General features: G+C 44.5%; 55 protein-coding genes, 1 tRNA gene and 7 pseudogenes. 16 read left to right on the top strand and 47 right to left on the bottom strand.

Going from position 1 to position 57,671, the window contains the following annotated elements; all coding sequences use genetic code 11:
* Positions 1-245: 245 nt before the first annotated feature.
* From DW904_RS15365 to DW904_RS15355, 3 genes are read left to right on the top strand one after another with little or no spacing between them, the layout of a single operon-like run.
* The gene (locus DW904_RS15365) at positions 246-2,627 is read left to right on the top strand and encodes an endonuclease MutS2 (protein ID WP_118582336.1); all 2,382 of its coding nucleotides are present in this window, start codon (positions 246-248) and stop codon (positions 2,625-2,627) included.
* Between the two features lie 22 nt (positions 2,628-2,649).
* Positions 2,650-3,351, top strand: a complete 702-nt coding sequence (locus DW904_RS15360) for a response regulator transcription factor (protein WP_118582333.1) — start codon at positions 2,650-2,652, stop codon at positions 3,349-3,351.
* Positions 3,348-4,853 carry a HAMP domain-containing sensor histidine kinase gene (locus tag DW904_RS15355; protein ID WP_118582330.1) on the top strand — a complete coding sequence of 502 codons (1,506 nt, stop codon included), beginning with the start codon at positions 3,348-3,350 and terminating at the stop codon, positions 4,851-4,853. Before DW904_RS15360 ends, DW904_RS15355 begins: the two co-directional genes overlap by 4 nt.
* 18 nt (positions 4,854-4,871) lie before the next feature.
* On the opposite strand, the gene DW904_RS15350 is transcribed toward DW904_RS15355, so the two are convergent.
* From DW904_RS15350 to DW904_RS15325, 6 genes are all read right to left on the bottom strand, one after another.
* Entirely contained in the window at positions 4,872-5,420 is a 549-nt protein-coding gene (locus DW904_RS15350; RefSeq protein WP_118582327.1) for a tRNA (cytidine(34)-2'-O)-methyltransferase, read from the bottom strand.
* 43 nt (positions 5,421-5,463) lie between these two features.
* Positions 5,464-5,973, bottom strand: coding sequence for an AIR synthase-related protein (locus DW904_RS15345; protein WP_243110438.1), 510 nt, complete (start codon positions 5,971-5,973; stop codon positions 5,464-5,466).
* Between the two features lie 287 nt (positions 5,974-6,260).
* Positions 6,261-8,000 (bottom strand): B12-binding domain-containing radical SAM protein, encoded by a 1,740-nt coding sequence (locus tag DW904_RS15340; RefSeq protein WP_118582324.1) that lies wholly within the window; start codon positions 7,998-8,000, stop codon positions 6,261-6,263.
* A 5-nt stretch (positions 8,001-8,005) separates the two neighbouring features.
* Positions 8,006-8,308: a thioredoxin gene (gene trxA, locus DW904_RS15335; protein ID WP_118582321.1), complete on the bottom strand. Its 303-nt coding sequence runs from the start codon at positions 8,306-8,308 to the stop codon at positions 8,006-8,008.
* A gap of 55 nt (positions 8,309-8,363) precedes the next feature.
* On the bottom strand, positions 8,364-9,362 hold the full coding sequence (locus DW904_RS15330; RefSeq protein ID WP_118582345.1) for an FAD-dependent oxidoreductase: 999 nt from the start codon (positions 9,360-9,362) through the stop codon (positions 8,364-8,366).
* Positions 9,363-9,528: 166 nt separating this feature from the next.
* The gene (locus DW904_RS15325; protein ID WP_118582318.1) at positions 9,529-11,385 is read right to left on the bottom strand and encodes a DUF6020 family protein; all 1,857 of its coding nucleotides are present in this window, start codon (positions 11,383-11,385) and stop codon (positions 9,529-9,531) included.
* A gap of 175 nt (positions 11,386-11,560) precedes the next feature.
* Between DW904_RS15325 and DW904_RS15320 the strand changes: the two genes are divergently transcribed.
* A tRNA-Phe gene (locus DW904_RS15320) sits at positions 11,561-11,633 on the top strand.
* Between the two features lie 57 nt (positions 11,634-11,690).
* Here the strand turns inward: DW904_RS15320 and DW904_RS15315 are convergent.
* The 14 genes from DW904_RS15315 to DW904_RS15255 form a co-directional block, all read right to left on the bottom strand.
* Positions 11,691-12,299, bottom strand: a complete 609-nt coding sequence (locus DW904_RS15315) for an HAD family phosphatase (protein WP_118582315.1) — start codon at positions 12,297-12,299, stop codon at positions 11,691-11,693.
* A complete protein-coding gene (galE, locus tag DW904_RS15310) occupies positions 12,299-13,315 on the bottom strand; it encodes a UDP-glucose 4-epimerase GalE (protein WP_118582312.1) in 1,017 nt (338 codons plus the stop codon). The genes DW904_RS15315 and galE overlap by 1 nt, the downstream gene beginning before the upstream one ends.
* Before the next feature lie 127 nt (positions 13,316-13,442).
* Positions 13,443-14,525: an aminoglycoside phosphotransferase family protein gene (locus tag DW904_RS15305; RefSeq protein ID WP_118582342.1), complete on the bottom strand. Its 1,083-nt coding sequence runs from the start codon at positions 14,523-14,525 to the stop codon at positions 13,443-13,445.
* A gap of 36 nt (positions 14,526-14,561) precedes the next feature.
* The gene (locus tag DW904_RS15300) at positions 14,562-15,491 is read right to left on the bottom strand and encodes a sugar phosphate nucleotidyltransferase (protein ID WP_118582309.1); all 930 of its coding nucleotides are present in this window, start codon (positions 15,489-15,491) and stop codon (positions 14,562-14,564) included.
* 147 nt (positions 15,492-15,638) lie between these two features.
* Positions 15,639-16,466: an acyltransferase domain-containing protein gene (locus DW904_RS15295; RefSeq protein WP_118582306.1), complete on the bottom strand. Its 828-nt coding sequence runs from the start codon at positions 16,464-16,466 to the stop codon at positions 15,639-15,641.
* Positions 16,453-17,703 (bottom strand): Gfo/Idh/MocA family oxidoreductase, encoded by a 1,251-nt coding sequence (locus DW904_RS15290; protein WP_118582303.1) that lies wholly within the window; start codon positions 17,701-17,703, stop codon positions 16,453-16,455. Before DW904_RS15290 ends, DW904_RS15295 begins: the two co-directional genes overlap by 14 nt.
* Before the next feature lie 6 nt (positions 17,704-17,709).
* Positions 17,710-19,020 (bottom strand): alpha-L-fucosidase, encoded by a 1,311-nt coding sequence (locus DW904_RS15285; RefSeq protein ID WP_118582300.1) that lies wholly within the window; start codon positions 19,018-19,020, stop codon positions 17,710-17,712.
* An 82-nt stretch (positions 19,021-19,102) separates the two neighbouring features.
* Positions 19,103-19,690, bottom strand: coding sequence for a carbohydrate ABC transporter permease (locus DW904_RS15280; protein ID WP_243110437.1), 588 nt, complete (start codon positions 19,688-19,690; stop codon positions 19,103-19,105).
* Positions 19,687-19,956: a hypothetical protein gene (locus tag DW904_RS24105; RefSeq protein ID WP_243110436.1), complete on the bottom strand. Its 270-nt coding sequence runs from the start codon at positions 19,954-19,956 to the stop codon at positions 19,687-19,689. Before DW904_RS24105 ends, DW904_RS15280 begins: the two co-directional genes overlap by 4 nt.
* Before the next feature lie 19 nt (positions 19,957-19,975).
* Positions 19,976-20,911: a sugar ABC transporter permease gene (locus DW904_RS15275; RefSeq protein WP_226815371.1), complete on the bottom strand. Its 936-nt coding sequence runs from the start codon at positions 20,909-20,911 to the stop codon at positions 19,976-19,978.
* 83 nt (positions 20,912-20,994) lie between these two features.
* Positions 20,995-22,290, bottom strand: a complete 1,296-nt coding sequence (locus tag DW904_RS15270; protein ID WP_118582294.1) for an ABC transporter substrate-binding protein — start codon at positions 22,288-22,290, stop codon at positions 20,995-20,997.
* Between the two features lie 159 nt (positions 22,291-22,449).
* The gene (locus DW904_RS15265; protein ID WP_118582291.1) at positions 22,450-23,709 is read right to left on the bottom strand and encodes an ABC transporter substrate-binding protein; all 1,260 of its coding nucleotides are present in this window, start codon (positions 23,707-23,709) and stop codon (positions 22,450-22,452) included.
* A complete protein-coding gene (locus tag DW904_RS15260; protein WP_118582288.1) occupies positions 23,693-24,448 on the bottom strand; it encodes a response regulator in 756 nt (251 codons plus the stop codon). The genes DW904_RS15265 and DW904_RS15260 overlap by 17 nt, the downstream gene beginning before the upstream one ends.
* Complete coding sequence (locus tag DW904_RS15255; RefSeq protein ID WP_118582285.1) at positions 24,423-26,165, bottom strand: histidine kinase; 1,743 nt, start codon at positions 26,163-26,165, stop codon at positions 24,423-24,425. Before DW904_RS15255 ends, DW904_RS15260 begins: the two co-directional genes overlap by 26 nt.
* Before the next feature lie 259 nt (positions 26,166-26,424).
* Here DW904_RS15255 and nagB point away from each other — a divergent pair, with 259 nt between their 5' ends.
* On the top strand, positions 26,425-27,150 hold the full coding sequence (gene nagB / locus DW904_RS15250; RefSeq protein ID WP_118582282.1) for a glucosamine-6-phosphate deaminase: 726 nt from the start codon (positions 26,425-26,427) through the stop codon (positions 27,148-27,150).
* 4 nt (positions 27,151-27,154) lie between these two features.
* Here nagB and DW904_RS15245 read toward each other — a convergent pair whose 3' ends face one another.
* From DW904_RS15245 to DW904_RS15225, 5 genes and pseudogenes are all read right to left on the bottom strand, one after another.
* The gene (locus DW904_RS15245; RefSeq protein WP_243110435.1) at positions 27,155-28,546 is read right to left on the bottom strand and encodes an ATP-binding protein; all 1,392 of its coding nucleotides are present in this window, start codon (positions 28,544-28,546) and stop codon (positions 27,155-27,157) included.
* Positions 28,543-29,229: a response regulator transcription factor gene (locus DW904_RS15240; protein WP_118582279.1), complete on the bottom strand. Its 687-nt coding sequence runs from the start codon at positions 29,227-29,229 to the stop codon at positions 28,543-28,545. The genes DW904_RS15245 and DW904_RS15240 overlap by 4 nt, the downstream gene beginning before the upstream one ends.
* Before the next feature lie 297 nt (positions 29,230-29,526).
* Positions 29,527-31,296, bottom strand: coding sequence for a Na/Pi cotransporter family protein (locus DW904_RS15235; protein WP_118582276.1), 1,770 nt, complete (start codon positions 31,294-31,296; stop codon positions 29,527-29,529).
* A 355-nt stretch (positions 31,297-31,651) separates the two neighbouring features.
* Positions 31,652-32,152 (bottom strand): transcription elongation factor GreA, encoded by a 501-nt coding sequence (greA, locus tag DW904_RS15230; RefSeq protein ID WP_118582273.1) that lies wholly within the window; start codon positions 32,150-32,152, stop codon positions 31,652-31,654.
* 131 nt (positions 32,153-32,283) lie between these two features.
* Positions 32,284-35,162 (bottom strand): annotated as a pseudogene (locus DW904_RS15225) (translation factor GTPase family protein).
* 500 nt (positions 35,163-35,662) lie between these two features.
* Here DW904_RS15225 and DW904_RS15220 point away from each other — a divergent pair.
* Together DW904_RS15220 and DW904_RS15215 are read left to right on the top strand one after the other, a co-directional pair.
* Positions 35,663-36,883, top strand: a complete 1,221-nt coding sequence (locus DW904_RS15220) for an iron-containing alcohol dehydrogenase (RefSeq protein ID WP_118582270.1) — start codon at positions 35,663-35,665, stop codon at positions 36,881-36,883.
* Between the two features lie 296 nt (positions 36,884-37,179).
* On the top strand, positions 37,180-38,559 hold the full coding sequence (locus DW904_RS15215; RefSeq protein WP_118582267.1) for an aldehyde dehydrogenase: 1,380 nt from the start codon (positions 37,180-37,182) through the stop codon (positions 38,557-38,559).
* A gap of 221 nt (positions 38,560-38,780) precedes the next feature.
* On the opposite strand, the gene DW904_RS15210 is transcribed toward DW904_RS15215, so the two are convergent.
* From DW904_RS15210 to DW904_RS15160, 10 genes and pseudogenes are all read right to left on the bottom strand, one after another.
* On the bottom strand, positions 38,781-39,104 hold the full coding sequence (locus DW904_RS15210) for a hypothetical protein (RefSeq protein ID WP_173716907.1): 324 nt from the start codon (positions 39,102-39,104) through the stop codon (positions 38,781-38,783).
* Positions 39,028-39,339 carry a hypothetical protein gene (locus tag DW904_RS15205; protein WP_147422330.1) on the bottom strand — a complete coding sequence of 104 codons (312 nt, stop codon included), beginning with the start codon at positions 39,337-39,339 and terminating at the stop codon, positions 39,028-39,030. Before DW904_RS15205 ends, DW904_RS15210 begins: the two co-directional genes overlap by 77 nt.
* A gap of 186 nt (positions 39,340-39,525) precedes the next feature.
* A pseudogene (locus DW904_RS15195) lies at positions 39,526-41,435 on the bottom strand (heavy metal translocating P-type ATPase).
* Positions 41,436-41,623: 188 nt separating this feature from the next.
* Positions 41,624-41,842, bottom strand: a complete 219-nt coding sequence (locus DW904_RS15190; protein WP_118582258.1) for a cation transporter — start codon at positions 41,840-41,842, stop codon at positions 41,624-41,626.
* A gap of 160 nt (positions 41,843-42,002) precedes the next feature.
* Complete coding sequence (locus DW904_RS22980) at positions 42,003-42,137, bottom strand: FeoB-associated Cys-rich membrane protein (protein WP_173716911.1); 135 nt, start codon at positions 42,135-42,137, stop codon at positions 42,003-42,005.
* 220 nt (positions 42,138-42,357) lie between these two features.
* Positions 42,358-43,275 carry a radical SAM mobile pair protein B gene (locus tag DW904_RS15180; RefSeq protein ID WP_118582252.1) on the bottom strand — a complete coding sequence of 306 codons (918 nt, stop codon included), beginning with the start codon at positions 43,273-43,275 and terminating at the stop codon, positions 42,358-42,360.
* Positions 43,263-43,430 (bottom strand): annotated as a pseudogene (locus DW904_RS15175) (radical SAM mobile pair protein A); the annotation flags it as partial. The pseudogene DW904_RS15175 and the gene DW904_RS15180, both read right to left, overlap by 13 nt.
* Positions 43,431-43,604: 174 nt before the next feature.
* Positions 43,605-44,441 (bottom strand): NAD-dependent protein deacetylase, SIR2 family, encoded by an 837-nt coding sequence (locus DW904_RS15170; protein WP_118582249.1) that lies wholly within the window; start codon positions 44,439-44,441, stop codon positions 43,605-43,607.
* A 16-nt stretch (positions 44,442-44,457) separates the two neighbouring features.
* Complete coding sequence (locus DW904_RS15165) at positions 44,458-45,339, bottom strand: NAD-dependent protein deacetylase, SIR2 family (RefSeq protein ID WP_118582246.1); 882 nt, start codon at positions 45,337-45,339, stop codon at positions 44,458-44,460.
* The gene (locus DW904_RS15160) at positions 45,336-46,316 is read right to left on the bottom strand and encodes an NAD-dependent protein deacetylase (protein WP_202187738.1); all 981 of its coding nucleotides are present in this window, start codon (positions 46,314-46,316) and stop codon (positions 45,336-45,338) included. Before DW904_RS15160 ends, DW904_RS15165 begins: the two co-directional genes overlap by 4 nt.
* A 132-nt stretch (positions 46,317-46,448) precedes the next feature.
* On the opposite strand from DW904_RS15160, the gene DW904_RS15155 reads away from it, so the two are divergent.
* The 7 genes from DW904_RS15155 to DW904_RS15130 all read left to right on the top strand — a co-directional run bounded on the left by DW904_RS15155 (position 46,449) and on the right by DW904_RS15130 (position 49,502).
* The gene (locus DW904_RS15155) at positions 46,449-46,886 is read left to right on the top strand and encodes an Rrf2 family transcriptional regulator (protein WP_118582241.1); all 438 of its coding nucleotides are present in this window, start codon (positions 46,449-46,451) and stop codon (positions 46,884-46,886) included.
* 145 nt (positions 46,887-47,031) lie between these two features.
* Positions 47,032-47,397: a heavy metal-associated domain-containing protein gene (locus tag DW904_RS15150; RefSeq protein WP_118582238.1), complete on the top strand. Its 366-nt coding sequence runs from the start codon at positions 47,032-47,034 to the stop codon at positions 47,395-47,397.
* Positions 47,398-47,420: 23 nt separating this feature from the next.
* Entirely contained in the window at positions 47,421-47,642 is a 222-nt protein-coding gene (locus DW904_RS15145; RefSeq protein ID WP_118582235.1) for a heavy metal-associated domain-containing protein, read from the top strand.
* Positions 47,632-47,895 carry a metal-sensing transcriptional repressor gene (locus DW904_RS15140; protein WP_118582232.1) on the top strand — a complete coding sequence of 88 codons (264 nt, stop codon included), beginning with the start codon at positions 47,632-47,634 and terminating at the stop codon, positions 47,893-47,895. The genes DW904_RS15145 and DW904_RS15140 overlap by 11 nt, the downstream gene beginning before the upstream one ends.
* 64 nt (positions 47,896-47,959) lie before the next feature.
* On the top strand, positions 47,960-48,322 hold the full coding sequence (locus tag DW904_RS15135) for a CGGC domain-containing protein (protein ID WP_118582229.1): 363 nt from the start codon (positions 47,960-47,962) through the stop codon (positions 48,320-48,322).
* A gap of 53 nt (positions 48,323-48,375) precedes the next feature.
* Positions 48,376-48,507, top strand: coding sequence for a hypothetical protein (locus tag DW904_RS24610; RefSeq protein ID WP_264293675.1), 132 nt, complete (start codon positions 48,376-48,378; stop codon positions 48,505-48,507).
* Positions 48,504-49,502, top strand: a complete 999-nt coding sequence (locus DW904_RS15130) for an AraC family transcriptional regulator (protein WP_118582226.1) — start codon at positions 48,504-48,506, stop codon at positions 49,500-49,502. The genes DW904_RS24610 and DW904_RS15130 overlap by 4 nt, the downstream gene beginning before the upstream one ends.
* Here DW904_RS15130 and DW904_RS24100 read toward each other — a convergent pair.
* The 7 genes and pseudogenes from DW904_RS24100 to vanR form a co-directional block, all read right to left on the bottom strand.
* Positions 49,490-49,806, bottom strand: a pseudogene (locus tag DW904_RS24100) (sigma-70 family RNA polymerase sigma factor); the annotation flags it as partial. The gene DW904_RS15130 and the pseudogene DW904_RS24100 overlap by 13 nt on opposite strands.
* A gap of 303 nt (positions 49,807-50,109) precedes the next feature.
* Positions 50,110-50,373: pseudogene (locus DW904_RS24095) on the bottom strand (alanine racemase C-terminal domain-containing protein); the annotation flags it as partial.
* A 3-nt stretch (positions 50,374-50,376) separates the two neighbouring features.
* Positions 50,377-50,496, bottom strand: a pseudogene (locus DW904_RS24605) (D-alanine--(R)-lactate ligase); the annotation flags it as partial.
* Positions 50,493-51,290 (bottom strand): M15 family metallopeptidase, encoded by a 798-nt coding sequence (locus DW904_RS15115; protein WP_118582339.1) that lies wholly within the window; start codon positions 51,288-51,290, stop codon positions 50,493-50,495. The pseudogene DW904_RS24605 and the gene DW904_RS15115, both read right to left, overlap by 4 nt.
* A gap of 154 nt (positions 51,291-51,444) precedes the next feature.
* Entirely contained in the window at positions 51,445-51,717 is a 273-nt protein-coding gene (locus tag DW904_RS15110; protein ID WP_243110434.1) for a VanW family protein, read from the bottom strand.
* Positions 51,718-51,810: 93 nt separating this feature from the next.
* Positions 51,811-52,938 (bottom strand): HAMP domain-containing sensor histidine kinase, encoded by a 1,128-nt coding sequence (locus DW904_RS15105; protein WP_118582217.1) that lies wholly within the window; start codon positions 52,936-52,938, stop codon positions 51,811-51,813.
* Complete coding sequence (gene vanR, locus DW904_RS15100) at positions 52,928-53,647, bottom strand: VanR-ABDEGLN family response regulator transcription factor (RefSeq protein ID WP_118582214.1); 720 nt, start codon at positions 53,645-53,647, stop codon at positions 52,928-52,930. Before vanR ends, DW904_RS15105 begins: the two co-directional genes overlap by 11 nt.
* A 329-nt stretch (positions 53,648-53,976) precedes the next feature.
* Here vanR and DW904_RS15095 point away from each other — a divergent pair, with 329 nt between their 5' ends.
* The gene (locus DW904_RS15095) at positions 53,977-54,330 is read left to right on the top strand and encodes a helix-turn-helix transcriptional regulator (protein WP_118582212.1); all 354 of its coding nucleotides are present in this window, start codon (positions 53,977-53,979) and stop codon (positions 54,328-54,330) included.
* A gap of 222 nt (positions 54,331-54,552) precedes the next feature.
* Here the strand turns inward: DW904_RS15095 and DW904_RS15085 are convergent.
* From DW904_RS15085 to DW904_RS15070, 4 genes and pseudogenes are all read right to left on the bottom strand, one after another.
* Positions 54,553-55,074 (bottom strand): annotated as a pseudogene (locus DW904_RS15085) (relaxase); the annotation flags it as partial.
* A gap of 152 nt (positions 55,075-55,226) precedes the next feature.
* Entirely contained in the window at positions 55,227-55,397 is a 171-nt protein-coding gene (locus DW904_RS24085; protein ID WP_243110433.1) for a hypothetical protein, read from the bottom strand.
* Between the two features lie 2 nt (positions 55,398-55,399).
* On the bottom strand, positions 55,400-55,990 hold the full coding sequence (locus DW904_RS15075; RefSeq protein WP_118582206.1) for a sugar O-acetyltransferase: 591 nt from the start codon (positions 55,988-55,990) through the stop codon (positions 55,400-55,402).
* 2 nt (positions 55,991-55,992) lie between these two features.
* Positions 55,993-56,988, bottom strand: a complete 996-nt coding sequence (locus DW904_RS15070; RefSeq protein ID WP_347562168.1) for an alpha/beta hydrolase — start codon at positions 56,986-56,988, stop codon at positions 55,993-55,995.
* Between the two features lie 121 nt (positions 56,989-57,109).
* Between DW904_RS15070 and DW904_RS15065 the strand changes: the two genes are divergently transcribed.
* Positions 57,110-57,424 carry a MerR family transcriptional regulator gene (locus DW904_RS15065; RefSeq protein ID WP_347562166.1) on the top strand — a complete coding sequence of 105 codons (315 nt, stop codon included), beginning with the start codon at positions 57,110-57,112 and terminating at the stop codon, positions 57,422-57,424.
* Between the two features lie 51 nt (positions 57,425-57,475).
* On the opposite strand, the gene DW904_RS23260 is transcribed toward DW904_RS15065, so the two are convergent.
* Positions 57,476-57,671 (bottom strand): hypothetical protein (locus DW904_RS23260; RefSeq protein ID WP_207664916.1); only part of this gene is annotated, 196 nt, incomplete at its 5' end.

Below are 57,671 nucleotides of genomic sequence, written 5' to 3'. Positions count from 1 at the left end.
CCTTTCCAGTAACCAGCGATTTTGCAATGTATATTCGCAAGCCGCGCATTTCAGGAGCGGTTTTAGTGGAGGCGAGATCCATGACTTACGGAGACTTAGGCGCGAAGGCTCTCCTGAGCGTCTTAGTCGTAGTTAGTCATTAGCTTGCCGGAACGTTGCGACGCGCGGCGGTGAATATACATTGTGAAATCGCGTCCGGAATAACGACCAACACATTAAATAGCAATTGATTTATAGGAGATATTATGAATCCAAAAGCTTTAAAATCACTTGAATACTACAAGATCATCGACCAACTGACAGAGAAGGCTTCTTCCCAGATGGGAAAAGACCTGTGCAGGCACCTCCTGCCCTCTGAAGATGTTTACGAAATCCGTCATATGCAGACCCAGACCAGAGACGCCCTCACACGCCTTTTCCAGAAAGGAAACATCTCCTTTGGAAGCGTAAAAGACGTGCGCGGCTCACTGAAACGTCTGGAAATCGGAAGTTCCCTTGGAATTTCCGAACTCCTTGCCATTGCCGGACTTCTGGAAAATACCAACCGTGTCAAAGCCTACTCCCGAAATGAGCGCGGAGATGCAAGAGAAGACTCTCTGGACGGCATGTTTGAGAGTTTGGAGCCATTGACTCCCCTCTCAGCCGAAATCCGCCGCTGCATCATTTCCCAGGACGAAATCAGTGACGACGCCAGTGCCGGTCTGATGCATGTACGCCGCAGCATGAAAGTTGCCAATGACCGCATCCACACCCAGCTGGCCTCTCTGGTAAACGGCAGCGCCCGTAATTACCTTCAGGACTCCGTTATCACCATGCGAAACGGCCGCTACTGTATCCCGGTAAAAGCCGAATACAAAGGTCAGGTTCCAGGTATGATCCACGACCAGTCTTCCACCGGCTCCACTTTATTCATTGAGCCTCTGGCGATTGTCAAACTAAACAACGACATCCGCGAGCTGGAGCTTCAAGAACAGAAAGAGATTGAGGCAGTTCTCGCTGCCTTAAGTGAACAGACAGCCCAGAATGTGGACGCCATTCGCGCAGACCTTGACATTATGATCCAGCTGGATTTCATTTTTGCCAGAGCAGGACTTGCACTGGATATGAATGCCACAGAACCCATTTTCAATACAGAGAAACGCATTCACCTGAAACAGGCACGCCACCCGCTCATTCCCAGAAAAAAAGCCGTTCCCATTGACATCCGTCTTGGAGAAGACTTCGACCTCCTTGTTGTAACCGGACCAAATACTGGTGGTAAAACCGTTTCCCTTAAGACAGTTGGACTTCTGACCCTGATGGGACAGGCGGGACTTCACATTCCAGCCCTGGACCGCTCCGAGCTTTCTGTTTTCCGTGAGGTTTACGCAGATATCGGGGACGAGCAGAGCATCGAGCAGTCTCTCAGTACCTTTTCCTCACATATGACCAACGTAGTGTCTTTCCTGAAAAAAGCAGATCAGGACTCTCTGGTGCTTTTTGATGAGCTTGGCGCTGGTACCGACCCGACAGAAGGAGCGGCACTTGCCATCTCCATTTTGTCCTTCCTGCATGAACAAGGCATCCGCACCATGGCAACCACCCATTACAGTGAACTGAAAGTTTACGCCCTGTCCACTGACGGCGTTGAAAATGCCTGCTGTGAGTTTAATGTGGAAACCCTGCGTCCTACTTACCGCCTGCTCATCGGTGTTCCTGGAAAGAGTAATGCCTTTGCGATTTCTTCCAAACTTGGTCTTCCGGACTTTATCATTGAGCGCGCCAAGGAGCAGATCAGCCAGAAGGACGAGTCCTTCGAGGATGTACTTACCTCCCTGGAAAACAGCCGCGTGATCATCGAAAACGAGCGTCAGGAAGCAGAGCGTTACAAAACCCAGATTGCTTCCCTGAAACAGGAGTTAGAGTCCAAGCAGGAGAAACTGGACGAACGTAAAGAGCGGATCTTGCGCGAAGCCAACGAAGAAGCCCGTAAGATTCTTGCAGATGCTAAGGAATACGCAGATCAGACCATGAAAATGTTCCACAAATTCCAGAAAGATCACGTGGACACTGCTGCCATTGAAAAAGAACGCCAGAACCTTAGAAACCGCATGAACAAAGCCGAAAAGGGCATGTCCATGAACACCACCGTAAAGAAACCGAAAAAAGAGCTGAAGCCTAAGGATCTTTCCCTTGGAGACACCGTTCAGGTACTGAGCATGAATCTGAAAGGAACTGTCAGCAGTCATCCCGATTCCAAAGGCTTTCTTTTTGTACAGATGGGTATCATCCGTTCCAAGGTTCATATTTCTGACCTGGAGCTTGTTGACGAACCAGTTATCAACACTCCTGGACTTTCCAGAACAGGAGCAGGCAAGATCCGCATGTCCAAGTCTACCAGTGTTTCCACAGAGATCAATCTTCTTGGAAAAACTGTAGATGAGGCTGTGGCAGAACTGGATAAATATCTGGATGACGCTTATCTGGCACACTTAAAGAGCGTGCGTATCGTACATGGTAAAGGTACCGGTGCCCTTCGAAAAGGAGTACACAATTATCTCCGCCGCCAGAAGCATGTGGCAGATTTCCACCTGGCTGAATTTGGCGAAGGAGATGCTGGTGTTACCATTGTAGAATTTAAGAAATAACTATATTTTATAAGGAGAAACTATGGTTGCTAAACAGAAAATCCTCATTGTCGATGATGACAACAATATTGCAGAGCTGATTTCTCTGTATCTTACCAAAGAATGTTTCGAAACAAAAATTGTAAACGATGGCGAGCTGGCTTTAAAAGAATTTCAGACTTTTCGCCCGAACCTGATTCTTCTGGATCTGATGCTTCCAGGTATTGACGGCTATCAGGTCTGCCGTGAGATCCGCCACACCTCAGACGTGCCGATCATTATGCTTTCCGCAAAAGGAGAAACCTTTGACAAGGTACTTGGCCTGGAGCTTGGCGCCGACGACTACATTATCAAGCCTTTTGATTCAAAAGAACTGGTTGCCCGTGTCCGTGCAGTTCTACGCCGTTTCCAGCCCAAACAGGCTGCAGTTGTAAGCGATGAGAAATGTGCCACTTATCCGGATCTTATTGTCAACCTTACCAACTATTCCGTTACTTATATGGGAAAACAGGTAGACATGCCGCCTAAGGAGCTGGAGCTTCTCTATTTCCTTGCTTCCTCACCCAATCAGGTATTCACCAGAGAGCAGCTACTGGACCACATCTGGGGCTACGAATATATTGGCGATACCAGAACTGTAGACGTTCACATTAAACGTCTGCGCGAAAAAATCAAAGATCATCCGAACTGGTCTATTTCTACAGTCTGGGGAATCGGATACAAGTTTGAGGTAAAAAGCGAATGAGAAAAACGGTTCACAGCAAACTGATCTGCAGTTATATTTTCATTGGAATTGTAGGCTTCCTTTTCGCTACAGCAGGTGGCTCTCATTTCGTGGAAACCTATCTGGAAGAAGAAGTTGGCGCAAGGCTGTATGACAGTGCTGTACGATTTGCTTCTGATGCTGTCACTGTACAGCAGATTGCAGACAATGATAGCAAAGGACTGGAAAAGATTATGGATATTCTGGCTTCCGGAGAGGAAGCCGGGATACTAATCCTGGATAAAAATTTCCATGTGATCGTGCAGTCCTCAAATCTGGAATATAACGTCAGTTCTGCGAAATCCACTGCCGATTCTGAAGTTCAGACTTCAGAAACAGATAAAATCCCAGAGAATGGAACATCCTCTGAAAAATTCTCTGCTGCAAACACAATTTCCATCCCCTATTCTGATCTGGACTTCTGGCTTAATACCCAATATCAGATCAGTAATTTTTATGGCTATTTTTCCAGTCCCCATCTTAATGTGATGATATCGGTGGAAAATTCCGGTGTAACAGAAGGCTATGTTACCTACCATTATGACATGCAGCAGCTTTATCAGAAACGAAGCGGTCTTCTTGGAATTCTTCAGATGGTTTTTTTTGCCGTGTATGCCTTGTGCGGACTGCTCCTTCTCTGCTATCAGAAATGGATCCATACTCCAATGCAGCAGATCATCAAGGGGGCTTCCGAATATGCCAACGGAGATCTGAGTTATCGCATTCCAGTGAAATCCGAGGACGAAATGGGCTATCTTGCCAAAACTCTGAACTACATGGCAGACAGGATCAACCAGAACGGAGAATACCAGCGCACCTTTATTGCCAATGTTTCCCACGATTTCCGCTCTCCTCTGACTTCCATCAAAGGATATGTGGAGGCAATTCTGGATGGCACCATCCCCCCGGAATTGCAGGACAAATATTTAAATATCATTTCCCATGAAGCTGACCGTCTGGAAAAACTGACGCGGAGCCTTCTGGTGCTGAATGATCTGGATGAACGGAAACGGATGATGAATATCCGCAAATTTGATATTAATGATGTGATCAAAAATACTGCCAATACGTTTGAGGTAATCTGTTCCAAAAAGAATATTGACCTGGAACTGCTGCTTTCCGGAAGAGAGCTGTTCGTAGAGGCAGATATGGAACAGATCCAGCAGGTACTGTACAATTTATTGGACAATGCAATCAAATTCAGTAATGACAATTCCTCGATCAACATTGAAACATCCGTAAAAAATGATAAGGTTTTCGTTTCTGTGAAGGATCACGGAGTAGGAATCCCCAAGGACAGCCTGTCCAAGGTGTGGGACAGATTTTACAAGACAGATACCTCCCGCGGAAAAGACCGGAAAGGTACAGGACTTGGGCTTTCTATTGTGAAAGAGATCATCAAAGCTCATAATCAGAATATTAATGTGATCAGCACGGAAGGTGTTGGAACAGAATTCATTTTTACTTTAAAGAAAGCAAAATAAATTATTCAGCAATTCTTTTTATAAACGAAGACCTGGAGCGTGTTTGAAAAAAGCTCCAGGTCTTTTACTATTTCCAGTCATATTTGCGCAGATGCCCATCCAGTTCAAATGGGCAAAGTCATGCTGACGAAAGGCTTCATAAAGAATAATGGCAACCGAATTACTCAGATTCAGGGATCTTGTTTCTCCCAGCATGGGAATCCTTACGCAGGTCTCCTGATTGTCACGGAGAATCTCTTCCGGGATTCCAGCGCTCTCCTTGCCAAACATGATAAAGCAGTCGTCCTCATACTTCACATCCGCATAAGTCTGAGGTGCTTTCGTAGTCGCATAATAAATCTTCGCTCCAGGATTTCTCTCCAGAAAATCTTCATAATCCAGATAAGTAGTTACATCCAGATCTTTCCAGTAGTCCATTCCGGCACGTTTCAGTGCTTTCTCACTTAATGAAAATCCCAACGGCTCGATCAGATGGAGCCTGGTTCCTGTAGCCACGCAGGTACGTCCTATATTTCCTGTGTTCGCCGGAATCTCCGGCTCATGAAGTACAATGTTTAATGTTCCCATAGTTTTTATACTCTCCTGTAATTACAGCAGTTTTATTTCGATTTTAAGGCAATATCTTATATATCTCGTCTTTAGCCGGCCGCTCCAGATACCTGCCATTCCCATTGTAGTAAAGCATTCTGTCATTTCCAGCATTCGTCTGTCCAATCACAGCAGCCATCATGCCCATTCTGCGAAGCTCCTGCACCAATGCTTCTCCTGCCGGAATACCGATCAGAACAGCCCCTTCCGAATTCAGCTTATAAGGATTAATGTCAAAGATTTCACAAATTTCAATTGTCTCCTGGCGTATGGGTACCTTGGAAAAATCCATTTCCAGTCCCACCTGGGAAGCCTCCGCCATCTTCCACAGAGCACTCAGAAAACCACCCTCACCCATTGCATAAAAAGCGGTAGCGCCAGCCTCTTTTACATTTATCTCATCCGCAGTCCCGTAAAGGGTTCTCAGATTCTCTGCCTCCCGTAAAAAACCTTCTGAAAAATGCTCTCTTAAAATCTCATGTTTTTCCCTTGCAATCTGCGCTGTGCCGTAAAGAGCAATGGCTCCAGCCACCACCAGTTCGTTTCCAGGCGTAAGAAGCCGCTGATTTCAGCCTGCAGTGCTTCCATAGCCGCTTTTCCAAGCCTCATTTTCTCTTTTCCCTACAGAAGAAGAGAGAGGACAGCAGGAACTACCATTGCCAGAACAAGAATAACAGCAATGATCGCAGTTACAAGTTTTCTTTTCTTTGGATCAAACATTCCCATAATTTTTAACCTCTCATAACCATCCGGCACTTTACAGACTACAAATATACGCCATGTCAATACGGCCAGCCGAACAGTTACACCCTTTCTTTATTATATCTGAATTTCCTTCACTGCCGCATTATGAAGCAGTGGATCCCGGTTTTCATAGTCAAACAGCAATATTTTTCCATCCCGGAACACCTCAATATGCGCTGTCTTTGGCACCTTTTCCTGGCGCCTGTACTCCCAGACAGCTTTCTCATAGGGCTTCTGGTCATACTCAAAGGATGGATGGCTTTTCAGGTTTTCGCGAAGATACAGGTCGTAGATCATGCTGTCTGCCACCTTTTCCCAGGTCGCAGTTTCCATTCCTCTGCAATCTTCCGCAGCTTTTCCCGCAGGATTCTCCACCTCAGGATCCTGATTTCCAGATTTTCCTGCGGATTGTTCTTCCAGTTCTTCCTTCACAAACTCCAGCAGGATCTCATATCTGCGCATTCTGGAATGGGAAATCTCTGAATAACCTTTTTTCTCATAAAACTGTCCTAGCTTCTCATACAATGTGAAAGCATCCTCAAACAAAGGCTCCACACAGGCGATGGTATTCTGAAACTGTCCACTATTATAGTACAGTTCCACCATACTTTCCACCATTTTCAGCTTCAAAATGTCTTCATATGGCAGCCATCTGGTTCCCAGTACCTCATATGGCTCCAGTTCTTTATGCACAATGCCATATTCTTCTGTCATCTCTTTCATATGAGAGCCCTTCAGAACCTTCAGAAATCCAAGCTGAAGCTGCTGGGGACGAAGTGCATAAACATCATTGAAGGACCGGTGAAAGCTGTCATAATCCTCGTAAGGAAGACCAGCGATCAGATCCAGATGCTGGTGAATATTCTTAAAACTATGGATGCGGTTTACAATCCCTGCCAGCTTCGGAAAATCCATAGTCCTGTGGATAGCACGAATAGTGTCCGGATTTGTGGACTGTACACCGATTTCCAGCTGGATCAGCCCCGGACGCATGGTGCTCATCAGTTCCAGTTCATTTTCCCTCAACAGATCTGCGGAAATCTCAAAGTGGAAATTGGTAATTCCATTATCATGATCTTTTATGTACTGCCAGATGGTCATTGCATGATCGTGCTTACAATTAAAGGTTCTGTCCACAAATTTCACCTGTGGCACTTTATGATCCAGGAAAAACTGAAGTTCTTTCTTTACCAGTTCCAGGTCGCGAAAACGCAGTTTCTTGTCCACAGATGACAGACAATAGCTACATGAAAAAGGACAGCCCCGGCTGCTCTCATAATAGATAATACGGTTTTCAAAATCCTTCAGATCTTCATAAGCAAAGGGTACCCTGCTTAAATCCATGATCTGCCGCCATCCGTTATTCTGAATTGTACCGTCCGGTTTACAGTACACAAGTCCGGTGGTTTTCTCCAGAGAAGGACTTCCATTCATATAGTGCTTCACCAGTTCCAGGAAGGTCTCCTCTCCTTCTCCAACCATTACACCATCAAATGCCGGGTTCTTTTTCAGAAATTCCTCTGCATCATACGATACCTCCGGGCCTCCCGCCCAGAAAGGAACATCCGGCAGGATCTTTCTCAGATCCTGCATCAGTTCCCGCACAAAAGTAATATTCCAGATATAGCAGGATATGCAGATCACATCCGGATGACATCTGTAAATATCCTTCAGAATGTCATCCTTCTGCTGATTGATGGTGTATTCCCGAAGTACAATATTGCTGTCATATTCTTTTGCGCAGGCTTTCAGGTTAAAGACAGCCAGATTGGAATGTATATATTTTGCATTACATGCTGCAAGTAATATCTTCATCGTTCTTACTCGTCCAGAAGTTTCTTTAACTCTTCTTTATCCGTAAGACCAACCAGACGGTGTGCTTCTGCTCCGTTCTTGAAAATGATCAGGGTAGGAATGCTCATAACCCGGAACTGCTGTGCAAGCTCCATGTTCTGATCCACATCAAGCTTTCCTACTGCATAACCTTCCTCTCCCAGTTCCTCCACGATTGGCCCCTGACGCATGCATGGTCCGCACCAGGTTGCCCAGAAATCAAGAAGAAACGGTTTCTCGGATTTTAATACTTCCTCTTCAAAATTCTGTGTTGTGATTACTTTTGCCATAATTGATCCATCCTTTCTATCGGTCTATTCTTCTCTCTGATTTCATGCCGAAATTCTACTTTTTTTGTCTGTTTCTCACATACTGGTTTGCACTGAGTCCTGCCTGAGCACCATCGTAAACTGCCTTTGCCACCTGCAAAAGACCGCCGGTACAGTCACCTGCTGCAAAAAGCCCCGGAATGGTGCTCTCCATCTTTTCGTTTACCTTGATGTTACCTTTCTCAGTAAGTGCCGCGCCCATCTGTCTTGCCATCTCTGCACTTCCTGCAGTTCCAAGCGCTACAAAAACGCCGTCTGCCGGGACAAATGTCTCCGTGGAATCCCTTACCGGACTCTCCGGGTTATGGAGCTCTGAAGCTTCCATTTCAGCTTCCTTTCCTTCTGGCAAAAGCTGAAAGTTCTTCTCTCCGTCAGTATCTGATTTTGCATCCGTCTCAGACTCAGAGATCAGACGCAGTCCGGACACCTTCTCGTCTCCCTCTACAGACTGAATTTTCATTGTATTCACCGCAAAAGAAGATTTCCTGGAAAACTCCGGTTCTTTCCCATCTGTGTAAATGGTAACAGAACCAGCCATAGGTGCCAGTTCTTCTGCCTCATGAAGAGCGAAGTCGCTGTTTCCAAGCACTGCAACATCCTTTCCCCTGTAGAAAAATGCGTCGCACACAGCACAGTAGCTGACACCTCTTCCCTCAAGTTCCTTAATCCCCGGAATTGCAGGAGCCTTTCGTTTGCTTCCTGTGGCAAGGATCACGCTGATGGTGTCAAAATCACCTGCTGTTGTCTTTACTGTAAAAGTATCAAACCCGCCAATCCCCAGCACCTGTGCCTCCAGGATCCGCACGCCTAATGCTTTTGCCTGTGCAAGTCCTGTCTCAAATAATTCTTTCCCGGAAACAGGATGTTCCATACCATAATAATTCTCTATTTTTTCTGCTTTTTCCAAAGCACCAATGCCGTTATTGATCACCAGTGGATCCATATTTGCCCGGGCAGCATACAAAGCTGCGGAAATTCCTGCCGGTCCGGCACCGATAATGATTATTTTTTCCATATACTTCAGAATCACCTGCCTTTCTCATGATTCCAATCTTTCCCATATATTGTTATTTTTCTTACAATTTCACGGTTCAGTATCTTCACAGTTATACCCTTCCCGGAATAGTACCTGTTAAATAGTTACCTGACAATATACTTTCCATAAAAGAAATTCAGACTTTTCATTTTTCGTCGGTTCTTTTTTCGTCTATAGCCTTCTCTGCATAAGCCAGTCCCCAGAATATCACAGCTGGCATACACGCCATCAACGGAAACGCATAACGCAGAAGACCGTTTACCGGAGAAGCTATACAGATTGCCACATTCAGCGCCGGGGCAGCCAATACCAGGATTCCTTTCCATCGCTTCCTGTAGATCAGATATCCAAGGAGCAGAATCACGATCCATGTGTAGGTTCCCGCATTGCAGATCTGCGCAAGACCTGGAATCTGACTCCACAGATCGGCATAACGTTTCAACTGATTCCTTGTCTCTGCGGAAAAGATCTGATGATAATCTGACTCTTCAATCAGCGGCTCATTTACTGTATAGAAGCGGTAGGAGCTCTGCGCGGTGCAATTATGAAATGGGTAATAATATCCATAGCTGTTATGAAGTGTGGCTTCTATATACACCCCCGGATGCCTCAGAAACATGCTGAACCAGGCATTAAAGTAGCGTTTCAGCTTCGCCATGGTAATATGTCCGCCGCGATAAGTTGCCTTTACCGGATCAGACAGTTCCGGATTATACAAATCCGCAATCTCATCATACTTCATCACCCCGTCAATTGCTTTAGCTTCTTCCTTTGTCACATCATCCGGATATTCCTTCAGATATCTGGCTGTCTGCTGCATTGGAATTGAGAAAAATACTCTGGATGGGAAATTACCAATGTATAGTCTCGGTGCCACTTCTTTCTGAAGCCCCATGTAGCCCACTGTCACAAGGATCACCATTCCAACTGCATACAGTCTGCGTTTTTTTCCAAGGAAAAAGAATAACAGGATAAATGCAGGAAGCACCATGTAAAGTCCATTATTTCTGGTAATGCACATGCCAAAGCCAACCAGAAACAGCACTGTCAGCTGCTGTCTTAAAGACTGGCCACTTTTTTCCCGAAGGGTGGGAATGCAGCATTCCACATAGATTACCATGAAAAGGGAAAACAGAGCGCTGAAACTTCCATCCTTAATGATCGTCTGGGAATAAGCTCCAAATACAGGCACAAGACTGAAAAATGCAATACAGCAGATATTGAACCATCTTGGTGCTCCCCATGATTTCAGTTTATAACAAACAGTGGCATAACATACCGCATAAATCAGTGCCAGCACGCCAACCACCATGAAAATGCCCCAGTTATCACTGATCACATTTCCAATTGTCATCAAGGCTCCCATTATAAGGCTTAATTCCCATGGATGCTTGTTTGTAAATCTCTGATTTCCGGCAAACATATTCAGCTGCCGGAAGCCATCATAGGGAACACTTCCTGGCCAGAAGATCAGGATATAGGGAAGCCATCCTGCCAAAATCAGCAAAAATGCTACCAGAAGGTAGTGTTTTTCCATAAATTCCGGAAATTTCTTTATATTCCTGCTGTGCAGAAAAGGATGCTTCTCTCCATATGCATATAAAAGACTGATCACTATATCAAACAGAAAAAAGAATCCTGCCCATGTAAGCAATGCGATCAGAATCTGATTTCTCCCAGCTGTAAAGAAGGTCCAGTTTCCCTGCACGGAAAAGGACATTCCGATCAGCATAAAAACAGAAAACATGGCGGCGATCAGATGCGTGATCCATTTACAGCTTCTGCAAAAATTCTTCCAGCATTTCATGTACAATGCAATGATTGCAATGAGAACCACCAGTTTGTCGATTCCGATTCCTGTCATCTCTTTCTTGCATAAAGAAAGAAATGTTTCTCCCGGATTATCTGCCGAACCAGCATACAAGCCCGTCATGGAAAGAGCAAACACTGTTAAAATGGCGGCAATAAACGGCAAAGTATATTTTTTTAATTTTTTTTCCACCAATAAATCCTCCCGACTTTTATCACACTGCCATTCTAACATTACTATATATGAAAAGCAAGGCGTGGTTTTTACAAGGTAAATTTTTGGAATTTACAGATTTTTTGAAATTTTTGTTGCGTCAAAGCAGTTTCTATGCTATTATATGCACTGTAAGTTCAGAGAACTTATAAATGCCCAGATAGCTCAGTTGGTAGAGCAGAGGACTGAAAATCCTCGTGTCGCTGGTTCGATTCCGGCTCTGGGCATTTTTTTATTTTTCAGATACGCTCTGGAAAAAGCCGCCCCCGAAGGGGCGGCCTCATTTATTTTGTAAGCATTTTATCTAATGTTTCGTTCAGCATCTCTCTGGATGTCACCTGTATCGCCTGAATTCCTGCCTTCTTCGCTCCTTCCACATTATCCATGCGGTCATCGAAAAACAGACACTCTTCTGCTTTCAGGCTATATTTCTCCAGAAGAATTTCATAAATCTCCCTGTCTGGCTTCAGGGCGTGAACCTGATAGGAAACAACTCCCCCATCAAGCACATCCAGGAATTTCGCTCCCTTGGTGTGCACATGGAACAGCTCTTCTGAGTAATTGGAAAGCAGGTAAATCTTATAACCCTTTTCCTTCAGCGCTGCAACCTTGTCCCAGACCTCCGGACGCTTTACAGCCATCTGCTCTCCGTTTCGAAGGAACCAGCCCATCACATCCACATCGTCCGGGTACTTCAGTTCATACTGATGAATGGCTTCCTCAAGGCTCAGCCTTCCTCCGTCAAGTCCCTGTACCCAGATCTCATTGTCAAACATTTCCCCGCCAATTCTCTTCGCCTCAGCTTCAGAAAGGCCGTAGTCCCTGGTCAGCATCTCAAACCAGCGATACTCCACCAGTACATCTCCAACATCAAAAATTAAATTCCGAATCATTAGTCTTCATAACCATTCGGGTTATTGCTCTGCCATCTCCAGGAATCCTCGCACATCTCACGGATGCCATTCTCAGCTGTCCAGCCAAGCTCTTTCGCTGCCTTGGAAGCATCGCAGTAGCAGGTAGCAATATCGCCTGCACGACGTGGTTTGATCGCATATGGGATCTTAACGCCTGTTGCAGCTTCGAAATTCTTCACAATATCAAGAACACTGTAGCCTTTTCCTGTGCCAAGGTTATAGATTGCAAGTCCAGGATTCTCCTCGATCTTTTTAAGCGCTTTTACATGACCTTTGGCAAGATCTACTACATGGATATAATCTCTCACGCCGGTTCCATCCGGAGTGTCATAGTCATTACCGAATACGCCAAGCTCTTTCAGCTTGCCAACAGCAACCTGTGTGATGTATGGCATAAGGTTGTTCGGGATACCATTTGGGTTCTCGCCGATGGTTCCGCTCTTGTGGGCACCGATCGGATTAAAATAACGAAGCAGCATTACGTTCCACTCCGGATCTGCTTTCTGGATGTCTGTAAGAACCTGCTCCAGCATGGATTTGGTCCAGCCATATGGGTTGGTACACTGTCCTTTCGGGCATTCTTCTGTGATCGGGATCTGTGCCGGATCTCCATATACAGTTGCAGAGGAAGAGAAAATAATATTCTTAACACCATGTTTTCTCATTACATCTACAAGAGTCAGGGTTCCTGCAATATTATTCTCATAATATTCCCAAGGCTTTACAACGGACTCTCCAACAGCCTTCAGTCCGGCAAAATGAATACAGGAGTCAATGTCTTCTTTGTCAAAAATCTGGTCAAGGGCTTCCCTGTCCAGGATATCTGCTTTATAAAATTTAACCGGCTTGCCTGTGATCTTGGAAACTCTGTCAAGTGCCTTCTCGCTGGAATTGGACAGATTATCCAGAACTACTACGTCATAACCGGAATTCTGAAGTTCTACAACTGTATGGCTTCCAATGTATCCTGCACCGCCTGTTACTAAAATTGCCATGATATTTTCCTCCTCGTATCTGCAGAAGCATTATTGTGATTGCAGCACTATCGGCCTGTTTTCCTTGCTTCTGTATGTATTTATGATACCCGGCAGACGTTTGTTTCCTGCCAGTATTAGAATACCACTATTTATATTTTTGTACAATAGCTTTCATTTCAGATAATTTCTGTTCCATATCCCAGACCAGCTTAAACTGGGTTCTTGCGCGGTCCAGATTATGATTTTCGCGATGAATGCGGAAGTAATGATCTCCCTCCAGATGGTCTGCCAGGAAACGCATTCCACACTCAAAGGTCATCAGGATTGCACCCATCGGAAGCATTTCCACCTCCAGATCTGTGAGGGCACCGCCGCAGCCTTCCAGAAATCCTTTTACATACACCTCAAACAGATGAAGGTCACAGGACACTTTGGAAATATCCTGCTCATCCTCTGCTGCCGTGCTTGCTCCGAAACGGATGGAATCGCCAAAATCATTCAGAGAAAGTCCCGGCATTACCGTGTCCAGATCGATCACACAGATTCCCTTATGTGTAGCATTATCGATCATGATATTATTCAGCTTTGTGTCATTGTGCGTTACACGAAGAGGCAGCTTACCTGCATCCTGTAAATCCACAAGTGTATGGGCCAGCTGCTCTCTTTCCAGGACAAACTGTATCTCCTTCTGAACATCAGCCGCCCGTCCGCATGCATCCTCTTCCACAGCCTTTTTAAAATTGGCAAATCGCTTCACTGTATTATGAAAATCCGGGATTGTCTCATGAAGAGTATCTGCCGGATAATCAGCAAGAAGGCGCTGGAAATTACCAAATGCAAGAGCACTCTGGTAAAAATCCTCGTCATTTTCCACCTGATCAAAGCAGGTTGCATCTTCTATAAACAGATACGCTCTCCAGTATTCTCCCTCTTTATCTACAAAATAAGGAGCTCCAGCACGGTCATTTACGATATTCAGGGTTTCGCGCTCTGCATCCCCGCCATTTTCCAGGATTTTCTTCTTCAGCCAGGAGGTGACACCACTGATATTCTCCATAAGACCAACAGGATCTTTGAAAATCTGCTTGTTCATTTTCTGGAGAATATAGCGCTTCTGTCCGGCTTCTGTGGAAAATACAGCACAGTAAGTCTCATTAATGTGGCCATTTCCGAATATGCCAACCTCTTCAAGTTTACCGCCAAAATCAAAGCTGTTGATTACTTCCATCAGTTCCTGATGGCTTACATCTTTTGTTTTTCCCACTTATTTTTCCTCCCAAAGCTTCTGAGGATAAAGACCGTCATCTTTCAGCTTCTGAATTGCAGCAACTACTACCGGCTTATCTTCTTTATAGGTAACTCCGTACCATTTGTCCATAGATTTCAGAACTTTGACAGTTGCTTTCTTCTCGCCAAGAAGCTCATCTACAACAAATGGAAGGAAATATTCGCATTTCAGAGGATTCTTTTCCACATTTTCTTTCAGGAATAATGGGAATCTGTCCTTCAGTTCTTTCAGAATGCTTGCAGAAAATCCCCACATATTCATAGACACCGTAGCATCCATAGGAAGCTCTGTCCATGTAGCACCATCATCCTCGGTATAAGCAGCACCGCTATCTCTCTTCTCAATATGGGTGCGCTCATTAATATCCTTCAGAAATCCCTCTTCGTCTGTCACACAAACACCACGAGCCACATGTCCATTATCTGTCAATGTGTTCTCAAGCTTGTAGCCTACCATCATGTACTGATAAATGCCGTCTTTATCCTGATTCTCTGTAAGGAAATCATATGCCATCTTAAATGCATGACGTCCATAATAATCATCCGCATTAATAACGGCAAAAGGTCCATCAATCACATCGATACAGCTCATGATCGCATGTCCGGTTCCCCATGGCTTCACACGTCCTTCCGGAACTGTAAAGCCTTCCGGAAGATTATGCAGATCCTGGAATACAAATTCCACCTGGATATGCTTACTCATACGATCTCCGATAGCAGCACGGAAATCAGCCTCATTCTCCTTCTTTATAATAAATACAATTTTTTCAAACCCTGCCTGAATAGCATCATAGATAGAAAAATCAATGATAATGTCCCCATCCTTATCAATAGGATCGATCTGCTTCAGGCCACCATATCTGCTTCCCATACCTGCTGCCATTACTACCAATACCGGCTTTTTCATGTTATTGCTGCCTCCCATTTTTTATTTGTCAAAGCGGAGATTCCTGATCCGCTTTGTTGCTTATTCATAACGATACCAGGGACAAACAATTGCCCCTGGTTCGATGGTAACAGACAAATCTCTTCTTGTCAATTTTTATCAATTATTTCACAGGAAATACTCCGGTTTTAATATTCCCAGACCACTCCCAAGCACTTTTCCGGATTTCAGATATTTCTTTGCAGCCCTCTGAAGCGAAGTATTCTCAGAATATACATTCAGATTTCGCTGTACTTTCCCCCAAATACGCCATTCAGCCTCACGCTCGTCCCAATCTGTTTCTACGATCTGAAATTGATTCTGAAACATAATGATATTGCTTTTCTCCGGCAAAATGTCTTTAAGCCCCGGATAGAGCAGCCAGGAATGACACAGATACGGCATCTCTTTTCCCCAGAAAGCCATTCCCTGAATAATGGATTCCCTCACACTCTCCAGTGTGAGCTTTTCGCCCTGTGGAATATGAATACTGATGATCGGATCTCCTTTTTTTACCATTCTTTCTCCTGCTGTAAAATTCCAGCGGGAATCCATGATTTCAAATTGCATTCTTCCAAGCCTGAAGATGGTAAGCTTCATATGGCGGAAAAACCAGTCGTATTCATCAATTCCATACTCTCCATATTCCAGAAAACAGTTTTCACACCAAAAGGTCAGATCGTAAAAAGTGTCCCGGAAAATTTCCCGGCTGATTCCCCGCTTTTCATAAGCATCATAGGTTTCGGCGCCCATGCGGCATAAATAATACAGAAACACAAGCCGATAATCCTTTTCCAAAAGAATTTTTTCATAAAACAAAGCTCTGTCTTTCTCATACAAAAGCTTATTTTCCTGATATTCTTCCTCCCCAATGCGTCCGGATTCCTGAAGCTCATTAAGCAGATGCACAGCCTCCGGCAGCATGTTGATTTCAGCTAAAAATTCATTTATTTTCATTGGCAAATCCTCTGAGATTTACAACCTGTCCCGTTATTCTTGCTTCCTCTGCTGCCAGTGCCATCAGATGACTCTCCACGGAAACAGCAGCGTCTGTTTTACCCTTTCTTCCTTCTCCTACCATACGGACAAAATCATGCATCATACTCATATCACTTCCGTTATGTCCGTTTGCAGGTGTGTGAAGCTCTATTGTCTCCAGATTCCCACTGACAAAATCTCTGATCTCAATAGTACCTGCATCCATATCGCCTTTGATCTCACCTTTTGTTCCCATAAGACGGATCCGTCTAGCACACTGGTCTGTAAAGGCTGTCATAAGGAAGGACGCTGTTACCTGATTTTCAAACTTTATGTCAACGGACTGGTGATCTACTACTGTATTATCACAGTGGAATACACATCTTCCGTAAGGTCCTTTTTTCAAAGCCTCCAATACATGCTCCGGATCTGTCTGATCGGTCACTGCACGTACCAGATAGCCATCTAAATTCTCCAGATAAAAGCGTGGTGCATAGAAAGCACATTCATCTCTATGTGGGCATCCATCCAGACAATAAGCAGGAGCTCCTTCCGGTGCATTTTCCTCTGTAAAATAAGACAGTTCGCCAAAGGAACTAAGGCTTTCGCATTTACTGTCTGCCAGCCACAGCATGATATCCATATCATGACAGCATTTCTGCAGGATCATAGGACTGGATTCCTCTGCATTTCTCCAGTTTCCTCTTACAAAGCTATGTGCCTGATGCCAGTAACCTACCTCTTCCATATGCTGGATAGTCATAAGTCTTCCTATTTTGCCTTCTTCCAGAAGTTCTTTTAATTTGGAAAAGAACGGAGAATACCGAAGTACGTGGCACACGGACAGAATACGGTCGTATTTCTTCGCCATCTCTCCCATTTCAATGATTTCTTTCTTGTCGGGAGACATGGGCTTTTCACAAAGTACATGATATCCCTTTTTCAGAGCCATGATCGTAGGCTCATAATGCATCCTGTCCATGGTGCAGATCATGGCACAATCTGCCAGCTTTTCTTTTCCAAGAAGCTCTTCATAGCTTTCGAAGCAAAGCTCTTCCGGAATATTGTGTCTTTTTGCAAAGCTCTCTCTGCGCTCTTTATCCGGCTCTGCAACTGCCACCACCTGAAATTCATCCGGATGGTCCAGTGCATACTGAGAATAAACATGACCTCCTCTAAGGCCTGCTCCAATTACAATACTCGTTACCTTTTTCATACTCTTTTACTCCTGTCGCAAACGTATTTTTAAAACCGTATCTTTTTCATCTGGTAATGGATAGGTAAATACCGGATCATCTCCGAAGGAAACAAAGGCCACATCCGGATACAGCACCGTATTCCATGCTTCCCCTCTGTTCACCTCACTGCCGTCAGCAAGATATGTAACAGATTCCAGCTTATCCGGGCCGATTCCATACAGCGGAAGTGCTCCAAGCGGTGTCTCATAAACATGAGCATAAATGATGTCACCTTTCTGGGTATATCTTCCCCAATCCGGCTTTTCCAATTTGGAAATTCCGCATCCGTAAATGCTCTCCCCATTTTTTTTCATCCATTTTCCAACTTCTGTGAGAATCTGAACACTCTCCTCCGGAATATTTCCACGGGCATCTGGTCCCACGTTCAGGATCATATTTCCACCCTTGCTGGCACATTCCACCAGCTTTCTTACAAGCATCTGAGGGGTCTTATACTGATGGTCGAAATTGCAATATCCCCAATGATTATTCATAGTGGCACAAAGTTCCCATGGAATGGGTTCTCCCTTGTCATCACATACTCCTTTTGGAGGAATGATCTGCTCCGGACTTGCAAAATCACCGCTGTAAATCAGTGGTTCCTCTGTTGTAATGCTGCCATGGTTATCCCCCGCACCTTCCAGACGGTTGTCAATGATCACATCCGGCTGATACTTTCGAACCATTTTGATCAGCTCTGTGGCTTTCCATTTTTCTCCGGTCATATCGTCATAGGAAAAATCGAACCATAGAAGATCCAGCTTGCCATACCCTGTTACAAGTTCCTTTATCTGGCCATGCATATACGCAAGATATCTGTCAAAATCAATTTTTTCATCTTTATATGCCGGATTGTTTCGCATAGGATGCTGCCTGTCTCCATATTTAGGAAAATCCGGATGATGCCAGTCGATAATGGAAAAATAAAGACCAACCTTTAATCCTTCCTCTCGGCATGCATCTACAAATTCTCTTACCAGGTCTCTGCCTGCTTTTGTGTTTGTTGACTTGTAGTCTGTCAGTTTAGAGTCAAACAGACAAAATCCGTCATGGTGCTTTGCTGTAAGTACCACGTACTTCATGCCTGCTTTTTTTGCCAGACGAACCCATTTCTTCGGATCATAATCCACAGGATCAAACTGATCAAAATACTTACTGTATTCCTCAATTGTCATTTCTTTCTGTGACATCATCCATTCACCGCATGCCGGAATGGAGTATAATCCCCAATGAATAAACATACCGAATCTGTCTTCCATAAACCATTTGGTGCGCTGTCTTATTTCCTCATTCATGTTTCTATTCTCCTGTCTTCTTCATTATATCAGAAAATTTTGTATATTCAGCATTTTTATCAAAAAACTTTCATTTCACCTGTCAACCTTTCACGGCTCCGCCAGACAGTGCCTCAATAAAGAATCTGCTGAAAATACAGTACAGAAGCACAGGCGGAAGAATGATAATCACCATAGCGGAAAAAAGTCCGTTATAATTGGTGTTAAAGGCTGTTGTGAAAGTAGACAAAAGCGCCGGTACTGTCAGCTTTTCCCTTGTGATCAGCACAAGAGAGGCCCAGTAATACTCATTCCAATTATTCAAAAACGCAAGCACAGCTGCTGTCATAATTCCCGGACGTGCAATTGGAAAAATTACTTTCATCCAGGTCTGTACATACCCACATCCATCAATTCTCGCCGCCTCTTCCAGCTCTCTTGGGATATTGTCGTAATAGTTTTTGATCACAAAAAAACTCACTGCAATTCCACTGCAGGAATAAATCAGGATCAGCGCAGATCTTGTATCATATAAATGCAGGCGGTTTACCAGATTATATACCGGATAAGTAAGGGCTGTGGCTGGGATAAACATGGTGGAATACAAAAGTACATTTACCAGTGCTTTTCCTTTGAATTCCATTCGCGCTACCACATATGCAGACATGGAAATCATCACCACACTGATCACCACGAAACACCTGCGACAAAAAGACTGTTTCCAAAATATCTCATCACATGTAAATCTTTAAATGTGGAAATATAACCATCCAGACAAATGGATTCCGGAAGCTGAAAGCCAGGTCTCGCCATAGGATCTTTTTTCAGGCTGGATAAAACCAGCCAGCCAATGGGAAGCAACGACACGATCAGCGCCCACGCAAGACAAATGTAAGTCACGATCCTGGTTCCCGCCGGCATACTATTTACACCTTTCAGGGTATTTGTTTTTTTCATATTCATCCTCTTTTCCTTCTTATTCTTTCTCTTTCCTGAAAGAAATGCTGTATACAAAATTAATCACCAGAATGATCACCATCCCAGCCAGGATCTGGATCATTGCCACTGCATTGGCACGTCCAAACTGGGTTCTCGGACTGGTAATGGCAAGCTCGCGGATAATGTAACTGATACTGTAGGTTCCTGCAGCTCCTTTTGTCAGGAAATAAACCTCGTTATAAAGAAGGAAGCCGGAGGTTGCAGCAAGAACGGATACTGTTTTTAAAGTTCCTTTGATCATAGGGATTGTAATATACCAGTCCTGTCTCAGACCGCTTGCCCCATCCAGCATAGCTGCTTCTCTTACCTCTTCCGGCACTGCCATAATATTCCCCAAAATCATTAAAGTTGTAGTTCCTGTAAAGAAAATATAGGCACAGGTCATGGCCACAAAAGCCGGTCCTTTCAGAAGTAGGATATTATCCCTGAACTCTTTGTTGAAAAGACGAATGATCGGGTTGATAATTCCATAAGAAGGGTTGTACAACTGTAAAAATACAATGCCCATAGCGGCAGTTGAGATCATATTCGGAATAATATAAACATTTCGTACAAATTTAATACCTTTTACCTTTCTGGACAGGGCCAGAGCGATCAAAGCAGCAATGGGAATCTGTACCACTGCTCCAAGAATGGCCCAGGTAGTTGAATTTTTCAGTGCTTCCCAGAAAAATGGATACTTGTTAAAAATATAATCATAATTATCCCACAAATTGCTCCAGCCGAAAAACTCCGGACTAGTAATATTGGTATAATCCCATTTGCAGAAAGAAGTGATAAACACCGTAATAATGGGATACAGATAAAATACGCAAAATGCGATCAGGGTAGGCGCAAGAAACGCTATAATAAATCCTTTTCTCCGCGTACCCAGCTTATTCTTTCTTTTTTTCGCAGCATTCTGATTTTCCAAATTCATACCTCCAAAAAGGGAAGAGATTTCTCCCCTCCCTCTTCTATTTCATTCATAGTTTCTGTTCATCACAGCTGTGTGCTTTAAGCCACCAACGCGATCAGCTCTGTCTGAAGTGCTGCAAATCTTGCATCAATATCTGTTCCTGATACCGCACACTCCATCAATGCATTGATGATAGCTTTGTCCACGTCAGATCCCCAGGTATAGTTCATGTCAATCACTACAGTATCAGCTTCATTTACCTGAGAACAAGCCTGTGCAAGCTTTCTTGTAGCTGCATCATCACTCTCTTCTGCAAGTGCGTTCAAATCAACTGTTGTGTTACATGGATTTGCCTGTACGCCAGTGAAGATTTTTTCTTGAACCTCAGCACTTGTCATATATTTGATAAACTCAAGTGCCAGCTCTGTTTTCTCATCACTCATGTTATTTGCCACAGCAAGTCCGCCGCCTGCAGAAGCGATTGCAATATTTCCAGGGAATAAAGCAGGCTCAATGGCATCTGTTAAAGATGCATCAATTCCACTTGCATTCCATACACCATTGAAAAGAACACCAGCCTTACCATTTGTATTAAATTCTGCCATAAGATTTCCGTTATCATCTGTAGTATGCTCAGAACCATTTGCCTGATCCAGATTTGCAGCAGTCTTAAATGCAGCTGCAAATTCCTCTGAATTGATGGTGTCCTCTGTCAGCTCAGATTCCAGCATTTTCTTTCCTTCATCTGTAGAAGCCATAACTGTGTTTACAATATAGCTGGAGCCCTGTCCTGCAATATATCCGTACACATCCTCGTCCAGAGCACGGATTTTTTCCATTGCTTCTCCAAAAGAATCCCAGTCTGCAAACGCCTCCTCTGTAATTCCGGCTTTTTCAAAAATATCGGAATTATACCATAAGCCACGGCTCTCAATCTGATCATGCACTGCATAAATATGACCATCCATATCATGCTGTGTATAGTTAAGACCAACTGCATCCTGCAGACCATTTTCATCGATATACGGTTTCAGATCGTATACCAGATCCTGGGAAAGTGCTGCCTGCGGAACTCCGCCACCGCCTACATCTACCAGATCCGGGAAGGAACCGCCAGCAACCTGTGCACTTACAATGTCATCTCTGTTTTCTACAGCGATTGGTTTGAATGTAACTGATCCATCAGCATGTTCCTTTGCGAACTCATCATAGATATCCCTCATAACCTGAGCTGCAGCCCACTCGCTCTCATCCTGGTAATATCCATGGTAAAATTCCAGAACATCATCATCTGCATAAGCAGTCGTTCCAAATCCAACCAGTGCAGTAGTCCCCATTGCTGCTGCCAGTAAAACACTTACCATTTTTTCTTCATTACAAAAATCCTCCTTCATAAATTATACGTCTTTGCTTTAACTGTCCTTATTTTACCCTTGTTTTTGGTATTTTTGAATGAATCCCGTTTGCAATTTACAGGTATTTATTGACATTTTCACAATAAAAATAAGGAAAATATTTACCTGACGGCAATATTTTCCTTATCTTTATTTTCCCTATTTATCTATTTTCATTTCACCCAGCTGCCGGGTAAAAGCTTCCGGTGAAATTTTACCGGTAAGCTCTCTGAAAATGTTTTCTGTAAAATAGGCTTTCTGTTCATAAGTCCACAGATTATCCGGAACTTCAATTTTATCCTCTGCACTTAATACCAGGGAAGCAGCCTGAAACAGCCGCGGCATTTCCTTCTCGTAAGAATCCAGAACTACCTGCTTATTCGCCGGAATCTGCTCTGTTTCCTCCAAAATCCGCGTCTGCACCTTCTTGCTTAGCATATATTTCAGGAACCGGATGGAAGCCTCCTCTTTCTGTTCGTTTCCACTTTTTCCAAGCACATAACCAAAACAGGCAGATTCGCAAGACAGCTTCTTCCCGGATGTAGTTGGAAGCAGTGCATACTTGGCATTAATGTTTTCGGAAATCATGGAAGCGCCCCATACGCCATTCACATATATGACAAGCTTTCCTTCATTGAACAATCTGGTCTCATCCAAATAACTGTATTCTGCATTTTCGGAGGTGGAATATACATAAATTTCCTGCAGCCGTTTCAATACCTCTGAAATTGTACCGATATCGTTTCTGTCCTTTTCTGTACCTTCTTCCAGAAGCATATGATCCATAAAATAAAGATAGCCCTCCGGAGATGTCTGAAGCGAAGCAATTTCATTATTCTCACGTTCCGACCATTTCCAGATTTTGTAGCACATACCGCGAAAAGCATCCCAGGTCCTGGGAATTTCCTTTACGCCAGCTGCGTGCAGAATATCTTCATTATACCAATAACCACCACTTAAGGACAAAACATCTGACACTGTAAACAGCTCCCCTTCTTCTGTGGTCCAATAGTTCAGATTGGTCTGGGAAATATTGGAGGCAAACTCTTCATCTTTTTTCACATAGGGCATAATATCCAGCGCCATATCATTTTCTACAATAAAATCATAGGTTGTATTCTGTCCCATACCGCTGAAGGTAATCACATCCGGCATATCTCCCACCATGATCATGTCCTCCACCTTACGCAGCATTTCCTTTCTTCCTGGCATGGAGATCAGCTGCACCTCAATGTCCGGATTCTCCTTCTGAAATCCATCGTAAATATCCCTCATAGCTACATGATCTTCACCTGTTCCACCCCATGCATGAATCATTGTGATAGTTACAGGCTCTTTTTCTTCTTTCCCGCAGCCTCCAAGGATCAGACTCCCTGCTATTCCGATACTAAAGAAAAGGCCTCTAATTTTTCTCTTCATGTTGTTCTCTTTTCCTGAATTCTTTTGGTGATACCCCGGTTATCTTTTTAAACATTTTTGAGAAATAACCAGCATCTTCCACTCCTACCGCTTCTGAAATCTCATAAGTCTTCATCTCTGTATTCTGCAGATATTCTTTTGCCTTTTCCACCCTTTTCATTAAAATCTCATCAAACAGATTCACACCTGTTTTATTCTTATAATAACGGCTGAGATAGCTGCGGTTCACATGCAGGGTATCTGCAATATCATCCAGCGTGATCTTTTTGCGAAAATTTTCTTCCAGATACTGTTCAATCTGATCAAGCAGTGATTCCGGTTCTTCTGCCTTCGTATGCTCCTGGATTTCGATCTCCTTTTTCAGTCTGGATAGCTTTCCAATTGCTTTTTCCACTGCCAGTGGAAGTTCGTCTATAATGGAAATCTTAAGCACATACTCACATACACTGTATTTAATGGCACGTTTGGCATACTCAAAATCTGAATATGCGGTAAGGATGATCACCTGGGTTTCCGGGCAGGTTTCGTATACATATTTACATACTTCTAATCCGTCAACACCAGGCATCTGTATATCTGTGATCACAATGTCCGGCATTTCTCCCCGGATCTTCTCCAATAGTTCCTGTCCATCACTGACTACGCTCTCCAAAGAACAGTCCATTTTTTCCCAATTTATCAGTTTCTGCAAAGCCTCTCTGATGTATCCTTCATCATCGGCTGCTATCACTTTCCACATAATTTCCACCTCTTTCAATTGGAACTGCAATTTCTATTTCCGTTCCCTTTCCCGGTTCGCTCCAGACCTGAAACTTGTAATAATCTCCATACAGGATCCGGAGCATTTTCTTTGTATTTTCCCAGCCCACATGGGTATGAGGAGTTTTTTCTTTATTTTCCTCTGCCTTCGTCTGATTCCGACAAACGCCTACTCCATCATCTTTTACCCAGATGTAGAGCATTTCCCTTTCATATAAAAGGACCTGCAGATTTCCTTTTCCACGCTTTGGTTCCAAACCATGCGAAACTGCATTTTCCACCAGTGGCTCAATAAGAAGACGGGGAATCAGATCTTCGCCGATTTTTTCATCTTCAAGCTTCACCTCATAAGACAGTTTATCCTGGTAACGGCTTTTCTGCAGATATAAATAAAACTGAACTATTTCCAGTTCCTCTTTTACCTTTATCTTAATCTCTTTTTCCCGGAATATCTTACCCTGCATCAGTCTGGAAAAAGCATTCAGTCCATCGTAAACTTCTTCGTTTCCAGCCATTTTCGCTTTCAGACTCAGCATGGCCAGAATATTAAACTGGAAATGCGGATTTATCTGGGACTGCAGATATTTTACCTGAGACCGGGCTGCCACAATTTCTTTTTCATAAACCTGAGTAATCAGATATTCGATCCTGTCTGCCATCTCATTAAACACGATTCCCATGTCATGAAATTCCTGAATAGAGGAATCTTCCATTCTGGCATTCAGATCCGGTTTTCCAAAAGCCTGTATGCTTTGGATCATCCTGGTAACCGGTTTGGTGAAACGGTAGCTGATAGCATATGAAACCAGAAATGCAATTCCCAGTACCACAATAAGACCCACAAGAACGATAAAAAGAGTGGGCTTCAAAATAGAAAAAATATTCCCATACCCTACTGAGATCACTGTACGTACTCCAAATCCACAGAGATTTCCATAACCAATCACCTTCGTACCTGCCAGGTCTTTTGTTCCATTCCATGAATTCTCAGAAGTCTGCAGCTTTTTCACCAGCTCCTGAGCTCCTTCTGAGGCAAGCAGCTGATCGTTTTTATCCAGGACAGCCCATCCTCCATTATGATACAGCTGTACCGTTTCCAGAACTTTCGCTACTGCACTCTGACTGATCTGCACGATTCCGATTCCTTTTTCCCTCATATTTTCATCATAAATTCTAAAAAAAATATTTAATTCATCTTTATCAGACAAACAGGCGTACTGGTCACTGGTACTTTTAAATTCCTGCTGCATGTTTTCGTATTTTCGCTTCTGTTCTCTCCCGGCAGCCAGTGTGGTGGCATAATAGTGCTCATAAATACATTCATTCCCATTATTAAACAGATAAATTCCAGTAACAAAAGGAAGCTGGCGTTCCACCATATTCCGCTCTGAAAAAAGCTCCATGCTGTAAGAAAGCTGTGGTTCTATTTCCTCCAGGTCGTATTCTTCTTTCTGAAAAAAGTCATCCAGTACCGTATTATGACGTATGGCGATCACACTATCCTCAATAAACTGCATATGAGCCTCATACTGCTGACTGGTATATCGAAGTACATATTCAATATCTTCCTGTGTTTTCTGAAAGAAGAAAGAGAAAAAGACATAGAAAACAGCTGCACATACAGACAGTAAAGTACATACAGAGGTCAGTATCATCAGAAATGTAAGTTCCCTTTTCAGAGTGTAGTTTTTTTTCATTTTATTTATCCCCAGGGTAAATTTCTATATTATAAATTCATTATAGGAAAAGCTTTCGAAACTTGCAATCAGTTTTCACCAAAAAAAGCAATAAAAAGCAGAAATATTTATAGCATTTCACCTAAATATAGGGTATACTGTTATTGTCTGAAAGAACAAGGGCAGGGTTTTTATATGACAGCATTCTGATAATGCCGTTATTTTTTTGCACCTTGTTAAAGTGATCATACTCACTTATTGACAAAGAAGGAGAGGTAAAATGAAAGTAATTAAAGTTAAGAATTATGAAGAGCTGAGCCGTACTGCAGCTACCATTATCGCCGGTGTTATTTTGTCCAAACCGGATTGTATCCTTGGACTTGCTACCGGTTCTTCCCCGGTAGGTACCTACGATCAGCTGGCTGCTATGTATGAAGAGGGAATACTGGATTTTTCCCATGTAAAATCTGTGAACCTGGACGAATATGTAGGACTGGACGGATCCAATGACCAGAGCTACCGTTACTTCATGAACAAGAACCTGTTCAGCAGAGTCAATATAGATATTAAGAATACCTATGTTCCAGACGGAACCAATCCGGATACAGAGGCCTGCTGCGAAGCTTACAATACACTGCTTAAGAATATAGGAGCTGCAGACCTTCAGCTTCTTGGAATAGGACCTAATGGCCACATTGGATTTAATGAACCAGACGATCATTTCCAGGCTGGCACACACTGTGTAGATCTCACAGAGGCTACCATCCAGGCGAATAAGCGCTTTTTTGCAAGCGAGGAGGATGTACCGCGCAAGGCAATTTCTATGGGAACCGGCAATATTATGAGCGCAAAGACCATTCTTCTTGTAGCTAACGGCAAGAACAAAGCCAAGGCTCTCGCCGCTGCGATCAAAGGACCTGTTACCCCACAGTGCCCGGCTTCCATCCTTCAGTTCCATCCCAATGCAATTATCGTAGCAGATGAGGATGCACTGAGTGAGCTGTAATTTGTCAAGAGGACTTACTTGATTCGGTTAAATTTATGTTTATACAAAAATGGAGCTGCTTAGAAACGCAGCTCCATTTTTGTACCTTTTCCAAGATCACTGTCCACGTGAATCTGAGCATGATGCAAGGTCGCCCCATGTTTACAATGGACAGTCCAAGACCGGTGCCTCCGGTCTGACGTGAATGACTTTTGTCAACACGGTAAAATCTTTCGAATATTCTTTTTTGTTCAGATTTCGGTATTCCGATTCCGTCATCCTCCACACGGTAATAAGCTTTTCCCTCTCTGTTTTTTCCTACGTAAATATAAATATGTCCACCTGGATTCGTATAACGAACCGCATTGTCCGCTATATTGTACAGCATTTCATAAAGCACATGACGCACTCCCTGAATTGTAACCGGATGACCGTAATATCTCAGGGAAATATTCTTCTTCTGGGCCTGATCCTGGAGATTGTTTACTACATCTTCTGCAAGCTCATTCAGTTCCACACTTTCCATGGAAACCACTTCATCCTGCTGTTCATCCAGCCGGGACAGCTGGATAATATCTGCCACCAGATTACCAAGACGATTGGCTTCTTTGTAAATTCTCCCTGAAAAATCCGCAATATTTTCCGGACGCACCATTCCATTCATCATCAGCTCTGCATAACCGGAAATCGACATCAGCGGGGTTTTCAGCTCATGGGAAACATTTGCAGAAAACTCTCTTCGCACAGCCTCCGTTTTTTTCAGTTCTTCAAGCTGACATGCAATCTGCAGGTTCTGCTGGTCTACACGGGTAAGAAGGGGCTTAAGTTCCTCATAACACACATTATCAAGAGGATGCTCCAGATCCAGGCTGTTTATGGGTCTGATCAGCTTTTTTGTCTGCCTCTGTACCAAAATGATTTCTATCAGGATGATTACGATCATCAAAAGTCCAAGCCAGATAAGACTGCCCATTAATGTATGAAAAACACTGTCTGTGGTTTTTGCCAGACGAAGAATTTTCCCATCATCCAGCTTCACTGCATAATAAAAGGTCTGCTGTGCAAGGGTTTCCGAATAGCGTACTACTTCCCCATGGCCTTCTTCCATGGCCTGGACAAATTCAGGACGATTGCTGTGATTGGGAAGTTTGGAAGCATCTGCCTCACTGTCATAGAGAACCTTTCCATTCTCATCCGTCAAAGTAATTCGCGTTCCTGTATTATCTCCCACACGCTTGCTTAAATAGTCATCTCCTGCTTTCTCCATTCCTGCTTTTACGTATTCCGTTTCATCTCTGACAGTCCTCTTCATAACATCATCAAACTTTTCGTACATTAAAAAGCTGGCTGCTATGAAGGTAAGAATTGCTGTAAGAACAATCATAAAACCGGTGTGGCTGAGGATTTTCTTTTTCATCCCTGACTGCCTCCCTTATCCGCCATTCGGTATCCTACGCCACGGACAGTTTCCACCAGTCTGCCGGTTTCTCCCAGCTTCTGCCTAAGTGTCCGCACATGCACATCCACAGTTCTGGTCTCTCCGTCAAAATCATAGCCCCATATATGACACAGTATCTGGTCACGTGTCATAACGATTCCTCTATTTTCCATCAGATAAAGAAGAAGCTCAAATTCCTTCCTTGTCAGCTCTACCTGCTGATTGCCACAGTAAACCTGATGACGTCCCGGAAAAATGCTCAGTTCCTCACATCGAAGCTCCCTGTCATCTCCGTGGCGGCTGCTGCGGCGAAGCACCGCCTTTACCCTTGCAATAAATTCCATCATGCCAAATGGCTTGGTGATGTAATCGTCTGCACCGGCTTCCAGGGCACGGACCTTATCAAATTCTGCTTCCTTGGCAGTTACCATAATGATTGGAATATCTCTTGTTCCAGAGGATTTCTTCAGTTTTTCCAGAATGGAATATCCATCCTCTCCCGGAAGCATAATATCAAGAAGAATCAGCTCTGGTTCCTCCTCTGCAAGGGCTTTCCACAATTCCTGGGAGTCTTCTAACCCTCTTGCATGAAATCCGGTCGTCTCTAATGTATATACTAAAAGATCACGGATGTTGTTATCATCTTCAACACAAAAAATCATTTTTTAGTATTCTCCTCCCATGTCTTACCTATTTTTTACATTACCTGTAAATCATCATTATTTCTTAGTATACTTACTTTTTTCCCCTTATACAAGTGCACAACTGTAAAGTCACGGTAAAAAGCAGGAAAACAGGTTACCGTTCACGACCTGACCAGTAACACGCTTCGCGATGAACAGAAATCATGCATTCGCATGTTTTCGCGCCGCAAAAATTATATTACCAGTCGCTGCCTCCGGAAATGATTCTCACAGGAATTTTTCCAGAGCAGCAACTGGCAACATCTACTCTCCCGGTTACGGAAGCATATAGTTCACACGGGCAACCTCCAGTTCGTGATGGAAATGTTCTCCCGGTGCATTTTTTACAGTGTCAAGGTGACTGTGGGTATCATAAAGATCCTCATGCACCTGAGTCACACAGACTCCGATATTGGAACAATGATCTGCGATTCTCTCCAGGCTGGTTGTAATGTCAGAAAGCACAAATCCCATCTCTATTGTACATTCTCCGGCACGAAGACGATTTACATGGCGTCTTTTCAGCTCACGGCTTAGCTCATCGATCACTTCTTCCAGAGGCTCAATTTCTTCGGCTGCTCTCATGTCCTGGTTTGCAAAAACGCTATACGCTTTTTCCACAATATCCGACACGGCTTTTTCCATAATGTGAAGTTCCTGCACTGCCTTGTCTGAAAAGCAGGCATTTTTTTCTGAAATTTCCTTTGCAGATTTCATAATGCTAAGGGCGTGGTCGGAAATACGTTCAAAATCTCCGATACAGTGAAGCATAATGGACAAGCTGTGGCTGTCTTCCAGAGAAAGATCTTTCTGATTCAACTTGATCAGATAGGTTCCCAGTTCGTCCTCATAGCGGTCAACCTTTGCTTCAATCTTTTCCACACGGAAAGCTGTCTCCTCCTGGAAATCATCCAGCAAGCCAAAAGAAAGGTTCAAAGCGGTTTTGGACTGCTCTGCCATTTTCCTGGCAGCTGTTTTGCTCTGCTCAATAGCAATACCAGGATTACTGAGAAAACGGGATTCCAGGATCATAAACTCCTGATCTTCTGCGGAAATAACTTTCTCCTCTTTTGTATCACGGACAGTTGCACATGCCATTTTTACAAGCATATCTCCAAATGGAAGAAGTACAAGTGTTGCAATGATGTTAAAGGCACTGTGGATCACTGCGATGCCGGCAGGACCTGCCACTTCTTCAATGAAAGAGAAATGTAAAAATCCATTCAGCACATAGAATACAACCATAAATGTAACAGTTCCTACAATATTGAAGTACAGATGAACGATTGCTGCACGTTTTGCATTCTTAGTAGCACCGATTGAAGAAAGCATTGCTGTAATACAGGTTCCAATATTCTGTCCCATGATAATCGGAAGCGCTGCTCCGTAACGGACTGCACCAGTTACACAAAGCGCCTGGAGAATACCAACAGAAGCTGATGAAGACTGAATAACAGCAGTCAGAAGTGCACCGGCCAGCACACCTAAAACAGGGTTGGAGAACTTCAGAAGGATGTTTGTAAATTCCGGTACCTCTGCCAGAGGTTTTACGGCACCGCTCATGGTATTCATACCGAACATCAGCACTGCGAAACCAACCAGAATGTTTCCAATATCTTTCTTCTTTTCATCATGAAGGAAGACAATAAAAACAACTCCGATCAATGCCAGAATCGGTGAAAATGAGTTTGGGTTCAAAAGTCTTACAAAGAAATTGGAGCTTTCAATTCCTGCCAGGCTGAGGATCCATGCGGTAACAGTAGTACCGATATTTGCGCCCATAATAAAGCCAACAGCCTGAGACAGATGCATGATTCCCGAGTTTACGAAGCCGACTACCATAACTGTGGTTGCCGATGAAGACTGAATGATTGCAGTAACTGCTGCACCAACCAAAACTGCTTTCACACGGTTAGATGAAAGATTTTCCAGAATCTTTTCCAGTTTACCGCCGGAAAGCTTTTCCAGACCGTCTCCCATTACCTGCATTCCATAAAGGAACATCGCCAGTCCGCCGACCAATGTCAGAATGCTAAAAAAATCCATTACGTTTCCTCTCCTTTTTATCCTTTTAAAAGTTTATTGGGTTCTTAATTTCTTTTGTTTACAAAACCAATATAAGTGGGCTATGTAAAATTTCGGGTGAGAAGAATGTTAAATATATGTAAAATACTTTACAATCTTGGATTTTCTTATACAGGAAAAATGTAAAGCCAGGCTGTTGAAAATGTAAAATCTTTGTTTGATAGTTGATTTTGCTGTGTTTTCCAAATTTTACATTCAAAAAATCCCACAGGAAACATGAAGAATAATTTTACAATTATCACTGCATATCTCATGAGGGATTTTTTATAATACGTGTAATGATTCAGTATCTTCACTGTTACACACTCTAATACTTTTAAAATCCTCGGATTTCCTCTTCCTCTGAATGGGTTTTATCGATGGAGCGGATTTCCAGAAAGTAACTGTAACTATCATTTACCTTTACTTCCACTCTGTCGCCAATCTTATGACCTTTCAGTGCCATGCCAATCGGAGAGTCAATACTGATTCTGTTCTCCATGGAATTTCCCCGGATGGAAGTAACAAGCTTATATTTCTCAACCTCGTCATCTTCCTCAAAATAAACTTCTACAATGTCATCCATTCCAACCTCGTCACTGCAGGATTTATCAGAAACGATGGTTGCTGTTTTTAACATATTCTCCAGATAGCGGATGCGACTCTCGTTCTGGTTCTTATGACGCTTGGCAGCGTAGTATTCAAAATTCTCACTTAAATCGCCCTGGGCACGTGCTTCCTTTACTGCCTCAATTGCCTCTTTGCGGACAACCAGCTTACGGTGCTCAATCTCCTGTTCAATTTTCTCTACGTCTTTTTTGGTGAGCTTCTCTCTCATTTTTATACATCTCCTTTATAGCTGCAACACCACTTTGCACACCACCTTAACAGATGGCAAAGAGTTTGTCAAATTGCCAATGGAAAACATTAATTCCAATAATTCTATTGTTCACTCCATGAACAGAAACCCTATAATTTCTTTTTCCCCAGTCGGACTTCTTCCATCAGCTTCGCAGTCTCAGCATCTGCATGATCAAAAAGATAGGTATGACTGGACTGGCGGTGCTGATGCCATTCCTGGCGGAGCTGCTTTCTGGTCTCTTCGATTTCTTCTTTCAGACCTCTTGCGGAAATACGACTGGCGCCCTGCCCCATAATGATAATCTGTTCCAGTCCGTCTGAAGTAGCAACCGTTACCTGATGCTGTCTGCCGATTTTGTGGACTGTTTTTTCAATATATTGATCGGCAGTCTCCGCTTCTTTTGTATAAACCACATGAATATTGTGATAAGTAAGCACTTCCTCCTGGTGTCCCTCCACCTTGTAGGCATCAAATACAAGAATCAAAGTACATTTCTTATATCCCTGATAATTACTTAAAATATCCATCAGCTTCGTCTGTGCTGCACGGACATCCGCATCTGCCAGTTCTTTCAGCTCCGGCCAGGCAAAAATAATGTTGTAACCATCCACAAGAAGGTATTCTTCCTGGTCTTTTTTTGCAGAAGAACTGCTGCCAGAATAAGATAGGGCACTTACCACTTTTTTATAAGAAGACACACGGTCTCTTTTCACCGGACCAAAGGTACGCTCAAAAATGGCCTGAAGTTCTTTGTCATCCTCATAGCTTCCACGGTAGGCAGATTCCGGCGGCTGATAACCACTTCCCGCACGGCTTCCACTTCCAGATGTATTTCCGGCAGTTCCTGTACTGCCAACTCCACTGCGTGCTGAATTTCTGGCACTTTGAGCAGTACCGTCTCCACTTGCAGGATTTCCAGAACCTGATGCAGCATCCTCCCAGTCTTCCTCACTGAGATCATCCTCAAACTCTGCCATAATCCCAGTATCCAGGTGCATATACTCTTCCACTTCATACCATGGCACCACAAATCCAGCTCCATGGGCACAAAATACAGACCCGGTAGGATTATCCAGATCCCGCTCAGAATCGTAGCCAATCTGTTCCACGATCTCATCTTGATTTTTACAAGGCTCATATCCTTTTAAACTGCAGAACAGCCTTCCCATTCCCCTTGTATAAGAAACTACTTCTTTCTGGTAATCGCGCATAGTCGAAACAGGCGCTTTTCCCTTCAAAATAGCGGTGTTTTCCTCTGTCTCCATAGGAAGAAGAGTTCCCTGCATTTTCTGGATATCATTCATTGCACGGCCAACAACCTCCACCGGCACTTCCAGCCGAAATTCATAGTAAGGCTCCAGCAGAACATTCTGTGCTTTCTTAAGTCCCTGACGGATAGCCCGATAAGTAGCCTGACGGAAATCTCCGCCTTCCGTGTGTTTCTGGTGGGCCCGTCCGGTAAGCAGGGTAATCTGCATATCTGTGATCGGTGCACCAGTCAGCACTCCTCTGTGTTCCTTTTCTTCCAGATGGGTGAGAATCAGTCTCTGCCAGTTCCGGTCCAGCACATCCTCACTGCAGGCGGTAAAAAACTGCATTCCGCTTCCTTGCTCCCCTGGTTCCAGAAGAAGATGAACTTCCGCATAATGGCGCAAAGGCTCAAAATGTCCCACACCTTCACAGGTGCCGCAATGGTCTCTTTATATACAATATTTCCCGTTCCAAAATCCACAGCCACATGGAACCGCTCCCAGATCAGCCTTTTCAGGATCTCGATCTGCACGTCTCCCATGAGCATGGCGTGGATTTCTCCCAGCTGCTCGTCCCATACAATATGAAGCTGGGGATCTTCTTCTTCCAGTTCTCTCAATTTCTTCAGCATCTGGTGCACATCGCAGCCTTCCGGCAAAATGATCTGATAGTTCAGTACCGGCTCCAGTACTGGCATATTGGAGTTCTCCGTCACGCCAAGTCCCTGTCCTGGAAAAGTATGGGAAAGACCTGTCACTGCGCACACGGTTCCCGCGGGCACTTCTTTCACCAATTCAAATCTGGCGCCGGAGTAAATCCGGATCTGGTCAGCCTTTTCCTCCCATACTTCCTCTCCTGCTGCCACATTTCCCTTGCTGGTAATAAGAAGTTCTTTTACCTTCAGTGTCCCGCCTGTAATCTTCATATAGGAAAGACGGTTTCCCTGATCGTCTCTGGCGATCTTATAAACCTTCGCACCAAAAGCCTCAGGATATACCGGACATCTGGTGTACCTGTCCAGTCCGTGGATCAGCTTCTCCACCCCTTCCATTCTCAGTGCAGAGCCAAAATAGCATGGAAAAACCTTTCGATCTGCGATCAGACCGGTAATCTCTCTCCTGGATACTTCTCCTGTTTCCAGATATTTTTCCAGCAGTTTCTCGTCACACATGGCAAGGCTCTCCAGAAATTCTTCTGAAAATTTATTTTCCATCAAATTCTGCTGTTCTTTTTCACCAGCCGGTAATTCCGTTTTCAAATCTCCATCAGCATTTTCATTTTCTGAAAAATCCATGCAGTTCTTATTCAGCCTTTTTTTCAATTCGGTCAAAAGTGCGTCGTGGTCTGTTCCCTCCTGATCCATTTTGTTCACAAAAATAAATGTGGGGATCTGGTACCGCTCAAGCAATTTCCATAAAGTCACCGTATGTCCCTGCACACCATCTGCACCGTTAATCAAAAGCACTGCATAGTCCAGAACCTGCAAGGTACGTTCCATCTCTGCAGAAAAATCCACATGCCCAGGCGTATCCAGAATGGTAACTCTTGTTTCCGGGAATTCCAGCACTGCCTGCTTGGAAAAAATCGTGATTCCCCGCTCGCGCTCAAGGGGAGAGGTATCCAGATATGCATCCTTGTGATCCACTCTTCCAAGCTTTCGTATCTTGCCGCTTAAATATAAAAGTGCTTCTGACAATGTAGTTTTTCCTGCATCTACATGAGCCAGCAGCCCCATACAAATATTTTTCTTTATTTTCTCTGACTGTTCACCCACGAAAACGCCTCCTGTTGTAAAAATCTCTTGTTTCAGTATATCACAACAGAAGGCGCCAGTCGAGACACAGGTGTTTATTTCATTATTTTCAATAAATCACCTTATGGTTACTGTCCACTGGCAATGTTCCGCCAGGTGTTTTTACTATGCAAGTCCCGGACAGCAGCAATGAATAAAACATGCCTGCTTGATTGAATTCATGGATAGGGGTTCGGGCCAGAGCATGTTTGAAAAAGACTTTCTGCAAGATATATGTTGCAATTTGTTTTATAATAAAATTGTTTTATCTTTACAATATTTGATAACATGGTATAATTCATACGTGATAAAAAAAGTACAATAATAAAGTAATTATTCCACAAAGCATGTAGCTGTGAAGGTACTGAACAATTACACAATAGAACCGATTGGTGCAACGTTATATTTTAGAGCGTGTATCAACAGAAAGTGAGAACTTCCATATGAATCCCTTAAAAAAAATATACTGTCGGATTTTTCAGAATGTATTCAAATTTGCCCTTCCATTCCTGCCATACCGAAATCCTGAGATCATCAGCAGTCTGAAAGCCGTTCCCGATGTGCTGAAAAAGAAAAAAAGTAAAAATGTGCTGATTATTACAGATGCAGGAATCCATAAGCTTGGTCTTACAGACCGCCTTGAAAAAGTGTTGACAGACAGCAGCATTCCCTATATCCTTTATGACAAAACAGTAGCAAATCCTACCACTGTGAATGTGGCTGAGGCACTTGAACTTTATCATGAAAATAACTGTCAGGCCATTATAGGCTTCGGCGGAGGCTCCAGTATGGACTGCGCCAAGGCAGTAGGTGCCAGAGTCGCCAAACCTCATCAGTCTCTTGCAAAGATGAAAGGAATCCTGAAAGTGCACAAAAAGCTTCCACTTCTTATCGCCGTTCCAACCACTGCAGGAACCGGAAGCGAAACTACACTGGCAGCGGTAATCGTGGACGCCGAAACCCGGCATAAATATGCCATCAATGACTTCCCGCTGATTCCCCGATACGCTGTGCTTGACCCCAAGGTCACATTAAGCCTTCCACCATTCATCACCGCTACTACAGGTATGGACGCACTCACCCACGCAGTGGAAGCTTATATTGGTAATTCCACTACACCAGGCACCCGTAAAAATGCCCGGGATGCAGTGCAGCTGATTTTCGAAAATCTGGACACTGCTTACACCGACGGAAGCAATAAAGAAGCGCGCCGAAATATGCTCCGCGCCTCTTATTTCGCTGGCTGCGCTTTTACAAAATCCTATGTAGGCTATGTACATGCAGTTGCCCATTCTCTGGGAGGGCAATACAATGTTCCACATGGACTTGCCAACGCTGTACTTCTCCCTTATGTTCTGGAAGTTTACGGAAAAACGATTTATAAGAAGCTGGCAGCCCTTGCTGTTGCCGCCGGTGTTGCCTCCAAAGAAACACCGGAAGAAGAAGCCGCATTAAACTTTATCCAGGCGGTCAAAGACATGAAGGCCCGCTTCGGAATCGGCGATACCATCCCGGAAATCCAAGAAGAAGACATTCCGAAGCTATCCCATTATGCGGACAAAGAGGCGAATCCGCTGTATCCGGTACCGGTACTGATGGATGCGCAGGAGCTGAAAAAATTTTATTATATGTTGATGCCGGCTAAAGAAAACACAGTGCAATAAAAAGCTGGTAAAATGCCATATTGTCACCTTTATGACATTGCATGAATTAATCTCAATTTAAATGAGTGTCAAAAGGTCTTTTGACACTCATTTGATACCCGGATTGCTACGCAGCTACGCTGCTCCCGCAATCCTCCAAATATTCGAAATCCGCTGATTTACTGCGTAAATCGCTACTTTCTCATATTTGGCGTGTCCCAAGCTCAAAAGCCTTATCGTGCAAGCACGAACAGCTTTTTGACCTTTTGACACTGGTATCATCAAATAAATTATAAATACTCAGAAAGGACTTTCCCATGACCCAGGAAGCAATCCAGGAAATCATCCGCAAGCAGCGGAACTATTTTTATACAGGCGCTACCTTAAATATTGACTTTCGCATCACTGCCTTAAAACGGCTGCAAACCTCCATCCAGTCCCACCAGGAGCAGATCAATGCTGCCCTGAAGTCAGACCTTGGAAAAAGCAGCTTCGAGAGCTATATGTGCGAATCCGGTCTCGTTCTCAGCGAGATTACCTATATGCTGAAGCACATCCGCTCTCTTTCCAAAGAAAAAACAGTGCACACACCACTTGCCCAGTTCCATTCCAGAAGTTACATGAAGCCGTCCCCATACGGTGTCACCCTGATCATGAGTCCATGGAACTATCCCTTTCTTCTCACCTTTGATCCACTAGTAGACGCCATCGCCGCCGGAAACACTGCAGTATTAAAACCCAGTGCCTACTCTCCTGCCACCAGCAATATCATCTGCGAAATCGTCCGCGAATGTTTTCCGGAAGAATATGTAGCCGTTGTTATGGGTGGACGCCAGGAAAACTCCTGCCTTCTCCAGGAGCACTTTGACTACATCTTTTTCACCGGCAGCCAGGCTGTGGGAAAAGAGGTTATGCGCCATGCCAGCGAACACCTCACTCCTGTTACCCTGGAGCTTGGGGGAAAAAGCCCCTGCATTGTAGATAAATCTGCAAATATCAAGCTTGCCGCCAAACGTATTGTATTTGGAAAATATCTGAACTGTGGACAAACCTGCGTAGCCCCTGACTACATTTACTGTCACAGTGAAGTGAAAGATGAGCTTCTGAAGCAGATTCAGAAACAGATTCGTAAGCAGTTTGGCAAATCACCTCTGGATAACAAAAATTACGGAAAGATCATCAACGAAAAGCATTTCAACCGCATTCAGAACCTGATCGATCCTGCGAAAATCATCTGCGGCGGAAATGCCCGTCCCGAAACTTTACAGATTGAACCTACCGTCATGGATCAGGTAACCTTCGAAGATGCCGTAATGCAGGAAGAAATTTTCGGTCCGGTAATGCCTGTCCTTACCTTTAATTCCATAGATGAAGTAATCCGAAATGTAAATTCCATGGCACATCCTCTGGCTCTTTACATTTTTGCCCAGGACAAAGCCATCTGCGAAAAAATCACCTCTGAATGTGGCTTCGGCGGTGGCTGTATCAATGACGTGATCATTCACCTCGCCACCAGCGAAATGCCATTCGGCGGCTTTGGGGAAAGCGGTATGGGAAGCTATCACGGTCAGAAAGGCTTCGAAACCTTTTCTCATTACAAGAGCATTGTAGACAAAAAGACCTGGATTGACCTGCCGATGAGGTATCAGCCTTATAGACGGATTTATAATAAGCTGATCCATATTTTCTTGAAATAAAGTGCTACTATTACTTTTGCTCGTTGCTTACGTAAATAAAAAATAAGGAGGTCGAAACTATGTATTTTAATTTCAATAGCTGCACCGAATTATTTAATGCGATTTGCAAAATGTTTAACATTGGTTGTTAATTAATATGACAAAAGAGCCGCATTTTTACTATGAAAGTTCCAAGTCCAAAGTTGACATGTCCCTTTCGTAAAAATGCGGCTCAATAACAATTATTCTACTCCCTTAATCCTTTCCACAATACTTCCATTCTTTTCCAAAACCATCCATGTAAACACCGGCACTAAAGTGCATACCAAAAGACTAAGCAACGCTGCTAACAAAAGCGGAAGCAACGGTACTGCAAACCCAATCTCCCTGAAATTCATAGATTCATAAAGAAAATAAGTCACTCCCATTCCTACAGTCAATGTGATCAGCCCTGCAAGACCTGTCAAAATCTGAACTGACACACCAAGATCAGCTGTAAAAAAAAGCGTCTGCTGCTTTCCAAGCTCCATACTTTCTATAAAAGCATCCTGCTCTTTTTTCGTCATAAGCTTTTTGCTTAAAATCCATATAATAACGACCAGAAGCAGCCTGGGAAAGCTCCCCTCCTGACTGTTCATAAAATTTTTTATTTTCTTTACGGATCTGAAGAATTCCTGCTTCAAGCCTTGACATTTTTACCATGCTCTGCATTAAAAAGTCATTTTTCTCCATCTGATCTCTAATTTTTCCCAGAAATTCCCTACTATTTTCGGAAAGTTCTTCCTCTTCCAAAAGCTCCATATAGAGATTGATACTTCACTGACACATGCTTCTGAGGGACCAATTTGAAATAAAGCCTTCATACGGGAAGGGTTCCCCAGAATCTTAAACAACTGTGTCAGATTTTCCAGTTCCAGCTCTTGCGGTTCACGAGGCCAAGAATCATTCATCGGGGGCTCCCTTTCTGTTTTCGTTTATTTCTGAACTTTAAAGATTTTTCACAAACAGTGCCCGGATAGCGTTGAGGACGGCTATAATCATCACGCCCACATCAGCAAACACGGCCAGCCACATATTGGCGAAACCCAGAGCGACCAGCACGAGGCAGACCAGTTTTACGCCGATGGCCACCACGATGTTCTGATAAACGATGCCAAGGCACTTGCGGGAGATTTTGATTGCTTTGGAGATCTGCAAGGGGTCATCATCCATTAGGACCACATCAGCAGCCTCAATGGCGGCGTCAGAACCCATGGCACCCATGGCGATGCCGATGTCTGCCCGGCGAAGCACCGGGGCGTCGTTGATGCCATCTCCCACAAAAGCCAGTTTTTCTTTCTCTGGTTTGTTCTGAATCAACTGCTCCACCTTCTCCACCTTGTCAGCAGGAAGCAGTTCACTGTAAACCTCATCCAACTCCAAAGCGGAGGCCACACTGTCAGCCACCTTCTTGGCGTCACCAGTAAGCATCACAGTCTTGCGAACCCCAGCCGACTTTAATGCCTGGATGGCTTCCTTGGAGTGAAGCTTCACGATGTCGGAAATAACAATGTGTCCGGCATATTTCCCGTCAATCGCCATGTGAATGATCGTCCCCACACTATGGCACGGAATAGCCTGGACCCCCAAACGATTCATGAGCTTGTCGTTTCCTGCCGCGACCTGATGATCATCACTGTGGCAATCACTCCGTTGCCGCTGAGCTCCTGAATACCGGTTACACGGCTACGGTCGATTTCCATGCCATAGGCTTTCTGTAAACTCTTGCTGATGGGATGGCTTGAAGCGCTCTCTGCCAGAGCGGCGTATTCCACCAGCTTGTGCTCTTCCATCTCATTGTGATGGATCGCATTCACCTCAAATACGCCCTGAGTCAGTGTGCCGGTCTTGTCAAAAACTACAATCTTAGCCTGTGACAGGGTCTCCAGATAGTTGGACCCCTTCACCAGAACACCCGCCTTACTGGCTCCGCCAATTCCTGCAAAGAAGGACAGAGGAATGGAAATGACCAAAGCGCAGGGGCAACTGGCAACGAGGAAGGTCAGCGCACGATAGATCCAGGTCTCCCAGCCTGCATCCAGCCCCATGGCAAACATCCGTACCAGCGGCGGCAATACAGCCAGCGCCAGCGCGGCATAGCACACCGCAGGAGTGTAGATCTTGGCAAAGCGGGAAATGAAGTCCTCCGACTTGGACTTCCGGGAGGAGGCGTTCTCCACCAGATTCAGAATCTTGGAGACAGTGGACTCACCAAATTCCTTGGTGGTCTGGATATGGAGCAAACCTGTCATGTTGATACAGCCGGAGATGATCTCATCGCCAGTCTTGACCTCACGGGGCAACCTTTCACCGGTGAGAGCGGCAGTGTTCAGAGTGGATTCTCCCTGCACCACGGTACCGTCAATAGGAACTTTCTCGCCGGGCTGTACCACAATAATGGTGCCGATACCCACTTCGTCCGGGTCTACCTGTTCCAGTTTTCCATCCTGTTCGATATTGGCATAATCAGGACGGATATCCATCAGATCACTGATGTTCCGGCGGCTCTTGCCCACGGCGTAGGACTGGAACCATTCGCCCACCTGGTAGAACAGCATCACCGCGATGGCCTCCAGATAGTCGCCGTTTTCATATACGGCCAGTGCCAGAGCCCCCAGCGTAGCCACCGCCATCAAAAAGTGCTCATCGAACACCTGACCGTTGCGGATACCTTTTCCGGCTTTTTTCAGAATGTCGTAGCCAATGACCAGATAATCCACCAGGAACACAGCCAGACGTATCCAGCGGCCTGCCGCGCCAAACACTTCAAATGCGCCTGCGCCCAGGACCTGCAAAATTAACAGTAGAACCGTAGCAGTCAGAATCCGCCACAACATCACTTTTTGTTTTTTGGTCATACCGGCGGAGGACCGCGTGCCAATGATCTGAAGGATCACGGCCAGCAGAGCCACCACGATCAGCAGACCGTTGATGATATACTCCTGCATTTCGTTTTACCCCTTTCACGATTGCTTATTCGTTTATTTGTCTAAGAGAAAGAACGCCCTGCAAGCTGCCGCTCAACAGGGCATTTCCTTTCGCCTGCTTACAGAAAGATCTCACAGTCGGGTTCCACCTTCTTGCAGGCTTTGCGAACCTCCTGCATAACAGTCTTGGGGGCCTGACCTTCCTCGAACTCCACGTTCATCTTGAGGGTCATAAAGTTCACCGTAGCGCTCTGTACGCCGCTGGTCTTGCGGGCGGCATCTTCCATCAGGTTGGCGCAGTTAGCGCAATCCACATCGATTTTGTAAGTCTTTTTCATTTTGAAAATCTCCTCTCCGAGTATTAATTTTGTGTCAAACAATTAAATCATTATTTAACTGTATCTTCAGCATATGCAGGAAAACCGTCCTCGTCAACGGTTTGAACCCATATCCTGCTATTCGGGAAAAGAGTTCTTCTGTTTGGGCAAAATGCAGCTTTTATCGGCACATTCCAGTCCCCTGATAAGGACAGTCCACACATTTTCCATGCTTTTCTTTGCGCCGCTTCGCCATATGCCGCAGCAACCAAATACAGTATACCGCCAGTACAATGAGTAAAATTAAAGATGCCATATAAACCTCCTCCATTTGAAGTCTTTGCAAAAATAGCTTGCTTACGGTCCAATTATTTAATCGTTCCGTCTGTATTGTAGAGCGAGGAAAATCGAAAAGCAATGGACGGAGTACAAGTCCTTCCAAGAGGGATAAGAAAACTTCTGAATTGGTAAACAGTGCTAAAAAAGGTTCTGACATTGAAGCACAGCTCCATGTCAGAACCCATTTATTTTACAAATTATTTTTTTGGATTGCGTCGCCCGCTGTTTTCCGAGCCACGCACTTCCTCATGGTAAAAGTAATTCACAATGACCGGGTGTCCAGACTCTGCCCGGCCGTAGGGCAGCTCGTTGTCCACGAAGGGACAGCTGTTTTCTTTCGCCAGCCGTTCCGCTTGATCCTCCAAACCACGGAAGTAGCTTCTGTCTCCCTTGTTGTAGATAGCATCGTACAGCAGAACCAAGTCAGGATATTTTTTACAAATATAGTTCATGATGTCTTTTTTGAATCCGCCTCGCAGGTTTAGATTTTCCAACCATATCAGGTCGCATTGATTTCTGACCTGATGGAAGATAGCCTCAAAATCCGTGACACCCGGAAAGACAGGGGCAATAAAGCAGACGGTGCGAATGCCCGCATCATAGATCTGCTTCATGGCATCCAGCCGTCGCTTGATGCTGACGGCATCGTCCATATCATTTTTAAAGCCTTCGTCCAATGTATTGATCGACCAAGAGACCGTGACCTTTCCCAATTTTTTCAGAAGGTCAATGTCACGGATTACCAAGTCTGACTTGGTACAGATAAGAATTTCTGCCTCACTGCCCCGGAGCTGTTCAAGAAGCTTACGGGTGTTCTGAAACTGAGCCTCCTGTGGCAGATAGCCATCGGTCACTGAACCGATGACTACGCGTTGCCCTTTGTATTTTTGCGGATTTTTGATTGCTGGCCAGTGTTTCACATCTAGGAATGTACCCCACGGTTCGGTGTGCCCGGTAAATCGCTTCATAAACGAGGCGTAGCAGTATTTGCAGCCATGGGTACAGCCCACATAAGGATTGACGGAATAGCCACCCACCGGCAGGGCGGATTTTGTCATAATATTTTTGGTTTCTACATCCTGAATCAGAATGCTGCTCTCTTTTACTTCTGCCATGTCTTCTGTTCCTCCAATACCCGGTAAAAAGCCGGGGGAAATTCCTGTACCATTTGTGCCTCTCCCATGATAGGAAGTAGATCTTCCTTTATGAATACAGGGATGCCAAGCGCATGAGCCTGATGTGTCAGGTTCCACACCCATTCCGGTTTCGATACGGGATTGATGCCATCGCTGTACAGCACTTGACCTTTCTGATGAAAAGGACACTTTCCCAAATTAGGAATTGCATACTGTTCTGCCAGTTCCTGATAATATTCCGTCCGCAGCACGGTGATTTTAACCTTTTTATGCATTCGTATAGTCATTTTGAACCTGCTCCGAAATCGTCATGCCTCGCACGCCTCCCGGAGAGCAGGCAGCAGCTCATCCAGCCGACCGTCCAGTCCGAAGGACTTCTCTTTGATATTGTCCGCAATGTAGATCTCCCCCAGATTGATGGTCATATAAGTGGCATTTGGCTCGCTGGCCACTAAGCGCATCATCGGAGCCTTGATCAGCTGATTGCGCCAGCCAATGCCCAGCTCCAAAACCACCAGTTTCTTCCCGTGGTAGGTTTTCAGAAAGTTTTGGAACCGTGCCTGGGCAGCGGTATCCGGAATCATTCTCTGACCCGCACCCATGTGGATGTCCATGGGACCGCCGCACTTGGGACAGCGCGGCACCAACTCTGTAGGCACATGGCAGCCCTGTTCGGCAGCCGATAATTTTTCGGCCACTTCCAAACTAGGATAAAGAGTGTTGTGGCAAGGGCGGGCACACTGCATAGTAAACCAGTTGCCCTCAATCTCATAGATTTTCGTCGGATCGAAGCCACACAGTTCAAAGTGACCTTCTCCGTTTGATGTGACGACAAAGTAATCTTTCTCTCCCACAATGGCCTTCAAATCGTTCATCACTGACGTAGGCTGGTACTGCCCGCAGTAATGATGGATGAGCCGGGCCCAGAAGGCCCACTTTTCCTCCTCTCTGGACCATCCAGCCATCATGCCCTGCAAAATGCACTCAAGGCCGTATTTCCGTTTAAAATCCCCAAAGAGTCTTTCAAAGACCGCATTGTCCGCAAACAAATGCAGTCCTTCGGTGATGGACAGGCCGTTACTGGCCCCGATCAAGATAGCGTCCGCTTCTCTGAATTTTTCCGCAATAGGTTTCCAATCAATCATATCCGTTCGCCCCTTTCTATTTTATGTTTGCTGCAATGGAGCGCTCCTGCCGGAGGGCAGCTAGAGTTTCCACCAAATCTCCTTGCAGATACAGGCTGCGTCCCCGCAGATGCTCTGGCCTATGAGATGCCTCTCGATTAAGACATGCATAAAAGACGTTTTCGTTTTTGGCAGTAAGTTCCCAGAAGGGCAGTTTGATGATACTGGGCGTCATCTCACCCACGCCAAGTTCCAACAGCAGGACTTTTTTGTCGGACTGATCCATTATCCAGCGTCGCAGGAATCTATGGTAGCGGTGCAGGTTATCCTGCCAGAAGGTTCCCTCCAGAAAGGTATCATCTCGTACCCAAGGCACCAGCACCCGCCCGCAATCCGGGCAACGGGGAACAGCTTCCTCCGGCAGGCGAACACCCACCAAGCGACCGGTCAGTTCCTTTACCAGTTCGCGGTTTTCCCAAATATCATCCCGACAGGGCTGGCTGCACTGGCAGTAGCTAAAGTCTCCCTGAAAGGCGCAAATTTGTTCCTGGGGAAATACCCGAAAAAACTGCTGATCGACATTAGTGGTCAGCACAAAGACCGGTTTATCTGCAACAAGCGTTTGCAGATCCAGATAGGGCTGCCCCATAGGGGCTTCCCACATGAAGCGGATATATTGACTGTAATATCCCCACTGCTCTCCATAGCTGGAAAAGCAATGGTAGAATCCAGCCAGCGGAGAGGTAAAGCCATACTGTTCACGAAAGGGAGCCAATGCCTCCGAAAGTGCCGGGGACCAATGGTAGTGGTCGTATCCAGCTGCGCTTGACAGGCCGGAGCCGCCTCCGATCACAACGGCATCTGCTTGAGCAATACGCTCGGCAAGTTCCTGAAGCGCCGCTTGGTTTCCAACCCTCATTGATCGTTATCTCCGCTTTCCATGGTGTTCCGTGCATCCCGCAGCACTTGAGCAATGTCGGCCACAATGGTCATGCCCTTATCCTCCAACTGCTTGGGCAGGAAGTCATATTTGTCGTTGACAGCAATATATCGAGCATGGGGAAAGCTGAGGGTCATGTTCCAGAAAGGTTCTTGGATAAACATGGGAGTCATTCGACCAACGCCCAACTCCAGGAACAGAATTTTGCTGTCTTTGTGTTCCAGTACGTAGCGAGAAATTTTTTCGTACTGTTCTTCATATTTCTTTCCTTGCAGGAAATTCCCATATCCTCGCACCCAGGGGAAAGCCTCGCCACCGCAGTGCGGACACCGGGGAATGAGATCCGTGGGAATCTTCGTGCCATCCCCCATAGCGGCCACCATATCAGCCACTGGCTTTACCGCATCCCAGGTGTCATCGGTACAGCAGGCGGCACACTGGAAGAACCGGTGATCTCCCTGGATCTCCGCCACCTTCTCCTCCGGGTAGAGTTTGACAAACTGGGTATCCTGGTTGGTGGTGAGGATGAAGAAGTCCTTTCCTTTCAGCAAAGCGTCTAAATCCAAATAGGAATGACGCACAGGTGCGGTCTGGGTAGTGTGAAGGAAGGTGGCGAGATACCCCCAATACTCTTCCCGGGTCTCCCAGGGGTGCATCATCCCTGCAAAAGCACCTTTGAAGTGGTACTTCTCAGCAAAAGGCCGGAAGTATTTCTGGTAGGAGTCGTTGTCCTCGTAGTAAAAATCTCCACCACCGGCAGCGGACAGACCGGAAGCTCCGCCCACTACCACACAGTCAGTTTCCTTTACCTCCTGTACCAACCGATTGATCTGTTCGCTATACGGCAGCGGCTTTTTGTCAGTCAGCTGATAAGGCGTACTGCCGGAAGCATAGATATGATAATACTTGGAATAATTCATCTGGGTCTGCATGACCAAATCATCATAGAAGTTCATTGTCACCATTCCTTTCGAGTGGGTGTTATTTTTATTCTTACTTCAAATTATTTTAACATCCTCTTGCGTCACTGTCAACATGCTGTTATAATAATAATAACATCAAAGTAAAAAAGGAGATCAGGAAAGAAAATATTCCACCGTCTTAGCGATACTGTTCATATTCTGGCTTTTATCGCTCTGTACCCAGACTGCGACCTGACCAGTAACAGGCTGGCAGAAAGCATTCAGACGAATCCTGCCTATATGCGCCAGCTCATGTCCGCCCTGCGGAAGGGAGGACTGCTGGTCAGCGTGAAGGGATATCCCCGACCTGCTCTGGCTCGTGAGCCGAAGAAAATCACTCTACTGGATGCCTATCGGGCAGTAGAGGGCAACAAGCCCCTGCTCCATCCGAACATCCATACCAATCCTACCTGTGGCGTGGGTGTAAATATCCAACTGGTGCTGCGGGATTTTTACCTTGACATCCAGAATACAGCGGAAAAACGGATGCAAGAGATCACGCTGAAAGATGTGTTGAAACAATATCACATGAAATTAGAAGGGACGCTCTTGCAGCGTTTATGACGGATCGGTTTGCAGAAACTCTTCCATTTGGGACAAAAATTCTTCTGAACGAGAAATACAGAACCTCCTTGCGGGACTATACTGAGAACCGGAGAGACCTATACCCCGTATTGGTATTCCGCTTTCCAGAAAAGGAGGTTTCAATATGCAGGAAAAGTACAACGTTATAGGCATGACTTGTGCGGCCTGCCAAGCTAGGATACAAAAAAGCGTATCCAACCTGACCGACATGCAAGAGTGCAATGTCAATCTGTTAAAAAACAGTATGGTGGTGACTTACGACGACAAAAATGTAAACAGTGGGCAGATTATCGCCGCTGTAGAAAAGGCGGGCTATGGCGCATCCCTACAGCAGGTCAAGGGAAAATCAGCTGCACAGACTGTCTCCCCGGTGGACACGGCGAAAAAGGAATATGAGGCGATGCGCCGTCGAGTAATCTGGTCCTTTGTATTCACTATCCCTTTGTTCTATCTCCCGTACAGAAGATTTCCGTCAAGCAAACAACAATAAAGCAATCGAATGGGGGAACCACTATGAAAAAAGAACTGATGATCGAAGGAATGATGTGCCAGAACTGCGTCAAGCATGTTACCCATGCCCTGGAGGGTATCTCTGGTGCGTCCCATGTCCAGGTAAGTCTAGAGGACAAAAAGGCCACTGTGGAGGTCCCGGAGTCCGTTACCGACGAAACCCTAAAAGCGGCAGTTACCGAGGCGGGCTACAAAGTCACAGAGATTATCCCCCATGAAGGCTGATAAGGCTCACATAACCCGTTCCATTAAGATTGCCAGAGGACAACTGGACGGCATTTTGCGAATGATTGAAGAGGATCGCTACTGCGTGGACATTTCCAATCAGCTGTTGGCAACTCAGGCTCTTTTGAAGCGAGTGAATCAAGAGATTTTGCGGGCCCATATACGTGGCTGTGTCCGAGAGGGACTGCATACGGACGAGCCCAACCCAAAACTGGAGGAAGCTCTCCAACTGTTGGAAAAGCTGGTTACATAATAATAAACAATGGAGCGGCCAAATTTGAATGATCGGCCCTAAATTAATCAAGGAGGAAACCAATATGAAACTTGGCATTATTCGTTGTATGCAGACAGAGGATTACTGCCCCGGAAGCCGGGATTTTCGGACAATCCGAGAGAGAAAAGGCGCTTTTATGGGAGAGGATGATATTCAGTTAGTGGGCTTCATCAACTGCGGTGGCTGCCCCGGAAAAAAAGCGGTACTGCGGGCCCGTTCTCTGGTAGAACAGGGCGCTGACACCATTGCTTTTGCTTCTTGCATCAGCAAAGGGACTCCCATTGGTTACTCCTGTCCTTTTGCTAAGCGTATGCGGGAGCTGGTGCAGAAAGAGGTAGGCGATGGTGTCCATATCTTGGATTACACCCATGACGCTGGTCCTGAACCAGAAACCTCTCAGAAGTAAAGTTTCTTTTCCCTCCGGCCTATGATAAGATAGACTTCAAGGAGGAGTGCTAAATGGTTCAGAACCACTTACCCCACGACCACGGACAAACTATCGAGCAGGCCCGAAATTTCCATCACATGATTGAGTGGCTTGTAAAAATCGCCTGTCCGTCGCAAGTAGAAAAACAAAAAGGAACGCCATGAAAAAAGAAGAATCCAAAGTTATCGCTCAAAAACTTCAAAAGATTCCAAACGGCACCCTCGCCTTGAAGCATTGCCGGGCTGGTGGAATGGGTACCACACTCTTTGGAGAACAGTTTCGAGCGGTTACCGCTGGAAAAGGGTATATGGAGGCATATGAAACTTTTCCTGGAATAGAGGTATCCTTCAATGTTTTTCTTGCTTCAGAGGTCAAGTTTCGGCATGATGCTTCGGATTCTGTTTTAGAAATTTACTATTGTCGCAGTGGTCGCGTGGGTTGGAATATGCAAGGCGGTACTGCCGTCTATTTAGGTACAGGTGATGTGACAGCACACAGTATGGCCTGCTGCGCGGATTCCGCCATGATGTTTCCCCTAGGATATTCAGAGGGAATTTCCATTTCCGTGGATCTGAAACAGCTCTCTTCCATTTGCCCGGAAGTTTTAAAGAATGCCGGTGTGGAGGCAGACCAGTTACGGGATCGATTTTGCTCCGGAAAGCCATCCGCAATCCCGTCCTGTTCCGATTTAGAGCACATTTTTGCCCCACTCTTTTCTGCTCCTGTGTCCGTTCGAATTTTCCTCTTGAAATTGAAGGTGCTGGAAATTTTGATTTATTTGAGCAACATGAAATCGGAGCATAAAGAATTGACTCAATACTTCTCCCAGCAAACCGAATTGATAAAAGAAATTCATCAACAGTTGACAGAGCACTTGGATCAACGATTTACGATTGCAGAACTTTCCAAACAGTATTTGATAAATACCTCCACTCTAAAGGAGATATTCAAGGCAGTCTACGGCCAGCCTATCGCCACCTATATGAAGGAATTTCGAGTGCGTCAGGCTATGAAATTATTACGGGAAACAAATGACACTATCGCGGATATTGCTTCCCAGGTAGGCTACCAAACCCAGGGAAAGTTTTCAAGCGCTTTTCAGTCTATAGTCAAAATGTCACCCAGAGAATACAGAAAAATCCAGGGTATGCCTAAGTAGAACCGGGCATAAATCCACTTGGCCTGCTTGTCCGGCAGCTCCATCACCGCAGCGTAGAGCTGATCGCGGAGCTGCTTGTCCTCCAGGATTTCTTCCGGGGTCGGCGGGTGCTGCACAATAGCCTTCTCAATGCCATTGTCGCAGTCCAGGAAGTAGTGCGCTTTGTAGTTATACATCTAGCGCAGGTAGCGTGCTTCCGCTCGTTTGTCGGCCAGGAACACCGCCTGCACTTCATCGGTTACTTCCAGATAAGTGTCTTTTTGTAAATATCGGGATACAGCTCCCGAAGATTGATTTTCTGCATTATGTACCTCCATTTCGGTTCACAGGTCCAGTTGACGGGTGAGCCGAAATGGGGCGGAACAAGTTAGGGTATTAGCAAAGATTTTTTTGATGAAAAGGCCATATTGCCCTGTCTAAATACCGCTATCATGGCGACTACCTCTACTGGCCGCCGCTCTTTATATCACACTCCTTCAAAAAACAAAACGACAGCTTTGGTTGTTGTTCAAAGCCGTCGAGTGTTTAATTTGACATGGGAAAACGATTGCTGCACGACGGCTTTTTTTCTTTTGCCGTCGTGCGGCAGATAATTACATTCTATAAGTTAAACTATCATTCTGTTTAAGCGGCTACCTAAGCGACTTAACAGTTCGTTGGTAATTGTCCCACTTGCTTCTGCAAGGTCATAGGCCGTGATTTCATACTGGCCTGATTTTCCTATGAAGACAGCAATATCACCGCTTTTCACATCTGGTAAATCCGTAATATCGACTATCTTTTGATCCATACAGATGCGTCCAATTATTGGTGCTTCGTAGCCGTTTATCAATACTTTTCCATGATTACACGACAGAGCGCAAGGAATGCCGACCATTACCGCTTCATACTTGCTGCTGTCCATATTCTGAAGCACAGCGGCTGCGGACTGGAGGGACACGCTATACTCCGGGGAACAGCCGCCAAACAAAACAGCGATTTTCAATCTTTTCATTGCTCTGCCTGCCTTTCTGCCAAATATTCCTCCAAGCACAGCCCTTTTTCATACATCTCTGTGGCGGCCTCAACGCCAACATACCGATAATGCCATACTTCCTCGGCAACGCCCGTGATGTCGGTTTTATCTCCAGGGTAACGGAAGATAAAACCGTATTTGTAGCTGTTTTCTTGCAGCCAGAAATAAAGATCATAGATGGCTCCGTTGATGTCCACGGCTAAACCAATTTGATGTTCACTGTATCCGGGAACAGATACCCATTGCTTTGCCAGTTCCTCCGCTTCGCTCTGGGAATTTCCCTCTTTGCGGTATCCAGCCACTTTGTCGTCATAGAGCTGCTGCTGCTTTTTCTGCGTGCGGTAACCGGATACGACCATAGGTAGTTGATCCAAATTTCCTTCCTTTGCTGCTTCCAACATCTCCATGAGAGGATCATAGATGCGTTCATCTACTTTCTCACCGCCGGGCACCTCTACCAGTTTTGGCTCGTAGTTTTCAGGGATCGCGTTTTCATAGTTTACCAACATCAAGTTCCAGTCGGTGTCATCATTTGCTGTCTGCGTGTTTTGGGGTGAGCTTTCATCCAAAAGGCCAACTTGCACATCATCAGGCCCCTGCGTTGTGGTGTCGTTTACTTGGGAATTTTCAGACGATTCTTTATCTCCAAACAATGTGAACGCATATACACAAACAGCCACGACCAGAATGACTGTGGCAATACTTCCCCAAGGAAAGCGCCTCCGCCGCTGCTTTTGCCTCCGGCGATGACCTTCATTGGGAACAGGCAGCATTTTTTCTTCCATCATATAAAGCCTCCTTTCTGAAGGGGAACAAAAGCGCCCCTGTCAGCATTTATTGTACTGAACAGCGGCGCTTGGAACTTTAATATGAAGTTGTTTATTTCCTAAGAAAATCCTAATGTAAGGGGGAGATTTTACTTATGTTCTATCCAGCGGCGGTCCGCAGCTTTGCATCGGACAACACTTTCCCTCTCATATGATATTTGTCAACAGAAATCTGGATTTGAAATGTGTAGGCGGTGTTGTTTTTGACCTTCAAATCCAGCCGGCCTTCCGCCACCGCCGCGTTAATTCCTTGGGGAATGCCGGGCGTATTGCGGTGAAGGTCGATTCCATGTGTATGCTGTTCTGTAACAGTCAGCGGAGTATCCTTCCCATCATTTCGCTCCTTTCGGTGATTTGTTTCATAAAAGAGCAAATCCATGCTCCTGTCAGTATCATTCTACTGGACAAGAGCATAGATTGTTTTAATAAGAAGTTGATTGACTCCTAAGAAAATGCAAAGAAATTGCTAATTTGACAACGGCAAAGAGACTGTAAATGTAACCACATGATTTTTGCTGGATGCGCTGATTGCCCCGCCATGCAGCGTGACGATCTCCTTTGCTATGGCTAATCCAAGCCCTGTGCCGCCTGTATCAGAGGAACGAGACTGATCTACCCGGTAGAATTTATTGAAAAGAGACGCCAATGCCTCATTTGGAATATCTTCGCCGCTGTTCTGAAACCGAATGATGACTTCATGTTCCAATTTTTCTGCGGAGATCACAATCTCGGTATGTGGGAAGCTATACGATGCGGCATTTTTCAGAATGTTGTTGAATACCCGTGCCAGCTTTTCCGGATCGGCTTCGATGGTCAAGTTCTCGTCAAGATGCAGGGTAACGGTGTTTCCCCTGGGAGCCAAAACAGGAGACAATTCATCCGATAGTTGGACCAGCATATAATAAAGGTCGATGGTTTCCTTGGACAAGGTGATTTTCTGAGATTTATATTTTGTGATCTCAAAGAATTCATTTACCATCGTCTCCAGTCGGTAGGCTTTTTCCAACACGATATGAACCCGCGCAGCCCTCTGCTCAGGGGGCATATTCGGATCTTCCTCCAACAGATTGAGGTATCCAATTACAGATGTGAGTGGGGTCCGAATATCATGGGCCAGGTACATAACCAATTCGTCTTTCCGCTGTTCAGCCAAAGCGGTTTCCATTTTTCGTTCTGCTAAAGTTTGTTTTACAGAGTTTAGCTTCCGCTCAAATGGCAGCATTTCCGGTGACAACTGGATTTGCTTTTCATCGTCTGCCAGCAATGACTCTATCCCTTGATTGACCTCTCTGAAATAGCCGGTAACCCACCGGAAAATTCGTACCATGAGGACTGTAAATATTAGAAGAACGGCCACAGCGAAAAAAATTTCTTTATTACCTCGAAAATGGTCACTGTAATAATAAAATGCTGCTTCATGCTTCATGTCGAATACGGTTTCCAGAATCCATACAATCAGATCGCCAATTCGCTGTTTCCAGATGAAAAGATACAGCCCCACCACCACAACGATAGAGGTAATGACATTCATGCAAACTCGTCGAATGAGTTTTGATTGAAAAGCAAAGTATTCGTCTTTTTTATCAACTTTCAATTTTATATCCTACCCCCCATATCGTCTTAATGAATCTGGGCTTGTCCATACTATCTCCCATTTTCTCCCGCAGGTGGCGGATATGAACGGTGATGGTGTTGTTGGATTTGCTGTAATACTCGTCCTGCCAGATTTTGTGAAACAAATCTTCTGAACTGACTACATTCCCGGTATTTTCCAGAAGAATACGCAGGATCGAAAACTCCGTAGGTGTCAGCACCAAGGGCGTTTCCCCCAAAAAGCAGGTATGTGCCTTGATATTCATTGTCAAGGAACCGCAAACAAGATTATCTTCTGATGCGGCAGACGAGGTTTCACCGGTATCAGAATGAGCAGGATTGTACTTTTGATACCGGCGAAGCTGAGACTTTACCCGTGCAATCATCTCCAGAGGGCGAAACGGCTTTGTAATGTAATCATCCGCTCCAAGAGTAAGGCCGGTAATTTTATCAGTCTCAGCATCTTTGGCTGTCAGCATGATGATGGGGTAGGTATGATGTTCCCTGATTTTCTTGCATAGAGTGAATCCATCTATGTCAGGAAGCATAATATCCAAAATTGCAAGATCAATGGGGGTTGTTTCAATGCAGTTAAGGGCTTCTTGGGCCGTATAAAATTTGAATACAGTGTAGTTTTCGTTTTTCAAATAGACTTCTATTAAATCCGCAATTTCTGTTTCGTCATCGACTACTAATATTTTATTAGACATGAAGTCACTCTCCCTTCAAAGAGTATATATTATTATATTATCAAAGCCGAACACAGCACATCCTTATTATTTCATGAGAAAACATTAAGATTTTCCTAATTTCTCACAGATTGCAATATCTTGGGGCTGAATTTTGGCAAGTTAAGACCCCCCTTGATATATTAGTCGTATCTGTTCATCTCTAAGCTATATTATATTTCGTTCTTATTTATTAAGCAATGATTCGCCTATTAAATCCACAACCAGAACAATCATGCTTGTTTACCAGTATAATAAGGTCATTCCACAGCCGCAACCGGCACGATAAAATATTGTTGAGGTGAACGATTATGCCGGTTGATGATCTGGGCAAATTGGGAATGAGAATGCGCGTTGCTCGAAATGAAATGGGGCTTACACAACAACGGCTTTCTGATATGTGCCATGTTTCCATACGGGAAATTGCCAAAATTGAAAATGGGGAAATGAATCCTTCCTTTTTAATTCTGAAAGCCATCATTCAGGTTCTTCATAATTCTTTGGATTCTCTGATTATATCAGATGGCTCAGCAGATGAGGGAGCTGAGCAAATGAAAATGCTATATCTTAGCTGTTCTCCAGAAATGCAAGAAACACTATTGAATAATACGAAGAGGCTTACAGAAGAACTAATCAGCCTATCCAAGAAACTTGAAAAGGAATAAGCCAATGAGCGAAATTTGAAGGTTTCGTCACTGGCTTATTCTATTCCTACGTGAAAGAGGCAAGCAATGCCTGTGTTAATACACACAGGCCCGCAGGGAAGAAAATCCCTTTGTGATTTTCCTCTCTGCTTGCTTGTTGAGGGCAGCGCCCCCAAGCCCCTTTGAACACAGAATTTCATTCTGTGGCTGCGCGTTCTGCGAACGCTTTTGACCAGGACCAGCTTACCGCTGGCCGTGGTCTTTTTCTTTTTCAACATCCTGTTCCACCTCCATTTTCAGCACCCGATCCACATTGGCCTTTGCCGTTAAAAGCTCCCGCATTTCCTCACGGGAACGCCGGTACTCGGCATAGGTCTTTTTCTTTTCTTCCAGCAATTTTGCGTACTCTGTCTGTAACTCTTTGGCCTTTGGCAGCTTCTTGACGCCCATCTCATCAAAGGCATTCTTAGCAGCCTGGTGGAGCAGAATTTCTTCCTCATGTTTTTCCCGGAATTTCTTAGAGTAGCCCGCCTTGCGGTATGCCACATAGACCTCACGGGTCTTGGCATAATTTACGATGTGAGTACGCAGAACAGCGATCTCTGCCATGCGCTTTTCAGCCGCTTTAATCTGCGCCGAAAGATCATTGTGATGTGCCGTGGCAGCCGTAGCCTTTTCTTCCAAAACCGCATACTCCAGCAGATTGTTCTCTGACAGGTAATTCATGGTCTGCGCCATTTGTTTCAGATTAAAAACTTTAGCCCATATAATTGGGATTTCAATGTCATTTAAATATAACTTCATGTATTCTTTCTCATCATCAGTTGTCGATTTGCCGGTAATTTCTTTTTCTCTACATCCTACAAGCCCAAATAAAACTAACACACAAAGACTAAGAAATAGTGCTCTTTTCAAATTTATAATTCCTTTCCAAGGTCATATGCTTTTTTCATCGCATCCACATGATCAGCCGCTGTATTTGCAGCATCAATTCCACCGCCACCGACCATTCCTTTCAAGGAAGCCTTTATATCAGAATTGCTGCCTCCTCGAAGACTTGTCGATATAATCAATACTTTTTTTACCATAATTAAATTTCTCCTTTTTCAGCGTCTTTTTTTATCTTCCGTATAACTTTTGCCGGCACTCCTGCCGCAATCATATTGGCAGGAACATCTTTTGTTACAACTGCTCCGGCTGCAATGACCGAACCTTCACCAATCGTAACCCCCGGAAGAACCGTTACATTTGCTCCAAGCCACACTTTTTTTTCGATGTGAATCGGCTGAAATATCATACCTGCTCTTTTCTCAAGATCTTCCATATGATTGATCGTTGCCAATACTGCATTATGTCCAATCAGGACTCCATCCTCTATATAAATACCACCCTGATCCTGAAACTTACATCCTGCATTAATAAAAACATTTTTACCTATATGGATATTTCGTCCGCAGTCTGTATAAAACGGAGGAAACATTCCAAAACTTTCATCTATTTTTTGTCCGGTAAGTTCCGACATAAGCTGTATAATTTCTTCTTTTGTATGATATTTGTTATTCAGCTCCATCGTTATCTTTAATGCCCTTTGAGACAGCTCATGCATAACCAGATGTTCTTCACTTCCACCATCTACGATATATCCGGGCTTCATATTACTCAAATATTCTTCACACGTCATAATTAACCAACTCCGTTTTCTTTAAAAAATTTCTGAATTTTGTCAAATGGGATCACATCCGGATTATCGTATAGATCTGTATGAACAGCTCCCGGAATTGTCAGCAGTTCTTTATTGGATGTGTACTTGCTGTTCTTGATCATATTTTCATAAGCATCTTTTCCAAAATAATAGCTGTGTGCTTTTTCTCCATGAACGATAAGGACTGCACTTCTGATTTCATTACTGTACTTTAATATTGGCTGATTCATAAATGACATACATCCAATACTGTTCCAGCCATCATTGGAATTCAGGCTCCTTTTATGATAACATCTGCCTTTATAATACTCACTGTAATCTTTTACGAAGAAAGGTGCATCTTCCGGAACCGGAAGGGGAACACAACCACCGCCTCTTGAATATTCGCCTTTACGGTATTCTTCTGTCCTGAGGGTATTCAGTGACTGTTTCTTTGCATAACGTGCTTCTTCACTGTCCTCAGAATCAAAGTATCCATTCGCATTTACTCTTGTCATATCATACATGGTAGAAGCAACGGTTGCTTTTATTCTTGTATCCAACGCAGCTGCGTTAAGAGCCATTCCACCCCAGCCGCAGATTCCAATGATTCCTATTTTATCCAGATCCACATCTTCCCGAACAGAAAGGAAATCAACAGCAGCCATAAAATCTTCTGTATTAATATCTGGAGAAGCCATAAATCTTGGATAGCCTCCACTTTCCCCCGTAAAAGAAGGGTCAAATGCAATCGTTAAATATCCTCTTTCAGCCATTGTCTGTGCATATAATCCGGAACACTGTTCTTTGACTGCCCCAAATGGTCCGCTTACGGCAATCGCAGGACATTGCCATGATACATTTTTTGGCTTATACAGATCTGCAGCAAGTGTGATTCCATAACGATTTATAAATGTCACTTTCGTGTGGTCTACTTTTTCACTCTGTGGAAAAGTTTTATCCCATTCAGATACTAGTTTTAATTCTTCTGTTTTCAACATAAATATAACCTCCATATGCAAAATTTCTTGTAATTACACTAACAATAATATATGATATAAATATCTTACAACCTAAAGTTGACTTTAGGTCAAGCATAAATTTGAAAGAAGGTTTTTTATGTATACAATCGGTCAGGTCTCTGCAATGTTTAATCTTCCTGTTTCTACATTAAGGTATTATGACAAGGAAGGCTTTTTCCCTAATCTGGAACGCAAGGGAAATATCCGTTATTTCAGCGATAATGAATTAGAAGCACTTCGTATCATTGAATGTCTGAAGAAATCCGGTCTTGAGATAAAAGATATAAAGCAATTTTTTATCTGGGTATCTGAGGCAGCTCCAGTTATGAAAAAAGGAAAGAATTATTTGAAACCAGAAAATCAGCTGTTGAAACTGAAATTCAGGAACTCCAAAAAACTCTTTCCCTCTTAAAATTCAAGTGCTGGTATTACGAAACAGCAATGAAAGATGGTAACGAAGATGCTATAAATGCCATGTTGCCTGACAAACTTCCAAAAAATATACAGAAACTATATGATAAAGGGCATGACTGATTTTTGCTTTCTCCATCAAACTGTTAAGGAAACAATCGGAGTTGGTGTAAACGAAAAAGCAGCCTTGAGTTCTGATAAAAACTGCCCTTTCGTTTACATCAATTTCGATTTTACCTTGGTGAACA

The organism is Ruminococcus sp. AM42-11 (assembly GCF_003480145.1).
GTDB lineage: Bacteria > Bacillota > Clostridia > Lachnospirales > Lachnospiraceae > Blautia_A > Blautia_A faecis.
This window is presented reverse-complemented; position numbering and strand designations above follow the sequence as displayed.

What these genes read in the sequence shown, in the direction of transcription:
- DW904_RS15365 (WP_118582336.1), top strand. Translation starts at nt 246, where the DNA reads ATGAATCCAAAAGCTTTAAAATCACTTGAATACTACAAGATCATCGAC.
- DW904_RS15360 (WP_118582333.1), top strand. Translation starts at nt 2,650, where the DNA reads ATGGTTGCTAAACAGAAAATCCTCATTGTCGATGATGACAACAATATT.
- DW904_RS15355 (WP_118582330.1), top strand. Translation starts at nt 3,348, where the DNA reads ATGAGAAAAACGGTTCACAGCAAACTGATCTGCAGTTATATTTTCATT.
- DW904_RS15350 (WP_118582327.1), bottom strand. Translation starts at nt 5,420, where the DNA reads ATGGGAACATTAAACATTGTACTTCATGAGCCGGAGATTCCGGCGAAC.
- DW904_RS15340 (WP_118582324.1), bottom strand. Translation starts at nt 8,000, where the DNA reads ATGAAGATATTACTTGCAGCATGTAATGCAAAATATATACATTCCAAT.
- trxA (WP_118582321.1), bottom strand. Translation starts at nt 8,308, where the DNA reads ATGGCAAAAGTAATCACAACACAGAATTTTGAAGAGGAAGTATTAAAA.
- DW904_RS15330 (WP_118582345.1), bottom strand. Translation starts at nt 9,362, where the DNA reads ATGGAAAAAATAATCATTATCGGTGCCGGACCGGCAGGAATTTCCGCA.
- DW904_RS15315 (WP_118582315.1), bottom strand. Translation starts at nt 12,299, where the DNA reads ATGATTCGGAATTTAATTTTTGATGTTGGAGATGTACTGGTGGAGTAT.
- galE (WP_118582312.1), bottom strand. Translation starts at nt 13,315, where the DNA reads ATGGCAATTTTAGTAACAGGCGGTGCAGGATACATTGGAAGCCATACA.
- DW904_RS15305 (WP_118582342.1), bottom strand. Translation starts at nt 14,525, where the DNA reads ATGGAAGTAATCAACAGCTTTGATTTTGGCGGTAAACTTGAAGAGGTT.
- DW904_RS15300 (WP_118582309.1), bottom strand. Translation starts at nt 15,491, where the DNA reads ATGAAAAAGCCGGTATTGGTAGTAATGGCAGCAGGTATGGGAAGCAGA.
- DW904_RS15295 (WP_118582306.1), bottom strand. Translation starts at nt 16,466, where the DNA reads ATGAAAATAAATGAATTTTTAGCTGAAATCAACATGCTGCCGGAGGCT.
- DW904_RS15290 (WP_118582303.1), bottom strand. Translation starts at nt 17,703, where the DNA reads ATGAAAAAGGTAACGAGTATTGTAATTGGAGCAGGCCTTAGAGGAGGT.
- DW904_RS15285 (WP_118582300.1), bottom strand. Translation starts at nt 19,020, where the DNA reads ATGAATGAGGAAATAAGACAGCGCACCAAATGGTTTATGGAAGACAGA.
- DW904_RS24105 (WP_243110436.1), bottom strand. Translation starts at nt 19,956, where the DNA reads ATGAAAAAAACAAATACCCTGAAAGGTGTAAATAGTATGCCGGCGGGA.
- DW904_RS15270 (WP_118582294.1), bottom strand. Translation starts at nt 22,290, where the DNA reads ATGAAGGAGGATTTTTGTAATGAAGAAAAAATGGTAAGTGTTTTACTG.
- DW904_RS15265 (WP_118582291.1), bottom strand. Translation starts at nt 23,709, where the DNA reads ATGAAGAGAAAAATTAGAGGCCTTTTCTTTAGTATCGGAATAGCAGGG.
- DW904_RS15260 (WP_118582288.1), bottom strand. Translation starts at nt 24,448, where the DNA reads ATGTGGAAAGTGATAGCAGCCGATGATGAAGGATACATCAGAGAGGCT.
- DW904_RS15255 (WP_118582285.1), bottom strand. Translation starts at nt 26,165, where the DNA reads ATGAAAAAAAACTACACTCTGAAAAGGGAACTTACATTTCTGATGATA.
- nagB (WP_118582282.1), top strand. Translation starts at nt 26,425, where the DNA reads ATGAAAGTAATTAAAGTTAAGAATTATGAAGAGCTGAGCCGTACTGCA.
- DW904_RS15245 (WP_243110435.1), bottom strand. Translation starts at nt 28,546, where the DNA reads ATGAAAAAGAAAATCCTCAGCCACACCGGTTTTATGATTGTTCTTACA.
- DW904_RS15240 (WP_118582279.1), bottom strand. Translation starts at nt 29,229, where the DNA reads ATGATTTTTTGTGTTGAAGATGATAACAACATCCGTGATCTTTTAGTA.
- DW904_RS15235 (WP_118582276.1), bottom strand. Translation starts at nt 31,296, where the DNA reads ATGGATTTTTTTAGCATTCTGACATTGGTCGGCGGACTGGCGATGTTC.
- greA (WP_118582273.1), bottom strand. Translation starts at nt 32,152, where the DNA reads ATGAGAGAGAAGCTCACCAAAAAAGACGTAGAGAAAATTGAACAGGAG.
- DW904_RS15220 (WP_118582270.1), top strand. Translation starts at nt 35,663, where the DNA reads ATGAATCCCTTAAAAAAAATATACTGTCGGATTTTTCAGAATGTATTC.
- DW904_RS15215 (WP_118582267.1), top strand. Translation starts at nt 37,180, where the DNA reads ATGACCCAGGAAGCAATCCAGGAAATCATCCGCAAGCAGCGGAACTAT.
- DW904_RS15210 (WP_173716907.1), bottom strand. Translation starts at nt 39,104, where the DNA reads ATGACGAAAAAAGAGCAGGATGCTTTTATAGAAAGTATGGAGCTTGGA.
- DW904_RS15205 (WP_147422330.1), bottom strand. Translation starts at nt 39,339, where the DNA reads ATGGAGCTTTTGGAAGAGGAAGAACTTTCCGAAAATAGTAGGGAATTT.
- DW904_RS15190 (WP_118582258.1), bottom strand. Translation starts at nt 41,842, where the DNA reads ATGAAAAAGACTTACAAAATCGATGTGGATTGCGCTAACTGCGCCAAC.
- DW904_RS22980 (WP_173716911.1), bottom strand. Translation starts at nt 42,137, where the DNA reads ATGGCATCTTTAATTTTACTCATTGTACTGGCGGTATACTGTATTTGG.
- DW904_RS15180 (WP_118582252.1), bottom strand. Translation starts at nt 43,275, where the DNA reads ATGGCAGAAGTAAAAGAGAGCAGCATTCTGATTCAGGATGTAGAAACC.
- DW904_RS15170 (WP_118582249.1), bottom strand. Translation starts at nt 44,441, where the DNA reads ATGATTGATTGGAAACCTATTGCGGAAAAATTCAGAGAAGCGGACGCT.
- DW904_RS15165 (WP_118582246.1), bottom strand. Translation starts at nt 45,339, where the DNA reads ATGAGGGTTGGAAACCAAGCGGCGCTTCAGGAACTTGCCGAGCGTATT.
- DW904_RS15160 (WP_202187738.1), bottom strand. Translation starts at nt 46,316, where the DNA reads ATGAACTTCTATGATGATTTGGTCATGCAGACCCAGATGAATTATTCC.
- DW904_RS15150 (WP_118582238.1), top strand. Translation starts at nt 47,032, where the DNA reads ATGCAGGAAAAGTACAACGTTATAGGCATGACTTGTGCGGCCTGCCAA.
- DW904_RS15145 (WP_118582235.1), top strand. Translation starts at nt 47,421, where the DNA reads ATGAAAAAAGAACTGATGATCGAAGGAATGATGTGCCAGAACTGCGTC.
- DW904_RS15140 (WP_118582232.1), top strand. Translation starts at nt 47,632, where the DNA reads ATGAAGGCTGATAAGGCTCACATAACCCGTTCCATTAAGATTGCCAGA.
- DW904_RS15135 (WP_118582229.1), top strand. Translation starts at nt 47,960, where the DNA reads ATGAAACTTGGCATTATTCGTTGTATGCAGACAGAGGATTACTGCCCC.
- DW904_RS24610 (WP_264293675.1), top strand. Translation starts at nt 48,376, where the DNA reads ATGGTTCAGAACCACTTACCCCACGACCACGGACAAACTATCGAGCAG.
- DW904_RS15130 (WP_118582226.1), top strand. Translation starts at nt 48,504, where the DNA reads ATGAAAAAAGAAGAATCCAAAGTTATCGCTCAAAAACTTCAAAAGATT.
- DW904_RS15115 (WP_118582339.1), bottom strand. Translation starts at nt 51,290, where the DNA reads ATGCTGCCTGTTCCCAATGAAGGTCATCGCCGGAGGCAAAAGCAGCGG.
- vanR (WP_118582214.1), bottom strand. Translation starts at nt 53,647, where the DNA reads ATGTCTAATAAAATATTAGTAGTCGATGACGAAACAGAAATTGCGGAT.
- DW904_RS15095 (WP_118582212.1), top strand. Translation starts at nt 53,977, where the DNA reads ATGCCGGTTGATGATCTGGGCAAATTGGGAATGAGAATGCGCGTTGCT.
- DW904_RS24085 (WP_243110433.1), bottom strand. Translation starts at nt 55,397, where the DNA reads ATGGTAAAAAAAGTATTGATTATATCGACAAGTCTTCGAGGAGGCAGC.
- DW904_RS15075 (WP_118582206.1), bottom strand. Translation starts at nt 55,990, where the DNA reads ATGACGTGTGAAGAATATTTGAGTAATATGAAGCCCGGATATATCGTA.
- DW904_RS15065 (WP_347562166.1), top strand. Translation starts at nt 57,110, where the DNA reads ATGTATACAATCGGTCAGGTCTCTGCAATGTTTAATCTTCCTGTTTCT.